Origin of the sequence: Vibrio sp. 10N.222.49.C9 (assembly GCF_041474985.1) — a bacterium.
GTDB classification, from domain to species: Bacteria; Pseudomonadota; Gammaproteobacteria; order Enterobacterales; family Vibrionaceae; genus Vibrio; species Vibrio crassostreae_C.
The window spans coordinates 229,693-287,363 of sequence record NZ_JBFRVD010000008.1 but is presented as its reverse complement, the minus strand read 5'-3'; the positions used below and the strand labels follow the sequence as shown (position 1 = coordinate 287,363).

The following is a 57,671-nucleotide window of genomic DNA, read 5'->3' as shown; positions in this document are numbered from 1 at the left end:
TAGTATCAATCGACTAGCCACTTAAGCGCAGAGTCATGGTCTTCGAATGACTTAATCTCACCGGACACAAACCAGCTCCCTACTTTTGAAGCGAATTCTTGCCAGCTTTTATCGCCGAAAATAGCAATCTTGTCTATCTTAGAATTGAGCTCTAATCCCAGTTTAAAATCATCCCAAGCTGCACGTAACTCCCATCCTGTTAAGGTTGAGATATCGACCAGCATCTTGAGTTTAGATGAATCGAGTTCTTCTAGCGTGGTATTTAGAATTGGCATCATTGCCTGATAGTCATCGTGTGTGAGTTTGCCTTTCGCTTTGAACACAACGATGGTTTCACCGCTAACACGTTCAATTCCAACCGATATTCCGTGACATTCGATACTCATAACCTAGCCCTCATAGTGGAAACTAGAGTTAGCTTAGAGGATTAAACAGCAAAGAGATGAGAGGTTTACGTCAAAACGGACAAGCGCTTTATCTGAACTTAATATCAGAGAGTTAATCGCGCTACTCCAACAGTTCGCTTAGGGATTGAACTTGTACGATACCTGGATGCTGTGACTTAAGCTCAGCACCTTCCGTGTTCAACCACACCGCTTGCAAACCCGCTTCAAGTGCTGGGTAAATGTCTTTCTCTAGAGTGTCGCCTACCATGGTGATCTCTTGTGGTGAAACACCGAGCTTAGAAATAATGGCAGGATAGAACCCCGACTCGAACTTAGAAAAGCCAATGCTCGCCTTACAAAAGTAACCCAAGATATATTGAGACAGGCCAACACGCTCAAAGGCTCGAATGATGTCGTCTTTACTGGAATCACCAGCATTGGTAGCAACATAAACTAGATGAGTTTTCGACAACTCCCCCAGTAATGCACGAGCACCACTCACTTCTTGTACGGTTTCCCAGTCACACATCTTCCCTTGTGCGTCTGGCAAATCGACCATCAGCGTATTGCCCCAGTCGAATAAGACTATTTCTGTTAATTCGATTAGCTTTGTCATCTTGCCTCCTGCATACGATGAATTATCTAATGTTTAAGCGAGCCTATAAAAACTTCTCGGACGGTTAGGCTCATTATGGACAACCTTGTTACTGTTTATGGAGCACGATCTTCTAAACACAAAATACCCTTTATTGATAAACCACTTTAAAACGCTCCAACATAAGTAACATGTCTTCACTTGGTGAGATTTTGAGCTCTTCACATTCACGTGAGAAGAAATTCCAGTGAGCTTCTCTCCACCATTCGAGTGTTTTGTCACCCTCGCCTTCGGCAGCAGCAAACTCCGCCGTCACTTCGTTATATTTGCACTGTGAGACTGAAGTGATCTCTACAATGCAAACTGGCTTGCCATCCCAGTCAGTGACGACTTGCAAGTGACCAACTACTGGTCTCGTCTCGCCTTCATGGCTGTACCAATATTCAAGGCTGCAAGACGCTTGTTTTTCACCCTTGAGAATTAACTGGGCGCAGAGGTTGGCGTTGTATTCATCAGCACAGTAATAGTCGGCACTAAAAGAGGTGTATTGCGAAGCAACGTCTGCTGGTAATGTGTTGAGGTAGCTATCAAGATAAGCTTTACTTCTTTCTTCCATGATCTTTCCAAATTCAATATCAGGTTGAGCCGATAAACACTTATAGATTAAGCATCTGGCTGCATTGGGAGTAACCTATCAAGTCAGGTTATAGCTGTAAACCGAGTGAATATCAAAATGTGGGCTGAGAAAGAAGAATATAGGTAGGATTTCGAGGCCAGTACAAGGAGATCCAAAAAGTGAAAGAAGAACCAAAAGCACCTTTAGTCGGTGCTTTTGGCTCTTAGTATCTCGTTACTAATAGCTCGTAACTGACGGGGTATTAACGGTTCAAGAAGTCGACCGCTTTGTCTGGGAAGTCGGTAAACACACCATCAACTTTGACTTGGTTGTAGAAGACATCCAACATGCCATCAAAGTTATCAGCATAAGCTGGGATTCTTCCTGGGTCAGCACGGAACGTGTACGGGTGAACATCTAAGCCCGCGTCTTTTGCTGACTTCATTAACGGTTTAATAATGATGTTATCTTTGGTCGATGCATCGTCCACCAACATTGGCTTCCAAGGGCCTATTCCTTCCGCATAAGACGCCACTTTTTCCATGCCACCAGCTTCAAACATCCAGTCGTAACTGTACGGCGTTGCTTTGTCACCTTGGTAGGTCATGGTTTCATTCCAATCTGTATAGGCCATCAACTGAACGAGCTTAAGATCCATTTCCATCACTGGCATGAGCTCATCGTTAATGCGTTGAAGTTCATTGGCGTCAAAACACTGCAAATACACTTTGTCGTCTTTTGATAGGTAACCATATTGATGCAAGGTTGCAAGCACAGCTTTTGAGATATCTTTGCCTTCGTGACGATGGAACCAAGGTGCTTTAATTTCAGGATAGATGCCCACGTCATAACCTAAGGTCTTATTTAGGCCTTGGATCAGCTCGATTTCTTCTGCAAAGGTAGCGACACGGAAATCAGACTGCCACATTGGGAAGCGCGTTGGGTACCCTGCCACTCTGTTGCCTTGTTCATCTAACTTAAAGCCTTCGGTCACCTTTAATGATTTGATCTCAGCGAGCGTAAAATCAATCGCGTAGTAACGGCCATCTGAACGAGCACGTGTTGGAAAGCGATCCGCGACATCGGTGACTCGGTCTAGATAATGATCATGCAAAACCACCAATTGGTCGTCTTTGGTCATCACGACATCTTGTTCGATGTAATCAGGTTTCATTGCATAAGCGAGCGCTTTAGCGGGTAATGTGTGTTCAGGTAAATAACCAGAAGCACCGCGATGCGCAATCACTAAAGGGTCGGCGAACGCATTTGCAGATAAGCTTAGTGCTAATAAGGTCAGAGACAGTGACGTTGTTTTCATTATTGTTTCCCTTGATAAAACAGAAGCAGGATATACCTGCCTCTGTTGTTATTTATAGATGTGATTCAGTAAATACACTACTGAGCTAGCGCTTCTCTCTCTCGTTCGAGATCTTTTTGTTTATGGTGCGCACGCTCACCTAAGAAGGCGTAAAGCAGACAGATGATTGAAGCCACACAAGCGCCGACCAAAATAATGAAGCCGCCATCCCAGCCGTAATGGTCAACCATAAAGCCGAGTATTGCGTTCGCAGCAACCGCGCCACCTAAGTAACCAAACAAACCCGTTAGACCAGCCGCTGTACCCGCTGCTTTCTTAGGCGCAAGTTCCAGTGCATACAAACCGATCAGCATTACAGGACCATAGATAAGGAAACCAATCGCAACCAGTGCCAGCATATCAACCGTTGGGTTACCTGCTGGATTCAGCCAATATACCAACACAGCGACTGTCACTAGAACCATGAACAAGATACCTGCAGGTGCACGTCGGCCTTTGAATAACTTATCTGAAATCCAACCACACAATAAGGTGCCAGGGATACCTGCCCACTCATACAAGAAGTAAGCCCAAGATGATTTATCTACAGAGAAGTCTTTTGCTTCTTTTAAGTAAACTGGAGCCCAATCGAGTACGCCATAGCGGATAAGGTAAACAAACGCATTGGCAATAGCGATTGACCACAACAGTTTGTTAGAGAAAACGTACTTAAAGAAGATCTCTTTCGCCGTCATTTCTTTCTCATGAGACGTATCGTAGTCGTCTGGGTAATCGTCTTTATGTTCTTCAATCGGTGGTAAGCCGCAAGATTGAGGTGTATCTCTTACAGTAAACCAAACAAAGACAGCAACGAGAGTGGCAAAAAATGCAGGAACATAAAAAGCGGTTCGCCAATCGTCGTTAAAAGCCCACAGCCCCAACAAGAACATTGGGCCAATCAAACCGCCACCCACGTTGTGAGCAACGTTCCATACTGACACTATCTCACCACGTTCTTTTCGTGACCACCAGTGGACCATGGTTCGTCCACAAGCTGGCCAACCCATACCTTGGAACCAACCATTCAAGAACAGCAGGATAAACATCGCAGTGATGCTGCCTGTTGCCCAAGGCATAAAGCCAAAGCAGAACATCACCAGTGCCGACATTAACAAGCCACCGCTGAGGAAGTAACGAGGGTTAGAACGGTCAGAAACACTGCCCATTAAGAACTTAGATAAGCCGTAAGCGATAGATACCGCCGCTAATGCAACCCCTAGTTCTCCACGGCTAAAACCTTGTTCAATGAGATAAGGCATCGCCAAACTAAAGTTTTTACGGACTAAGTAGTACCCCGCATAGCCAACGAAGATGCCAAGAAACAGCTGCCATCGTAGTCGTGTGTAGGTGCTATCGATCTTATCTGATGACAAGCGATCGATATGCGCCATAGGTTTGAATATTCCAAACATAGGAACCTCATAATTATTGGGCGAAGGAAGAATTTAAATGCTCGAACGAAAAAATTTAGCGCTCATTCGAAATCAAGGGAATTGTATGTGCTTCAGGATTAATTTCTGTGATAGAGGTAGTTATTAACAAAAAATAACTTTAAATACAGCATATTAGTTTCATTTAATTAGACTGCGCTTCATATTTTTGTTTGTATCTGTTTAATTAAACATCAGAACTTTCGAGTACGAATAAATCCAAAAAGAGCGAGCGAACATAAATCAACCAACAACAACTTTGTTATTACTGCGAATGCATAGTGAATAACAACAATTTTAGTTGAATCTGTGGAGTTATGAAGGTGGTTTGGGCTATTGGTTAAAGAAGTTCGCTAAAATCAATGCAAACAAAAAGGGTCTAGATTTCTCTAGACCCTTTTAGGTAATAACGCTTGGTGGCTTGATGTTGGCTAATTAAGCAAACATTAGCTAATTACTCGAAGTATTAGCTAGCCACACGACATGATTATGCGTCGATGTAAAAAGCTTCTACAGTGCCTTTTAGAGTAATAAGCATTGGCTGACCAAAACGATCTAGCGCTTTTGGAGAAGGGATCTTAACCCAACCTTCGCTGATGCAGTATTCTTCAACATCAGTACGCTCTTTACCATTTAGACGAATGCCGATTGGGTATTCGAAACACTCAGCAACGTGGTGTGGGCTGCGTGGGTTGCCTGCAAGATGATCTGGTAAAGCTGGTCTTGAATTAGTATCGCTCATGTTCATTACCTGTATGTACGTAAATAAAAAAAGTGCGTCATTCTAGTCAATATAGGCTTTGTGCTCAACAACTGCTGCAATAAATCGTCTTGATCGTTTTAATCAACAGCTAGTTGTTTGATTTAAAGGCGATATCGGCATGAGTTTCAACGAAAATTTAACAGGTTTATGCATTATGGATGAAAGGGAGAAATTCATTACTCGAACGGCAGATAAACTAATATCAGGCTTTTATTCCGAGCTTATCGATTAAGCTCAATACTCATCACTTTATGGTTCGGTTCTGATTCGATATTTACGATTGACCAACCTAGCCCTTGGTAGAGACCCATGATATTGGTGTACGCGTAGAGTTGAGTTTGCACTGCAGAAGAAACCTGTCTGACACCACGATTAATCAGTTCACTGGCAATGCCTTGACCGCGCCATTGAGGGTCGACAAACACAGCGTTGATCCACACTACATCACGAACTTGGTGAGGTTCTTGAAAATAGGAATACGCCAAGCCACCAATGACCACATTATCGCGAAGTACTGTTATTACTGGAGGGAGTTGTACGTTTTCTTTATATGTATCTTTAAACTTGAAATCAGACCATTCACTTTGAAATAAGCCCTCTAACTCATGCCAATAAGGTGAGTTTTCATCGCAATTTCTAAAGATTACTTTCTGCATTTTTCCGTCCTTTTAAAGAGAGTAATTCGGCTATCCTAGCCTTGTTTAATCTAAGTGTAGGTAAAGCTACTCTTCTTCGTCGTAATCGTCTGCTGGGTCTTGATTAATTTCTTCGCCGCATCCTAGGCATTCACCTTGCAGATCCGTAGGCATCACAATAATCAAACCACAATGAGGGCAAAGATCGCCTTGTTGAAACATCCTGTATTCCTTCTACTTAATGGCTATTGCTTAGGATATTTTTGCTTACTCGCTTCTAGCCAGTCGTGAATCACTTGGCGAGCGGATTCCGACGGAGGTGCATTTCGTTTTCCGCAGATTTGGTCTATTTCAAAAGGAAATGCTTTGCTCGGGACGCGGCGTAAACCTATGGTTAAACGCTGAGGCTTGAGCATGCGGAACACCACATAACGATCGCTCATGATTCGGTTGTGATACACGCCAATACAGTGCTTCTGCTCGATGCCTTCGTGTTCAAGGTCGTAATAATCCATGAGCGGATGAATGTTGTCATTGCCAAGTAAAGGAACGGGATAAGGGATGTCTTTATCCATTGGGCAGTTACCCTCCAAACGACGTAATTGGCGTTGCTCCGTCCAGCGGTCATGGAGTTGTTCAAACATCGCAAAAGAGTTCTGTCTGGTAATCGCGCGCAGTGGATCATCCATCTCCAAATCTTGCCCTAGCAATATCGCATCTTGGAACATCGCCATCTTCGACGGTGCGTTAAGTCTGCCCTCTTCCACCATTGCAATCCCTAGCCTGCTACCAGTTAGAAATGGATGAACTTGGTCCAAACGCAGGGCTGTGTATCCAACTTTTGAGTAATGCTTAAACTTAAGAACTCGTCTTTGCAGTGGCTCGAGAATGCGAACAATGTGGTCGAGTTCATCACCAACATTGTAATGAAGCTCTAGCTTGTCGATGAATTTGAGTGTCGCCTTGCTGCCGTCTAAGCCCAACTTGGTAAGGATCTTCTTCTGCCCTAAGCGACTTAGTGCCAGTGCTTTCTTGTTGTCGACACTGTATTTCATGCAGATCAAAGCCAAAATAACAGGCCTTAATTCAAGCAATTGCGCGGCTTCATAAGTATTCGCAGCAAGCCACAACATCTGGTATTGGTATTCTGGAAAGTCGTCGGTGATTTCACGATAACACGCAGGTAATGAATTTAGCCAACGACCATTCACGTCAAACTGTTCAACAAGGTTGAGGCTCAGCCCAATGCCTCCATCAAGCGGTCGTCTACCATCTTCAAACACCTGAAAGCCGACGAGCTTTTGAGACCAGTCTCGGATCTCAATATCGTAGTCGAAACCTAATGTTCGAGTGGGAATGGTTAGTAGTGCTGTCATTGATGCCTCTTCGTTATTGGCGCATTGAACTATCAAGCCTATCTAACAGCATAAGCTAGCGCTTCAACCACTATATCAACCTTTTGTAAATTTCTTACCAATCAAAGCGATATAAATACGATAGTGCTTAGAAGAACATTGAATGATGATTTTACGGAATATGAGATCTCTTCGATATCATTTGCGTCAACAGAAACTATGCTTGTTACATAACTCACAACAAGAGGCTTTAATTATGGATTACCGACATATTCTGGTCGCACTTGAACTGTCTGACGACACCAAGATTCTCATTGATAGAGCGACCTTCTTCGCTGATAAACTGGAGGCTGGCATTTCATTTGTTTATATCGATGGTACGCATGGAGAAATTTATCCAGAGCTCGTTGATATTCAGGGAAATGACGGTGATTTACCCATCAATGAAGATGCCGTTAAGCATTTGAAAGAGTTTGAAGCCTACGCCAAACACCCAATCAAGCACATTTTCGTGGGAACGGGTGATTTGAACGATAAGCTCAAAAATGCCATCGAAGCAAACGGCGTTGACCTATTGCTGTGCGGCCATCACCATGATTTTTGGCATAAGCTCATCTCCCATTCTAAACAGATCATCGATACTTCCCCTATCGATATTCTCGTTGTTCCTATGGAATAGAAGCTCCAGTTCGACACTCAAAAATAACCGGCATTGCCAACCTCTATCGGTATTATTGGTTGGCTTGATATCCTCTTCAACACACTCATCCTGATCGAAATCTCCTATTTCCCACTTAGAGTAGTCATTTGTGATCTTGTCAGCCTATCAACTCGTAAGCGTCTAATAATTAACAAATCACGTCATTTCGATTTGAATCAACGTACTGAAATGTACGACCCAGACCATGCCTTCATCAATCAATGGTCAGACGGTAACGCAGTCACAACAAGCCTCACAAACCAGGACGCATTATGAAATTTAAAACGGTACGACTTGTATTAGGTGACCAACTCAACATTGAGCATTCATGGTTTAGACAGGTTAACGATGACGTTATTTACATCATTGCTGAGCTAAAACAAGAAACAGATTATGTTGCCTCTCACGTTCAAAAAGTGGCCGCGTTTTTCTGTGCGATGGGTTACTTCGCTAACGAACTCAAAGAACAAGGTCATCAAGTACTACACCTTACTCTTGACGACACAACGCAATTTGAAAACCTAGACACACTTTTAAAGCACTATGTACACGAATTCGGCGCAGAGAAATTCGAATATCAAAGGCCAGATGAATATCGTCTCTTAGAGCAGATGAACAATCTCAAGCTGACCAATGCGACCAAAGGTTGTTGTGATACAGAACACTTCCTCTTTCCATTCGAGGAGATAGAACAACAGTTTCCAAAAGACAAACACATCATGATGGAACACTTCTATCGCCGAATGAGAAAACGTTTCGACATTTTGCTAGAAGACGGAAAGCCCGTTGGCGGAAAATGGAATTACGACGCGAACAATCGAAATAAGCTCAAGAAACAAGACATCGAAAACCTACCTCAGCCGCTGATGTTTACCAATGATATAACCGACATTTTGCAACGTATCGAACGTCACCAAGTACAAACCATTGGTCAAGTCGGTAACCAGTTACTATGGCCGGTGAACCGCGCACAAAGCTTGTCTCTACTCGCTCATTTCTGCCAAGTCTGCTTGCCGTTATTTGGGCAGTTTCAAGATGCGATGACGACAGAGCACGACTCTAAATGGAGCTTGTATCATAGCCGTATATCGTTCTCGCTGAACAGTAAACTGCTGAGCCCTAAAGAAGTGATTGATGCAGCACTGTCGGCCTACCAAGCATCCTGTCTTCGAGACAGCTCACCAGATAAGCCAAGCATCGATATTGCACAGGTCGAAGGATTTGTACGCCAAATACTGGGGTGGCGAGAGTACATACGCGCCGTCTATTGGGCAAACATGCCTGCTTACGCCAACAAAAACCATTACTCAGCACATAATAACCTGCCCCATTACTTTTGGGACGGACAAACCAAGATGAACTGCATGAAGCATGCGATTGACCAGTCTCTTGAGTTTGCTTACGCGCACCACATCCAAAGGTTAATGATCACTGGCAACTTCTGTTTAATCACGGGTATAGACCCTGACCAAGTCGACAGTTGGTACCTCGGTATTTACGTCGACGCGATTGAGTGGGTTGAAATGCCAAATACGCGAGGTATGGCACTGTTTGCGGATGGCGGGATCGTAGGAACCAAACCATACTCTGCCAGCGGTTCCTATATCAACCGCATGAGTGACTACTGCAAAGGCTGTCACTACAAGATAAAAGAACGCAGCGGCGAGCAATCTTGCCCTTTCAATAGCTTGTATTGGCGCTTTATGGACCAGCACCGCGATGCGTTAAACCGCAACCCACGTATGGGCATGTTATATCGCTCTTGGGACAACATGGATGAGCAATCACAACAAGCGATTCTCGATACTGCTGAACAACGAATCACAAACTTGGAGAACTTATAATGGTGGAGCAACTCAGATTACACATATTGGTGGTCGGTGGGAGCGGCGGTATTGGTTTCGCTGTGGTTAAACACCTATTATCTGAGCTCTCTCGGTTTGATTTTCTTGATGTGCATGTAGACGCGACTTACCACTCTCAACAGCCGGAACTAGAAAACAATCGCTTGAGCTGGCACAAAGTCGACGCCACCGACGAAGCTGATATTAAGCGCTTGAGTTCTGAGTTTGAACAACTTGATTGGCTGATCAACTGCGTGGGTATGCTCCACACTCCAGATCTTGGACCGGAAAAGAACTTGTCGTCCATCGACCCTGAGTTTTTCCTCAAAAACATCTCTGTGAATACCCTGCCCAGCTTGTTATTAGCAAAACACTTCACGCCGATACTTAAAGCGAGCGACAATCCAAAGTTTGCTGTGGTATCCGCAAAGGTTGGCAGTATTTCAGACAACAGATTAGGCGGTTGGTATAGCTACCGCTCATCGAAAGCAGCCCTAAATATGTTCATCAAAACCATGTCGATCGAATGGCAACGTACCATTAAGAAAGGCACCGTGTTGGCTCTGCACCCGGGCACGACAGACACAGCTCTGTCGAAGCCTTTTCAGACCAATGTCCCTGAAGGTAAGTTGTTTGAGTCAAGCTATGTCGCCCATCAGTTGGTCGATATTATTCGCACTGCCACACCGGATAACAGTGGGCACTTCTACGCTTACGATGGTGAACAGTTAAATTGGTAGTTGATACGAGTGTCCGTCTTTCATTAGTGCTAAAAAAGAAAACCCAACAGAGTTGAAGCTCCATTGGGTTTTTATTTAGAAAGAACGCCTCTGTTTTAAAAGGCGTTTGGTTGATATCTAGCTAAAGATCAAAACTGATCATCACGATTATTCAGCCCAATTGAACTTAGTATCGTCAACACCTTCTTTCTCTTCTTTAGCTCGCTCGCGTCGATGTTGTTCTTCAATTCGCGCAGCGTCTATCTCTTGCATGATGGCTTCGATATCAGCCAAGTCGTCGGTTTCCGTAAACTCACCCGTCAGTTTGCTGTCTGGCTTCAAGTCGCCTTTCTCGTACAGCGCCCACATTTCCTTGGCATACTCGGTTTTCGCCAATTCAGGGGCAAACTGAGCGTAGTAGTCACGGATGTTATTGATGTCACGAGCCAGCATCCACTCGGCGTTGTTGTTCGCAGAAGCATCAACTGCTTGTGGTAAATCGATAATCACGGGGCCGTATTCATCCACCAATACGTTGAACTCAGACAAGTCACCATGGATCAAACCGACACACAGCATTTTAACTACGTAAGTCATCATCACAGCGTGGTCTTCGATCGCCTGCTCTGCTGACATCACGACATCGTTCAAACGTGGTGCAACATAACCATCATCGTCAGTGACCAGTTCCATAAGCAGCACGCCATCAAAGCAACCGTAAGGGACAGGCACACGTACGCCCGCTTCTGCCAGTTTATATAAGGCATCCACTTCAGCACTTTGCCAAACCTTTTCTTGTTGCTCTCGACCAAAGCCAGAGCCTTTTTCCATCGCTCGAGCACGGCGGCTATTTCGGACTTTTCGGCCTTCACGATACGCGGTCGCTTTTTTAAAGCTGCGCTGGCTAATTTCCTTATATACCTTGGCACAACGGATCGTATCGCCGCAGCGTACAATGTACACAGATGCTTCTTTGCCACTCATGAGTTGGCTTGTCACCTCGTCGACTAAACCATCGTCAACTAAAGGCTGTATTCTTTTAGGTATCTTCATGCCGCCTTTATACATCACTTATCTTACAGATAGAAATATTAACTTGAGAAATGAATTACGAAACGATTAAAGGAGCATCAAAATGATGACAAAGAAAGGAAATATAGGAGTTAGTGGGTTTAGAGCGTGAGGATTGAGCTGATCTATTCAAGAGTATGAAGACTCAGATTTATTACGACGGCAACGTTCAGAACAGTAGATCACGCCATCCCAACAGCGCTGCCATTTTTTACGCCATGCGAAAGGCTTTTGGCAAACAGGACATATCTTAGTCGGTAAATGGGGTTTCTTGTGCATGGCCGTTCCCTTCTTGAAGCATCCACTTCCTGCGTTTACTAGAGATTCCCTATTACGTTCGTACCTCGCTTTAGAGAATGACGAAGGCAATACGAACAAAGCCTAGTTCTCTATGACGTTCGTTCCTGACTTTAAGGAGTGACTGCGTAGTGATTTGTGACTACTCCCGACTCCGTCATCCTCGAGAAGGAGGAACGACTGAGTCGGGGATCTGCTTCATCTAGCTCTGCTTCTATTTCTACACTGATGGAATAGAGCTATACGCTAAGCGACAACCTTGTACTGCTTCTCCATCTCACTCACACCTAAACCAGAGTGTTTTGTCACTTTAAGCTGTACGGGTACTCGCTCTTTCAGTGCTTCAACGTGGCTAATCACGCCAATCATCTTGCCTGATGCATTCAAGTTATCCAGTGCGTTAAGTGCAATGTCCAATGTGTCGCTATCCAGTGTGCCAAAACCTTCATCTAGGAACAGAGAATCAATACTGGTTTTGTAGCTCACAAGATCAGAAAGCGCTAATGCCAACGCCAAGCTCACCAAGAAGCTTTCGCCACCTGATAACGTCTTGGTGTCACGCATAACATCGCCCTGCCAAGTGTCGAGCACTTGCAGTTCTAAACCATCATCGGCTTTACGTTTTAGCTCGTAACGACCATGCAAACGCTGTAGCTGCTTGTTCGCCAAGTACACCAAGTTTTCCAGTGTTAGACCTTGAGCAAACTTACGGAACTTGTCGCCGTTCTTAGAGCCGATAAGTGAGTTCAGACGTGAAATATCATCAAAGTCGACCTGTTGCTCGTCGATTTGCTTGAACAGATCTTGTTGATTACTACGGTTCTGGTTATCCGTTTCAAGATTGGCAGAAATTGCGCCGATCTTTGTCGCATGGCTTTGCTGTGCGTTTTGACACTCAGTAGTCGCTTCTTCAACTTGCTGCTGGTTTTGCTCTTGCCATGCTTTCGCATTTTCATGGCTTTGTAGCTCCACTTGCGCCGCTTTAGCGGTGTTCAACCTAGCTTGCGCACTGACAATCGCTTCGTCTAAAGACTTCTTCAGGCTTTGAAGTTGAGCTCTAACCTCTTCGTCTAACAACGCTGCTTCAAAATTAGCCTCACCTTCGAATGGGCTCGTTTTCAGCGCTTCTAGCCAAGCATTTGTCGCCTGTGTGTGGCTTGACTGCTTGCTGACCAACTCGTCCGAGAAACCAGTGTGTTTGGTTTGCTCAGTTCGATGTTCAAGTTCACAACGGTTAAGAACCAACTGCGCTGCATCAAATGCATTTACCGCGTCAGTGACTTTTTGCTTCATCGCATTGCTGGTGGCTTGAATGTCTTTGTCACCAAACAACTCTGTTCTTTCAACCGTTACACGAGTCAGTTCTGACACTAAAGACTCACTCTGTTGCGTCAGTGTCGCGAGCTCTTTCTCAACACTGCTTAGCTTGTCGTCTAAGGTTTTCAATTCGGCATTTTGAGTAATCAGTTGCTTCTCAATATCGGCCTGTTGCTGTTTGGTTTGCTGCCACATGCTTGATGCTTGCGATTTCGCAGTAAACCAATCATCGATATGCTCAAGTTCAGGTGCTTCGATAGAAGTTTGAACAATGCTCTCTTTCAAAGCGTTCCATTGCTGATCTTTCGTTTGAACTAATTGAGTCACTTGCTCGTTTGCGACTTGGTTTTGCTTATTAAGATCCGCTAAACGTTGCTCGGCCAACTCGAGATTAGATTGCGCCTTGTCAGCCATAACACTTATAGACAGGCGTTGTTTCTCAGCTTCGGCATAATGCGCTTTAGCATCACTCAACGCTTTGAGTTGCTGTGCGCTGTGACTTAGTTGAAGTTCACACTGCTGAGCAAAGGTCTCGACTGTAGCTTCATTGCCTAAATCGTTAATCGTTAACAGCGCCAGTTCAGGAGCCGTGCCAACGAAATCCGATAAACTCTGTTGAAGCTTGCCGACAACGCTTTGCCAATTCAGTTGAGCCTGATGAATATCCGCTTGCGCTCGCTGAATGTCATCGTTAAGCGCAGCAATCATAGGAGCAAGAGAATCTAACTGCTGACGATGCTCTTGGCCTTCTTTTTTGATAGCCGTTAGCTCTAGGTTTTCCCTATCTTTTTGAGCAACCAAATTTGCAATGTCTTGCGACTGTTCAACCGAATGGTCTGTTGAACCACACAGTGGGCATTCAGACCCAGATTCTAGAGCTGCACGGTATTTCGCCAATTCGCCTTCTTGATCAATCAAACGCGTTAATCGCTCAAGCGAAGTCTCCCTCTCTTTATATCGTTCCACCAGCACTTCACGCTCTTTCGAAAGCTTGTCGACCAACTGGGTGTTGGTTTGATGTGCCTGTGTTTTTGCGTGCAGCTGTTGCTGGGCATTTAGGAAACCATGATTGATCTCAAGTAATGAATGCGTATTGCGATTCCAAAACTCCAACAGATCTTTTTGTGCATTCAGCACTTGCTCGCTGGTGTTACCTTGCAAGGTTTCCCACTGTTGCTTTGCACTACTCTCTAGCACAACCAATTCAGCTAAAGCTTTATCTTGCGTTGCTTTAGCGTCTTGCGCAGATTTGATGATCGTTTGCTGAGCATCAACCGCAGACAAAGCTTGCTTCGCTGAGTTCAACTGTTCTGAATGCTGACGCTCTAGAGTACGAACTTGCTCGACCTTTGCTTGCCACTGACCTAGGTATTTTTCCAGATGTTGGTCAGCTTGATGGGTATTTAGATACTCAGTGCTGAGTTGATCTTGTTGCTTCAGTGCATCTGTTTTTTGGACTAAAACAACCTGTTGATTGCGCTGCTGCGTATGTTGCTCGTTAAGCGTATTCGCTGCATTAACGGCCGCAGTTTGTTTATCTTTGAGTACGACGATTTGGTTATCTAGCGGACGCACCAGATCGATGATCTTCTCTTGATCTTGTTGCTCGGTTTTTACCTGTTCGACAATCGCACTGCTTTGCGTCAGTTTAGTTTGCGCGTCTTGCTTTTCTGCATCACGAACGGCAAGTAACTTGGTGCTGTTATCTAGGTGAGCTTGAGTAGTGTTCACCTCTTGTTCGCAACGCCTTAAATCTTTGTGCATTGGGCGCAGCTTTTCAGCCGGCTCACTGTTTGCCAAGCGCTCTAATGAAGGTTGGTTACGGCCTAGTTCATCTTGAGCGGTTTTAAGATCGCGCTCACTGGTCGCAATAGTTCGCTCAGCTTTGGTCACGTCTTTCCACCAGCTTAGATGCGCTTGCCACTCTTTTAATTGCTCGGCTAAACGCTTCTGCTCGGCTTCTAGCGTTTCACGCTCTGCGGTCAGCTCTTGGACTTGCTCTTCAGACAGTAAGCTCACCCCTTCAGCTTTCGCTTTAAGGTGATTAAGCGACTCTTCACTCGACTTAAAATGATCGTAAATGCGCTCTGAAATCAGGCTATAAACTTCTGTTCCCGTCAACTCTTCAAGTAGCTCTGCACGGTCGTTAGCATTGGCATTTAAGAACGCTGCAAACTCACCCTGAGACAACATGATGGATTTAGTGAAGCGTGAAAAATCGAGACCTGTTACCTGCTCCACCAACTTGGTTTTCTTGGTCAGCATCGTCTCTAAGACTTTGTCTGTGTCAGCATCGGCAAATTCACACGTTGGCGTTTGTAATGCGCCATCTTGTTTTCCACGCGCTCGCTTTTGATGGAAGTTAGAACGGTACGTTTTGCCCTGCACTTCAAATTCCAGTTCAGCAAAACACTCACCCGTGCCACGTGTCATTAATTCATTGTTGCCTTTGGCAATGCTCTTCAAACGCGGTGTGCGGTGGAACAATGCCAAACAAATCGCATCAAGAATGGTGGTTTTACCCGCCCCTGTTGGGCCAGTAATCGCAAACAGACCATTTTCTGCAAACGGTGATTGGGTGAAATCGAGCTTCCAACGTCCTTTCAAAGAGTTCAGGTTTTCAAATTCTAGGCTTAAAATCTTCATACTGGTTACTCTTCTACTTTGTTTGGCGCTTGAGCGCTCTCAGACACTTCAACCATCACTTGTTTAAACTTCACCGTCATGCGCTCTAAACGCGCTTTTTCAGAATCCGTTTCAAACTCTTCTAAGGCAATACGCTTGCTAAACACGTCCATCGGGCTCAGTTCAGATAAGGTTTCTGCCGACTCTTGCTCTAATGCTTGATTACGACGCTCTCTTGCACGGCGCAGTTGAAGTACTTCAACGTTCAAGCCTTCGGTCAATGCACGTATACGTTCTTGGAGATCTGAAAGGTAATCTTGCGCTTGCACTTCTATCGATAACCATACGCTTTGGTCGCTATCTAAACCTATGTATTGGTTCAGCTGAGATTCGATCTCGCTCAAGTCGCCTTTGATTCCAGCTAGAGGTTGGAATGTGGGAACAGGCAATTGAGAAATGGTGCGCTCACCTTCAACAAACTCAACAACACACACTTGTTTCTGAGACTTAAGTTCATCAAAACTTAGTGGGATTGGAGAGCCTGAATAACGAATGTATTCACGCTTTGCCACCACTTGTGGGCGATGGATATGACCGAGTGCGATATAGTCTGCGTCTGGGAAGCCATCAGCGGCGAAACCATCAAGGTTGCCGACATAGATATCACGCACAGAATCCGATTGTTGGACACCCATCGCCGTTAAATGACCGGTAGCGATAATCGGCATGTGCTCGCTGTTTACAAACGTCGCGCGCTTAGCAACCGCCGCATCATAAACACTTTGATAATGCTGTTTGATTGCATCGCCGAGTTGCTTCTGACGCTCAACGCCAGTGACACCCGCCTGGCTCATCAACACATCGCGAGGGCGAATAAAAGGAATGGCACAAACCAGCGCTTCTACATCGCCGTTCTTGCCTTTTAGTTCGACAACCTGAGTCGCATGATCTTCATTGGTATTAGGAATCACGTCTGCGCCCATGTATTTGAGCAGCTGTTGTGTCTCTTTAAGCACAGAGACTGAATCGTGATTTCCACCTAATAACACCAATTGGCAACCGATCTTGTTCGAATCGACCACAAACTTGTTATACATCTCACGAGCGTAACTCGGCGGTGTACTGGTATCGAAAATGTCGCCAGCAACAATGATCGCGTCGATGTCGTGCTCTGTAACTTGCTCAAGTAACCATTGTAAAAACCGTTCATGTTCATTCTTGCGGCTTTTATTGTAGAAGTTTTGGCCAAGGTGCCAATCGGACGTGTGAAGAATCTTCATTGCTGCTCACTGGAAGTCTGTAATACCTTTAATCTACCAAAATAGTCGAGATAATTCCCTTTTATAAGCTTGTGAAAACCAACTAATTTCAGGCTTTGGACCAACTCCGCCCATAGCGTGACCAATCGTTATTTTTGACATAAAAAAACCGCTCAACGTTAGAGCGGTTTTAGGTGTCCATAGCTTTAGCTTTAAGCTATTTCACAGAGGTCGTCAAAAATTGTACGAAGCGCCCAGAGTTACTGTGCTAAACGCTACATCACGGCTTTCGGGCCGAAGAATTCGATATTTACTGCATCTGCTTGTGAGATTAAACGTAAGGTTAGGCTTTCTACTGGCGTGTATTCAACACCTATACCAAAATGGAAGCCTAATTACGCGCAGCTAGACAATCAAAGATATTGCAATAGATGCCATGATCACGCCAACGACAAATTCCAACACCTTCCACGCTCTCGGGTTCTTAAACATTGGAGCCAAGAAGCGAGCGCCATATCCAAGTGAAAAGAAGAACACGAATGACGCCGATACCGCCCCAGCGCCAAACAACATTTGATCCGGTTGATATTGAGTTGAGATAGACCCCAGCAATACCACAGTATCCAAATACACATGCGGGTTAAGCCAAGTGAACGCCAAACACATCGCAATCGCTTTGGTTAATGAGTCTTTAGTTTCTGCCGTGGCTTCTAAGGCGTGGTTTTCGGTAAATGCTGATCGGAAGCTTAAGAATGAATAGACACCCAAAAAGATAGCGCCACCATAACGGGCGAACTGCTCAATTTGTGGGAACTGCTTAACGATTGCGCCAAAGCCCGTCACGCCAAAGCTAATCAGTAAGGCGTCAGAAATGGCACATACAGCACAAACTGCCAATACGTGTTGGTTCTTAAGCCCTTGCTTTAAAACAAACGCATTTTGAGAGCCAATCGCAAGAATCAGCGAAAGGCCAAGGGAGAAACCTGCAAAGTAAGTCGACATCTAAGGCTAGTCTCTTAACGCAACTCAATACTCATAAACTGGCTGTGCGGGTCTAACACATAATCAGCAAAGGGTTCACAGTATCCGAAGCCAAACTTTTCATACAGGTTACGCGCAGCCTTAAAGTAGCCTTCTGAGCCGGTCTCTAAACTGATTGTTTGATACTGGCGGGCGGTTGCTGTATCCAATACGTGCTGTAAAAGTTGGCTCGCAACACCTGACTTTCGAGCAAACTGTGAGGTTCTCATCGATTTGAGTTCAGCGTGTTGGGTATTTAGCTCTTTAATGGCAACACACCCAAGTAGTTGGCTGTCTTTCCAAGCACTGAAAAAAGTAATCTCTGGTGACTTGAGCCCATCTAGATCCAGTGCATGAACGCTTTCGGCTGGCGAAGTGGCGTACATATCAGCGAGGTGCTCTTCAAGTAATTCAATGACTTCCCCACCCGACAAGTCATCCACCTTAATTTCTATTGAAGCACTGCTTTCCAATGCTGTTCTATTTTCCATTGAACCCTGTGCATTTATTGCTGATGTCATTGTTTCAACTCTCCTTGTTTAGTTCGCTTATTTAGCTTGAGTGATTTGGTTTTTATCAACAACCCACTTTCCTGAATTGTTTCCTTTTCAAGAACTCGGTTTGAATCAGTAAAATTACTGATTAATCATAAAATTATAAATGTCACACTGGGTTTACCTAGATACCATATTTTTCCTATCTCGTCTCGTGATAAAAGCGTTCCGCAAAGCCCGTATGGTCGCTGCATTGAGGGAGCAACACCTGTTTTAGTTAACGAATAAGTAGTCAGGGCAAAGTGAATAGCGATGACACGCGTACTGATGTTGTTGGCAGCTTAAACATCCCTTTAAACGGTCTCATTTAAAACGACCATAAGTTAGAAAATAAAACGCTTTCATTGATCGAATATTTGATTGCGATTTTCCAATTTCGGTATATGATGCGCCACCCTAATTTTTCAGCTTATGCTGCAGGCAAATATGTCCGCCAACGCACTCTATACCGACCTATCCGGTTACTATGATTTAATGTGTGTAGATATTGACTACCAAGCGCAAAGTAACTGCGTACGTAGACTCCATCAAATCTTTGGAAATGAAGGAAAAACACACCTCGACTTAGCTTGTGGCACTGGCCCACACGTTCGTCATTTTATTGATTTCGGTTACCAAAGCGGTGGCCTAGATCTTAACAAGCCGATGTTAGATATCGCAGAAGTTCGCTGCCCGGAAGCCAAGTTCTCAATACAAAACATGAGTAACTTTGAGGTCACGGAACCACTCGATCTTATCACTTGCTTCCTGTATTCCATCCATTACAACGATGGCCTTGAGAAGCTTAAAGAGTGTATTGAAAGTGTGCATCGTGCGTTAAAGCCAGAAGGTATTTTCTGTTTTAACGTGGTTGATAAAGACAAGATCAGCAACGACCTGTTTGTTAGACACACAACAAACCAAGACAAAGACGATTTCACGTTCCGTTCTGGTTGGTATTACTCTGGTCAGGGTGATAAGCAAGCGCTAAAGCTTAGCATCGAAAAGACGACTGCTGGTGAAACTCAAGTGTGGAATGATGAACACCCAATGGTGGCATTCTCGTTTAAAGAGTTAATCGAGATATTGAAGCCCTACTTCGAGGTTAATATCTTCGAGCACGATTACGACAAGCTGATTCCTTGGGATACTCAGTCCGGTAATGCGCTGATCACATGTGTCAAAATCTAGATTAATAGATAAACGGCAAATTAAACCAAATCTATAGATCAAAAAAGAACCCACACTCGCCATTCTCCTTTTAGAGCATCAGCCAGTGTGGGTTCTTTTGTATCAAGCTATCAGTTACTGAACTCTAAATTAGAAGTCCGCTGTCATACCTACGTAGTAAGTACGTGGCTCTTCAACATAGCCCATGCTCTCTAGCTCTTGTGATACAGCTTCGTCAGTTAAGTTCGTGATACCTGCACGTAGTCGTACTGAAGCATTCACGTTGTAGACAGCACCTAGGTTCAGCGTTGTGTAAGCGTCTTGAGTTAGATCGCTTTCGATCTGACGTTCACCACGGTAACGCGCACTCACGAAGGTATTTAGATCGTAAGTTGGGCTCCAGTTCAGTTTAACTAAACCCGAATGCTTGTAACGATCAAGTAATTCGTCACCAGTAGACTTATCTTCAGTGTCTAAGAATGTGTAATTACCAGACACACCCCATTCATCAGTAATTTGGAATTGGCCTGTAAGCTCAGCACCTTGAACTACAGCCTCTGATACGTTTGTATAAGTACGCTTACCATTCACATAGCCAGTTGAGCTTGAACTATCAGCGCAACCTTTACCCGATTCAAACACTCCGCCGTTCTCACAATAGGTTTCATCACGATCAATTAGGTCGTTGATTTCATTTCGGAATAAGGCACCTTCAACATTCCAACGAGGTTGGCTATAAATCGCAGCGATCTCATAGTTCAAGCTGGTTTCGGGCTTAAGATCTTCATTACCATGTAAATCACATACGCCTTTACAGCTATTAACTGTGTAGTCTGTCTGATTTTGAGTCAATGTTGGTGCTTTAAATGCTTTACCCACACCACCCTTGATGATCAGGTCATTCGTTGTTTGATGAACCAAGTACACACGTGGGCTGAACTCTTCACCGTACAGTTCATGCTTATCTAAACGACCACCAATGGTTGCCGTTAGTTGATCCGTCATTAACCATTGGTCTTGAACAAATAACGCACCTTGATAAGCTTCAGATGTACCATTGACTAAGTTTTCTTTGTTGGTTAATTCACTCAACTGGTAGTCCATACCAAACGTTACGGTGTGACTATCACCAAGATAAGTGGTCGCCGAAGCTTCAACAATTTGAGTCAGCTCTTCGATGTCACTGCTATAGTTAGTATCTGAGTCCGCAGCATCATTATCTGTCACATTTTCACGTGAATAACGTACTTGCGTGTCACCCCAGCTCCAAAAACCACTATGTGTGATCGCTTGGCTCTGACGTACAACACGTGTGTCAGACTCAATCACAGATGATACGTTTTCCGCAGATGACTCACGTTCGTCGTCACTGTAACCAAAATCGAAATCAATGGTTTGGTTGTCTGTTGCATTCCATGTCAGGCTCGCGAGTAAGCTTAATGTCTCTCTTTCTTCTAACGCAGTAATGTCTGAACGATCGTAACCAGAGCTATGCGTACCAGAATAGGGTTGCCAAGCATCACGGCTAGTTTGGTTAACAGATAGGCGAGCAAACAACTCGTCTTCAATCAACGCACCAGATGTCGTGAAGCCCATCGAATACTCTTCCCCTCCATCACCATCAAGTGGAGATGAAGTGTCCATGCTCAGTGTAGAGCTCCAATCGTTTTCTGGAGCCTTAGTGATGATGTTGATTGTACCGCCCATACCATCTGAACCGTAAAGTGCAGACATTGGGCCACGGATTATTTCAACACGTTCGATCGAATCAGCAGGAATCGTTGATAGGTCAAAGTCGTTACCACGGATGATGGCACTTGCAGAGCTTAAACGACGACCGTTCACCATGATAAGAGTGTAATCTGAATCCATACCACGAATAGAGATCATCTGACGGCCAGCACGTGTGCTATCAAAATCAGACTCTACACTCGTTGATTCTGCAACGATGTCCGCCAAGGTAATACCAGGGCTGTCTTCAATGTCTTGCGCGGTGATAACCGACATTGAAGCTGGCGCTTGTTTTAGTGCCATCTCGGTACGAGTTGCCGTAACAACCATTTGTTCATCTGTTGCTTGCGCTTCTTCTTGCGCTAACACGTTAGCTGAAAGTGAGGTACAAATAACAGCGACTGCGATCGAAAGGGGTTTACGAACCAAAAGAGGTTTGCGAATCAAAAGAGATCTCTCAGACATGATATTCATTCTTATATGTGATTAGTAATGATAATGATTTTCATTAAACAACCAACTACCACTCTTATCAACGAAAGTTTCATACCAAAAATCGATTCTCGTTATTCACCATTCAAATAATGAAAGAGATCTATATCCAACTCGATAGGTATTCGTAATTTTCATTCACCCTGCAGATGGATTATGTATAAAGCTCTTTGAATATATTGCGAACCCAGCGACACATCGGGTCGTTATGAAAGCGCTTATGCCAGTATAAGTAGACGTCTTCTGATGGGTGGCGCAACGCTTTAGGCACGCGTTTACAAACAAGATCTCTTTGCGTAGCGGCTTGTTGAGCAAAAGGTGTCGGTAAATGAAAGATGATGTCGGTTGCTTCTGCCATATCCGGCGCGACGTTAAAATTGGAAAGCTGAATTGGAATGGACAGCTGGCGCTGCTTATCAATCAAGCCAAGATCTTTAAATCGACTTTCGATCGAGAGCTTCTTATCCCCTTGCAGTGAGATTTGACCAAGTTGGCTATTCAACAAGTCATCAACCGTGATCTCTTTGTCCGCCAAAGGATGTTTTTTACTCATCAGCAAACGGTAATCGCGGCTAATCACGAACATTCGATACAAATTTTGCTCTGAACTTAACGGCTCGTGGGTCGACAACACAAAGTGCGCATCACCGGATAACAGAGGCTCAAAGTGTCGTTTAGGAATCGAGTCGATATCAACAGTCATGTTTGGCGCTTGTTGACGTATCTCCGCAACTACCTTGGGCAGCAAGTGCGCGACATTAGGCACTAAACCAAAGAAGCGAACCGTACTGTCACTGCTTTGCGGCTCGAATACATCGCCATGTACCAGCTTTTCTAAACGTGTCAGTACCGAATTGAGATCTTGCTTAATGGCTTCTGCTTTTGGCGTTAACTCATAGCCATAAGCCGCTCGCACCAATAGATCATCATTGAAAACGGTACGCAGTTTTTGCAGAGATCGGCTCACCGTAGGTTGGCTCATATCCAGCGCCAATGCCGTGTTGGAAACGTGCTTCTCTTCAAGAAGGTGTTTAAGAATAACGAGTAGATTGAGGTCGACTTGAGCAAGATTCATTATGCAAATATTAACAATATATAAAATTCAATGTGCGCATAGTGCTATTTCTTAACATGTAATACAATTGATAATCACTCCTATTTTGATCTAGAGCAATATGCAGAGCAGAGTTTAAGGTTAAGTGGGTTTTAAAGCTCTAAGTCAGAACTGTTTAAACATAAAAAAGAGAGGCACAATGGCCTCTCTTTGATCGTCTACTTTATATTGCTAGCGTTGAGCTATCAGACTACAGCTTTGTCCAAGCATCTTGCCAGTATTGGCTATCTGCTGGAGCGTAAGACGCGCTTGCACACCATGCCGTGTATGGCCAAGGCTTACATTCGTACAAGCCATTATCGCTGCCGACCACAATGTCACCCGCTGCGTAGTTTGTGCCCGCTTCATATGGAGGGTAATCACCTGGAGGAGGTGTTGTTCCGCCACCGTCTTTAACAGCGAACGAATCGTTTACCATCACCATTTCACCGTCAGATGCTTTACCGACTACTTCAAGTGCATATTGCCCTTCCGCTACATCGTATAAGTCGATGGTAATAGCACGGCTGTCCGTTACGTTAACCTTAGTTTGCTCAACCACAGTACCTGCACTGTTGATCACCATAGCGGTAACATCTAATGCTTCATTTGATGTCAGTGTCAGATCTAAACGCACGTTGCCGTTATCTGGCGCATATTGTGATTGAAGTCCTGAAACCGAAAGCTCTAAGTCATCGCCCGGATCTGGGTTACCACCACATGAAGAGTCTGAAACTTTTCTCCAAACGCCCCACTCACCTGTTGTTCCTGGCTCTTCGCCGCGAGTGTACCAACCTGCTCCCCACGTTGAACCGTCATGAGATACTTGGTCACCTTCAACATAAACGGTGTTTGAATCCCATGGAGCAGCACAGTTAGAACCATCAGTTACTGACACTTTACGGTCAGCAGTTACGGTTTGGTTCGCGCTGTCTGTTACGCTGTATACAAGTGTGTAGTTGCCGATTTCATTCACATCGACACTGCCAGTGTGTTTGATGGTGCTTGTTAGGTCACCATCTTCAGCATCATTTGCACTAACACCCGCCATCGGATCAAATGCGTTACCTAACATGACAGTAGTATCAGACACGCCATCGAATACAGGTTTTTGGCTGTAAACTTCTACCGTTCTTGCTTTGGTTGTTTCATTGTTATCGCTATCTTTAACACGGTAAGTCAGTACATAAGTGCCGATAACCGCCGTTTCGACGTATCCTTCAACATCGATTGATGACGTTAGATCGCCGTCTTCTTTGTCTGTTGCCGTTACGCCATCCATAGGATCAAACGTTGTTCCGTGAAGAACACGCGTATTTTCGACACCTTTAAGAACAGGCTCACCCTCTACTGGTGGTGGCGTTACTTGACCGTGTACAAACGGGCCGTAGTCTTTAATAAACTGCTCGTTGTATTGTTGGCCGTTTTTGTTGGTGCCCATGTCCCAGTTAATAGACCAAGTCATTACACCACGTAGCGGTTGGCCTTGCGCCGTTAGGCTATCAAATGCGTCGTATAAATCTTGTGGCTCTTGCACAAAACCTGTCGCTGCAGCATCGATACTTGAAGGAATACCAAACACGAGCTTGTCATGTGGGATTTTGTGGAAGCCACGCGTTCCGTTGATAAGCGAATCAGAAATGTAGTAGATGAATTCTTCTTTTAACGCATCGTTGTTTTGAGCAATCCAACCCACGCCTTCAACCCAGATACCATCGCCACCTTGGTTGTAAAATTGTGGGTTAATCCAGTCGTAGTAGCCTTCTAGATTATCGATATAAGGAACGTACTTACCGCCTGTCGTTAGATACGGGAACTCAGGCGCCATTGTAATAAGGAAGTTTTTACCTTCTGCGCGGTAGTGATCTTTCACTAGCTTAAGTGCATCCGGAATCACGGTTTGGTTGTTTGCGGCGGTTACGGCTGCTTGTTCAAGGTCAATATCTAGGCCATCGAAGCCGTAACGCTCGGTAAGACGGATAATCTCATCAGCAAAGGCTCTTTCATCACCGGTTTCTAGCTCTACGTGTGCATCAGCACCACCCAAAGCCAACAGTACAGAGCGACCTTGCTTGTTGAGCTCAGAGATTTGGTCAATAAATTGTTCTTCTGAAAGCCCAATGGTTGGGTCCAGTTTAAAAGTTGGGATTCGACCATCAGCCACATCGTAAACCTTCATGAATGACACATTCACGATGTTGTACATTGGGTTCACTTCATCCAACGTCACACATGGCGCATTACCACCTTGGTAGCCGCCACCGTCACACCAGTTATGCCAATAGCCAACCACGACGCCAGAGTCTGGATTCGTCATATCTGAACCATTCGCATAAACAGCGCCAGACATAGCCGCCATGCCGACCGATACTGCTAATTGTAGAGCTTTACGTTTCAACATTAGTCCCACTTCCTTACTTAACAGCTGTGCCAATCACAACCGAACCAATTCATTGTAATCATGAATATTTATAGAGAAGTAATGGAATTTATAGGAAAAGATGACCTTTGATTTAACTTGTGATTTTAAGTCACAGATTGAATATCAGAATCAATATGATTTTGACTTTTCATTCAAATTGAAATGCTAAAAACTGTTATTTTCGGCTGAATGCATCGACCATATAAATATTTAATCAACCTTAATTCACTAAGATAATTAACCAAAAATATAAAAAATCACCGATAGGAAAAAATAAACTTTAAATCGGCAAAAATCATCCCAAATACGCCGTAATTACTGACCTCAGACCAGATACCATTGCGAGTGATATCACTAAAACAGCCTGGATATAGCCATCATACATGTGCTATCGATACGCACGTATAACGGAATATAGGAGCAAGAATTTGTAGAATTTTGAATGTATACCTCGGGAGTTTTTCGACTAACCCTCAGTACCGGGTGAATAATATACATCCAATAGTGAAATAAAATTCACCTTATCAAGTTCATTAAGTTGATTAATTCCAGCCGCTGCTTTTCTTCCTCCGCCAGTCGCAAAACTTGAGCAAATTTCGTCTGCACCCGTTCTATTTGATAATGGCGCACGTAAGCTCACCGTGTAAGACTCGCCGTCTTGGTTTTTCGTTAATACTGCTTGCGCTCGGTTTGGATCTTGATTAACGATTTCATTACCAAATACGCCACTGATGCGCCTTGCCCACGTCTCACCTGGCAGTTCAAACACACGTGCGACTTCACTTTCATAAACAGGAGCAAGGTTTGATAACTGCTGGCGATCATTTTGATAAGCATCTCGTAGTCGATAAAACACAGAGTCTTTATCATCCAAAAGATCAAACGGGTTCGGGTATTGATAAAGGGTTTCGTAGAGCTCAGCTGGCGTGAAATGCAAATCACTCAGTGACGAACCGTAACCGTTGTAGTTAACCAAGGTACCTAGCTCTTCTAGAAACTCTTTTTGAGATTGAGCGAATCCATTTTCATCCGCTAGCCGCGCCGCCACCGTTTTTAGATTGTCGCCAAAGGCAGCTGCGATTGCCCAAGCCACATGCGCACCATTCAGCTTCTGGTTAATCAGCAAGCTCGTGCAGCTCTCTGGCGCGGTATCAATCAGAGTATCTAAATGACTAGAAGTTGGGACATCCCCTGTTCGGTGGTGATCGCAATAAAATACATTGATGTTTGCGTCTAGCAGTGAGTGCAGTGCAGGCAGGTTTTTCTCCATCGATACATCTAAAACGGTAACGGAAGAAACATCACCTTGCTTACCCGGCTCCATAGTTTGAGTAACAACTTGAGAGACCAACTTAATATCACGCTTAACACCAGTAATGAGCACGCTCTCTCTTGGCTCACTTAATCGCAGCTGTAACAACGCGATTATGCCATCTGCGTCTCCGTTGAATACGTCGTAGTGCATGTTGTTCCTCTTCCTATAGATTTAACCGTTTGCCAGAAACGCGCCAATTCGTTTGTGTGTTCGATAGTCTGTCATTATTTTAGTTATATTTCACAGATACTTAAGTCTATTTTGGAATGCCTTATTCTCATTAGATTGAAAAGATAAATACATTAATAATATTGTATGACTTATGTCACAGTAAAAGAATACGAAAAGATTATAAAATAAGCGCCTCCCACTTAATGATAAAGAGACGAATGAACACTACCACCACTCTTGTTTATGACACTTTGAAAAGCCTTGCTGCTCACGCTCCTGAGCAACATGCCGAGATTCGCCAGCGTTTATATGAGCAGTTGAGCCTGCCATTTAACAAGCAGCTCTCGTTATACGCTAATGTGCTTGGTCCTATCAGCTCAGGTAAGTTAGCGGGATGCGACAATATTGATAAAGCGGTTGAACTGGCACTGGATGTGCTGGAAGGCCGAAATAAGTAGTCCCCCCTTTAATACGTAATATAACGGCCCAGATCTTCCCCCAGATCGGGCCGTTTTTTTATTCTCGTCATTTATCTATTTGAATTTCAGGCACAAAAAAGGCGTAGATGATCCACGCCTTTTGTTTTAGTAAGTTCTATGTTGTTTATGAAGTCTTGAACTGCGCGACCGCTTGGTCCATATCGTTCGCTTGCTCTGCTACCTTGTCCACTTCAACTAAGCAATGCTGCGCCGAAGCGTTATTGTCGTTCGAGATAGTGTTTAGCTCAGTAATTGAGTCACTCACTTGCGCCATTACTGCGCCCTGCTCTTCAATCGCTGAAGCAATACGTTCTGAATTACCTTGGATGCTTTCCATGTCGCTCAAGATAAGTTGCAAGCTCGCATCCAGCTCTTCCGAATCTTTCAGCGTTAGTTGACCTTGTTGATTACACTCGCCAATCTCTGCCATCGACGCCTGCATCTGGCTTTGAATTGCACTCACCACTGAAGTTATCTCTGTGGTCGATTGATGCGTTCTGCTTGCTAGTGCGCGTACTTCATCGGCAACTACCGCAAAGCCACGACCTTGTTCACCCGCACGTGCTGCTTCAATTGCTGCGTTCAATGCCAATAGGTTAGTTTGTTCTGCAATGCCTTGGATGATGTTTACTGCATCGCCGATCTGGTCAACATGATGGTTCAGTGAACTGATCGAATCTTGGCTGCTTGAAAGACGTTCAGACAACTGGGTGATGTTGCTGATGGTTTCAACCACCACTTCACGGCCTTTATCGGCATTCACTTTCGCTTGATGTACACCTTCAGCGGCAACCGATGTGCTTTCAGAGATCTCGCCAATGGTGAGTACCATCTCTTGAACTGACGTTGTCATTGTAGATGTGTGATTTGCTTGAACTTCAAACTGTTTGATTACTGACTCTAGCTCATCATGCATGTTCGATGTGCTTTGTGTCAGTTGCAGTGACTTAGATTGAGAGGCAGCGATAAGCCCTTCCAGTTGATCCAACAGTTGGTTGAAGTATTGGCCTAAAGTGCTGAGTTCGTCTTTGCCATCAAGGTGCGAACGAATAGACACGTCGTTAGAATCAACGATGTTACGAATCACCGAAAGCAGTGACTCAATTTTACCAATGATAGAACGGACGATTAACCAGCTGAACAGAATGATCGACACGAGTAGCGTGACGCAAAGGATGTTGTTGATCAGCGATAGCTTGTCCATCTCTTGCTGCGTTTGTTGGTCTAGCACCGCGGAGAACTCTTTAAATTGAGTTTCGATAGCATGAGAACCCGAGCGAGCTTGCCCAAGCAGACCTTCGTTGTGCTTCAAGCCAATCACGCGCTTTTGCTCAACCACTTGGCGAGCAGCGTCAATCAAAGCAGCTGAGCTACTCATATTTGAAGTTATAGAAAGAACACTCGGGTCAAACTCCCCCTTCTCAATTAAGTCATTGAACAGGTAAAGCTCGATTTTTTGTTCCGCACTGGCTGTCGCGCTGATGTTATCGAGCAAAACATGAAACTCGCCTAGCATACCTTTGTCACGTGATAGCCCATAGACTTCGCTCGCTTTAACTAAGTTAACAAAGCTGGTGTGGTAGGTTTCGATGTCTTCACGTAGGTGTGTGCTGTTGGCTAAACCTAAATCACTGAGCACTGTATCTAGCTCAGATTCAGACGCTAAGAATTTGTTGTAGTTTACGTCGAACTTGTCGAGGTATTTCATATCGCTACGCAGTAAAAAATCTTTCTCGTTACGGCGAAGGTTGAGCAAACGCACTTCAAGCTCTTTGGTAATTTGTTTGGCTTCGCTCATTTGAGCGGTGGTGTCTGCAAATTGTGATGTGGTAAACAGCAGTGAAATCATGCCGAAGATGGAGAACATCCCCAACGAATAGAGCTTTTTCTTTATGTTCATATACGTGGCTCGTCTTTACTAAATTAACTATGAGTATCCAAATAAATCGCATCAAAGAATGGATATCCAACTTGCGCGACCTGATTATTGTTATATTTTTTGTATCAGTAATGAGCACTAAATCTAGCGACTGTTCAGCCCACCAGCAGTGACATTCTCAATGGTATTCAAACAGAGAATGAATCTTTTCACTAAAGATAAAAGCATCAATAACACAAATTGAATACATGTACATTAGTTGAATGATAAAAGTGAGAGACAGCTATTTGACGGAACATAAATGGCTTGAATGTCATGGTGTACAAGGCATTGAATTAAAAGACTTTGACGCACATTTGGATGCATTATTTATGATGACATTTTTTTGGCTCTCCAGAAGAGCACGAGCGAAGCGCAATATTGGAGGTTTTGACTTGGTTTTTAAACAGTGAATCCGTCTATTGATGATTGTACAGTAGAGCGTAAACGGCGAAAAAAATGGACCTACTCAATTCGAGTCAGGTCCATCTTTTGATTTTCTAGTCAATCGCTTTGCAGCTAAAGAGTTAGGTGCGAATTCAAGGCTGGCTAAAACGCTTTTACCATCTTGGTTAGGCACTTCAATAACACCGCTTTCTCGTCTTCTTCGATATCTTGCGTCAGCTCATTAACCAAATTCAAGTGAAGCTGATTGTGGTGAACGTGTATCTTCTGCCCTTCATCCGTCAAGGCAACCACAATCGCACGACGATCTGTTGGGTGTTCATGGCGCTCAATCAATTCAGCTTTAACCAACTTTTCTATTTGAACAGTAAGTGTACCCGTGGTAATACCCAACTTTTCAGCGAGCTCTTTCATTCTTAACGCACCATGCATACCAAGTACTTCAATGGTGTGTACTTGAGCCAGGGAATAACCCGTCTCTTTGACAACAGACTGCTCCCACGAAGACATTTTATCGTAGAACTCAGTCAGTATTTGGTTAAGCTGTTCTATATTTCGCATGGTCGTTTGAATGCACTTCAAGAGTAAGATGATTAATCTTATCAAACTTGGCGAGCATTTGTTTATATTCAGAGACGGTTTTATCACTGTTTGATTCAAGAGTAATCGCTGCTGAATAGTGATGCCCACTCACCTTCCACATATGGAAATCGGTGACCGACGCATAAGGCGTTAAGGTTTTGGTCACTGAGTCACGATAATCTTGGTCGATATTCTCATCCAGCAGGATTGGGCTGGTTTGTTTCATAAGGTTCATCGTCCACTTAGCAATCACGAATGCGCCAACCATTCCCATTGCTGCATCTAACCAGTTCCAACCGTAAAACTTACCAAATAGCAGCGCAACAATCGCAAGCAGCGAAGTTAGAGTATCCGCCAACACATGCATGTAGGCTGCGCGTAGGTTGTGATCATGATGGTGTCCGTGATGCTCGCCATGTTTATGACCATGGTCGCTGTCGTGCTCATGGCTATGTGAATGACCGTGATTCTTACTATGATTGTGGCCATGCTCGTGTCCGTGATCATGATGGTGATCGCCAAGTAAAAACATACTCACCACATTCACAGTTAAACCAATACAAGCAACGATGATCGCTTCATTGAACTGAATCGCTTGTGGGTTAAACAAACGATGTACTGATTCCACCAGCATCAACAATGCCACAATCCCCAATGCAATCGCGCTGGTGTAGCCCCCTAACACGCTGACTTTGCCAGTACCGAAAGAGAAACGTTCGCTCTCGGCATGTTTCTTCGCATAACGGTATGCAAATAAGGTGATACCAAACGCTGCGGCGTGCGTCCCCATGTGCCAACCATCGGCAAGCAATGCCATCGAGCCGTAAATAGTACCTGCAACAATTTCGACAACCATGGTAACGACGGTCAATAACAGGACATAGAACGTGCGTTTCTCACCTTGACTGTTATGTGAAGAAAAGTTGTGTTGGTGACGTGTTGGAAAACTCAAAATGGCGTCCTTAGCTTGTGTTTGTGGTTAGATGATCGTTGCAAATAAAAGCCCTTTGATTGACAAGTAATTTGACAATCAAAGTAATAATTTGAAATTTAGTTTGATTATCAAACTTTGTCAACGATGAATTTTGAAACTCTGATTTGCGGGACGAATAGTTGATGGTGAGCGCTAGTTTGTTCCAAAGATTATTGATTCAGTAAAAACGAGGCTTTCCAGGGACAAAAAAGCCCACTCGAGGTGGGCTGATTGAGTCAAACTCAATGATTGTATTTATTTGTTTTGCAATGAAATAATCTCATCATTCACCCAACCTAACAGCTGCTTGGTTGCTTTCGACAAGACTTGGTTCTGCCGAACAATATAACCAAGACTGGTGCTCGAGAAGTTGGTCAATGGTGTCACTTTCGAATGCAGGTGCTGCTTGGTTGATACCGCAAACTCCGGGACAATAGCCACACCAAATCCCGCTTCTGCCCAGTCGATTTGAGCATCGACACTCCCTACTTCCATCACCCTATAATTAGGTAGATTAAGGCTTGGTAAACCTTCATCAATAAAGTCACGCGTTCTCGTATCATGACCTAGTAGAATCAAAGTGAGCTCTGCATCAGAGTCTCGGATATCAAACCCTTCGCCAAGCGCACACCAAGAAAGCTCTTGCAGCTTAGTGAAATACAAAGACTCGTTGTGCTGCTCTTTGGCGATAACAAAACCAATATCCGCTTGAGCATTTTTAACTAAATTCGATGCCTGAGATGACGTGGTATTCAAGAGCGTAAGGTCAATACCGGGATACTGCGCTTTGAACTTCTGGAACGGACGAATTAGCAAAAATCGAGAAATGATGTCACTTACGGCAATGGTTAACGTCCCTATTTTAAGGTCGTTAATGGCATTGAGATCGGCCTGACAAATCTGCAGTTCGAGTAGCGTTCTTTGGCTTGTTTCCAATAGCCGTTCACCCGCTTGAGTCAATTGAAAAGGGCTTCTCTCTATCAACTTTATGCGTGTTTGTTGTTCCAGTTGTTTTAGGTGCAAACTCACATTGGGTTGTGTCATGTGCAGTGCATTGGCCGCTTTCCCAAAATGCTTGTACTCCGCAAGCGTCACAAACGTCTTCAACAAATTAATATCGAGCATCATGTCCTCTCTCTCGTGTCACTAATATCATTCCCTAAAAGTAAAGAATGCCCCATCGTCATTCCCTACAGTGAGGAACGAACGTGATAGGGAATCTCGTTTGTAGCTTAAGACTTTAAGGATATATGAAATCCTTATCAAGATAATAAAGATAATTAATTTCTCTTATCCACCTTGTAGGCCTAACATGATTCCTCAATCAGTTAGGAGAAAAATTATGCCATCTATCGTTGTTGTGGGCGCAAACTGGGGTGATGAAGGCAAAGGCCGCATCGTCGATTTTTTAGCAGACCAAGCTTCTGCTAGCATTCGTTTCCAAGGCGGAAACAATGCAGGTCATACTGTGGTAAATGACTTCGGTACATTCAAACTGCACCAACTACCTAGTGGTATTTTTAATCCTAATTGTACGGCGGTTCTTGGCCCTGGCATGGTGATCAGCCCTGCTGCGCTAACTGAAGAGATTGCAGAAGTTCAAGAGGCTGGCATCAAAGTGAAAATGGCGATCTCAGATCGTGCGACACTGTGTCTCCCTTTACATGCTCTTGAAGATACGCTTGAAGAAGAGCGTTTGGGCGATGGCGCTTACGGCTCTACACGTCAAGGCATTGCACCAGCGTACGGCGATCGTGTAATGAAGAAAGGCATTCTTGTCGGTTGGCTGAATCAACCTGAAATTTTAGAGCAGCGTATTCAATTCCTACTTGATTGGAAGATGCCTCAGCTTAAAGCGCTCTACCCTCAATGTGACTTCTCCCAGACTGCTTCTGAAATGACAGAATGGCTACTTGAAGTAACTAAAGCGTGGCGCCCGTTCATCTGCAACGTAACTGAGCCGCTTAAAGCGCTGCAATCACAAGACGCAAACCTACTGTTTGAAGCTCAGTTAGGCGCAGGTCGCGACCTTGTCTACGGTGAATACCCTTGGACAACATCTTCGAATGTAACCGCAGCTTATGCTGGCATTGGTAGCGGTTTACCTGCACTTCGTCCTGAACGTGTTATCGCTGTTGCTAAATCATTCAGCTCGTCTGTTGGTACTGGCACGCTAGTAACTGCAATGGAAGAACAAGACAGCTTCCGCGAAAGCTCTAACGAATACGGCGCAACTACGGGTCGACCACGTGATATGGGTTACTTTGATGCAGTGGCAACTCGCAACGGTGTTGACCTGCAAGCTGCAACGGAAATAGCACTGACTAAGATCGATTGCCTGTCTGGTTTGTCTGAACTTAAAATCTGTACCGCTTACTCAGGTGAACATACTGAGAACCCGATTTGGCCACAAACGGCTGAGCTAAAGCCCGTATATGAAGATATGGCTGGCTGGGATGAAGACATCACGGGTTGCCGCACGTTTGAGAGCCTTCCTCAAGCAGCGCAAGATTACGTTACTCGTATCGAAGAGCTGATGGGTGTGCCAATCGTGATGGTATCGGTAGGTCCAGAGCGCGAGCAAATGATCATTCGCGCTTAGTTTAGAAGACGACAAGATCTACATCAAAGCCCACATTCAGTGGACTTTTTTGATTGTTCATAAAGAACGAGATAACACAAGGAATTACAGGCACAAAAAGCCCACACTAGGTGGGCTCTTTCGTATAATGTGGTGCCGCTACTGGACTCTACCATCCAACCTATCTAATTGATTAAAATGAACAATATAAAAGTAGAGTTTTAAGATGTTACCTCAGGTGTTACTTCGGAAAGAACTCAACTTCTGAGACAAGATCAGCACTAAATTTATCTGAAGAGCAGATTACTTTCACAAAACAAACATGCTGGTCGGCCATAAACGGTACCAGCACGCATTATAAAATTTTCACACCTTAAGCCTACGCTTCTCAAGACGAGTTAGAACATCTTTGTAAGTCACTTCATTCTCATCTAGATATGTTAGCAGCTTAGCTCTATCGATAACCTCAACCCCGCATGTTTTAGCTATATCATCAGTTCGCTTAGCTAACGATGGTGAGTTAGTTATAAATACTAAACGGCCGAAAGTTTTCTGCATCTCAGATTCATAAATCGGCTTAGCAGAGTGAATCTCTTGTATACCTTTATATCCATCGTATCTTCGTTGCGTATATTTAGCTTGCATTAGAATATTGCCCGACTGAGTCAGGATTACACCATCGGCACCATGGTCAGCACCAGCATTCGTTAACCACGCGCTTTCACTATCATAATGCTTGGACAGGAGCGTCAAACACAGAGCCTCAAATTGCTGCCAACTCAATTTGTCCAACTCGTCAGGTGTTATACGTTTATTAATGAGATCCCCAGTAATGCTCCCTCCGACACCAGATGGCTGCGGTACAACATCCTCTGGAGTGACTACAGCGTCTTTCAATAAAGTTTTCTGCGTTAGTAGCCTATGAAGGTTGACATCAAACGACTCAAACTCAGGATGATGTAACAAAGGGATGTAAATATGAACATCTTTTGTTTGCCCAATTCGATACACCCGATCGGTTGCTTGAGCTTCTTTAGCTGGGTTCCAGTGCCTCTCCAGATGGACGACATGATTAGCGCCAACGACAGTTAAACCAACACCCGCCGCCACTGGTGACATAACAATCAAATTAAAGCCTTCTTTAGCTTCGAAGTCCGTTATCATGGATTTACGAGTTGGAACTGACTTTCTTTTAGCTACAGCTTTGGCATCACCATTTATTACCGACAGTGGCCCTAAACCATAGATTTGACCGAGGGTGATGCTTAAAAAGCTCTGTAGACGCTTATTTACGGCAAAAATGATGCATTTTTCTTGTCGGCTCTTAATTCTATCAAGAGTCTCAAGCAATGAACTTAATTTCCCCGACTCTAGATATAATTCACGAGCCACTTTACTGCTTCTAGGAAGTTCTAGTCGTCCACCGTCACTTAATCTCGGATGTAATGAACTGTCTCGTAATCTCATTAATGTAGTTAAGGCATGGCTATCTTCATTTTCAATTTGATTACTTATCGTTCCTTCATAGACATCGCGCTGATACCCGACCATCGTAGATTCTAATTCTTTCAGGTACTCCCACCCATCAAAGTGTCCACCAGCATACATATTCTTAGCCGGTAGGCCCTTCAGGTTATCTTCTTTAACTCGTCTAAGCATCAAAGCACCCACCGCGATACGCAACTCTCTCCCTAGTCTAGCTCTGACCTCTTCAACTTCATCTCCGGCAGATTTGAGAATAGGTGAAATGTAGTGAGAACGGAACTCCTGATAAGTCCCTAAATACCCGGGAGAGGCAGTGTCCATTAAGCACCAAAAATCTGCCAAGCTATTCTCCACCGGCGTACCGGTAGCGACCAATTTAAAATCCGCTTTCAGTCCTTTAGCTGCCCTGGTTTGCAGGGCATTAGGATTTTTAGTGTTCTGAGCTTCATCGAAAACAACAACACCCCAATCAATTAAGCACAATGAAAACTGATAATCCCGTAACGTTTGATAAGTAGTAATAACAAGTCGTTGTGGTTGGTCTAGACGTTCGGAACCAAAGTTCTTTCCTACTTTTAAAGAGTATTTAGGTTCAAGCTCTTCATCTGAATTCTTTTGATTTCGGATTTCAACGCCACCCATCTTGTATCTGTTTAGATCGGCAGCCGATTGCAAAATGACTATGTCTTTAAAAGGAGACGCTTCAAATGTTTTATCTACTTCATCTTTCCAGTTTTCAAGCAGACTTAACGGAGCAACGATTAATGTCGGTTTCTTAGTCTTAGCGTCAATCGTCATACGTTGGTACATATGCTCTATAGCGGAGAGAGCCATGTAGGTTTTCCCTAAACCCATATCGTCAGCTAGTAAAGCTCCGCTGATACTTGGTTCAGTAAGAATCTTCTGTTCTACCCCCAGAATCCACCTAACGCCTACCTCTTGATGCGGGAATGGTTTTCGTTTGTGATTGTCCCAATTTAACTCACCTTCCCACGCCATATCTGCGATCAATTTATCAACCTGCGGGGAGTTTTCTGACAACTCCTCATCATTTAGATCGATATCAACAACATGGATCTCTTTTTCACTAGAGTCCTTCTCCAACTCTCCAGGTTCATCTTCAGAAGTATCACCAGCTGGTTTAGACATTTTGTCTTCGATTGCTACAAGTGTTTTACTCACAGCGTCACGATCACCAATGTCATACGACTTCCCTTCGTAATCAAAAACTGTAGCTCCGGTATGTTGAGCGTCATCGAGTTTTTTGCTTACTTCTAATAAAGCGGGCCTGTCATCAATTGCATCAATGAGCTTTGATATTGGATAAATGGCCTCTGTTGTTAATGAAGTACCAAACCAATCAATACCGGATTCATCCGTCTCCCCAAAATAGGCATGCTTAAATGTCGTTGCACCACGAACCCTTAAAGAAAACCCTAAATCAAGGTCAACTAAGCTCGCGTCAATAAATGCAGTGGGATTTTCCAAAAATGCTTTAACCTGGCTTTTTGGTACAACCCTATTGCTGATAACTTCTTTGACAGCTTTCAGTTTTTCCTCAGAAAAAAGTACTATCTCATCTCCTACTTTAAGAGAAACCGAACTATCACTTTGTAATTGACCTAGCACCCTCTGGATAGCTTCATGGCTAGCATGTTGCCCCATATTAGGCGTTAATATAAGGTCCCCATTAGCGTTAAGCTCCACATCTACTGTCACTGAGCTAGGCGTTAAAATTCTTAATTTATCAAAATGTTTTAACTTTAACCGACAGCCTTGGTATTGCGCTTCTTGAAGAGCATGAAGAAAAAGCAAATTATCGTACTCAGACTTTTCGGAGTTTTGATGAAGATTTTTTGCCTCAAACACCATCAACTGTGATGGTGTTAACAAATACTCTGCCTCTTTTCCAAACCTAATAAAAGGACCACTAATTGAATAATTAAGCGTTGAACGACCTTGTTGCGTAGTCACTGCCAAGTCAATTTTAAAATCGGGATTGCTTGCCTTTCCTTTTATGTCAGCATCAATTACTCCTCCCCAAAGTTCAGGAAGGCCTAAAAGAGTCATCAACTCTGAATCTAAGCGAACAGCAGTCGATGCAGGCATCATAAACCCATCGGGAAACGATGTTACTTCTCCTTGTTCTTCAAGCATTTTAAGAGCAACAAATTGAGCGGTGAACCACTCATTTGCTCGACCGCTTCGTATTTTTTCTAAGTTAGACTTCGAAGCAGTGAAATCAAGGCTACCATCACATACCAAATCAAATTTGGATGTTTTATCTAAACCAGAAAAAAATCTACTGATTAAAGAAGTTAGCTCCATTCTCTTACTCCGAAACGTTGTTTAAAGTCGACATAATCATCACTAGAAAGAATATCTTTAGCTGTCAATTGAACCCCTAAGTCTCTGAGTTCAGTCAATGCGCGTCGCTGCCAAGAATAACTTGAAGGAGAATGCGTAATCTTTGCTGTCGCCCCACCGGATAAATTAGTCATTTGGTAATTTAATCCACTGGTCAACTGCGAATAAGTTGGACTAGTAATATTATAATTGAACACACAAGCTGAAGGTTCTAAGTGTCTGTAAAGCCATAAATAACAACTATGGCTTCCCTCAATCATGTGTGCGCCTTCCATCTGAACATAGATGATAGACTTATCCCCATCTTTCACTGTCGAAAAGTTTGGCAAGTGTTTAGCGTCATAATTTCGTTTCAAATATTGAGCGGCATCTCGACTCAGATACAGTCGTGTATTAGTAATAACACCTGCATCAAACATTCCTTCTAAAAAATGCTTCCTAGATGGGTACATTCTTTGTAGTTCATAGTTGGATGAGGAATACGAATAATCCTCCAAAGCCTCTAAGAACAACTTAAGGTCTAATTTAGACAACCATCCCCGAACCGCTTGAGTCAACTGAGCATCAATATTTCTCCACCACTTTATGTACCGTGGATTGGAGCTTGGCACTCGAGGATCTCCTGCCACAGCAAGCACTACATTCATCCATGATTCACTCATATGAGAACCAATAGAACGACCAATTAAAATTCGCAGAATCTTGTGTCCTAACAAGTCCTCTGAATCATATTGAGCTTCAAAAACTGCCTTTTTCTGAACCTCAGATAACAATGGATGATCGATACCGATCGGAATCGTTTCAAGCTGTTCTACGTAATAGATCCCTTTAGCTGTCGTCAAATAGCGACCATTAGCGTAATGTTGTAAATCAAGCTCATTAATCCAATGGTCAAAATCAATATTTCTTTCGATTGCTTGCTTAGCGAGCCACTGAGGTCCATTGCTTGACAGGAGTTTCTCATCAAACTCTCCCTCGTAGCCTCTCTTTTGCTTCGCTTCTAATAACCATTCAGCGGTCGCATCACAATCCGTTAGCTGGTCATACTCTGATAGGAAATGCTGATAAAATGATTCAATAACAAGTGCACTAGGCTTCCCCACGATTTCTGTGATCTTATTGAGAAGACGACGAGTAAAGCTGACTTTATTTTTTATGTCAGTTTGCAAAGAGATTGCCAACGCTCGCACATGAACAGAAGTATCTACTACATCTTCTACAGCCTTGTTAGCTATCAGTGCTTTGTAGACATCACCGTATGCTGACTTAAATTTAGTATTTTCAATACCAGCGTTCTTGGACAGTACTCCAAGTTTCTGGGTGAGCTGAGACAGCTCCTCTATTGACTTACCCAAAGGATCATGACGTAAAGTTACCGGTAGCTTTTTAATACGAAGGCGCACTAATTAACAATCCTTTCTAAGTCAGCAATAGATGGTTTCTTGACCGTAAAGCGAATATCGATTCTTCGGTTCTGGCTTTTATCTTGTTGGTTAGCTTCTTGTAGATTCGCTCTGCGCGTTTCTGCATAACCGCTTACAGAAAAAAGGCGCTGTCCAAATGCATTTTCTAATTCACCCAATTTAGGTGTAAGTTCTACTTCAGCTTGCCAAACATTCCAGACTGATATAGCTCTATCTACAGATAAACCCCAGTTCCCCTTCCCTCGATAATGGATCCCATCACTATCAGTGTGTCCTTCTACAAACACTGTATCTAGGTACTTGAATCTTTCGTTCTTTCGAACAGCCATATGAAGCACAGCACCAATATCTTTTACCGCCTGTTGGACTTCAGGGCTCTTTGGGATGGAATCCTTACCTGAAGCAAACGTTAGAGTGCTCTCAGGTATACGTATTACAGTGTCATTATCGGCGATCTCAACGATAACATTTCGTTTAGCTAATTCATCTCTAACGTCATAGATTATATCTTTTCTCGCCTGTTCAGCTTTTTTTAGCTCTTCTATTCCTGCTTCAACATCATTTGTCTTTTGAGTAAGTTCAATAATTAACGCTACAGCGGCCAGTATGAAGATAACAAGAAGCGCTGACATAAGGTCAGAAAAGGAAACCCAATACGGGTTTTCTTCGTCAACTGAACCGTTTGATTGGTATCGCGAACCTCTACGCATTAGTGACTCACTTTGTCTTGGATTTCATCTACGACACTTGAAATTGCATTGACGGCATTAACCATCTGCGTTGCGTATTGAGTACTAGTCGTTGACCAAATTTTTAGGTGTTCATTGGTTTGGCTATTTGCCTCATCAGCATACTCTTCCAGTAGGGTCGACATTTGCTCGCTCAGTTCCTTCACGTTATTTTTCATTTCTGAAGTTAGTTCGGTCAGGTTACTCTTTTGCTCTGTCAAAAACTCATTTTGAGTAGAACGTAATTGATTGAACGACGATTCTGCGCTATCTAACATGCCATTAATCTTATCAGCAAGTTCACCAAATTTACTCGTATCCTCAACAAGTTGCTCTCTCAAGGAGTGGATTTTCTCTACGCTTAACTGATTCAATTCAGCCAAATCTTTAGTACTGCTTACAGCTTCAGTTACTGCTCCTGAAAGCTTATTACCCGCATCTTTAATATTCGAGCCAAAGACGCTCATACTGTCAGCTGCATTTCTCAACTCTACCGCTGATAGCTGCATACTCTCTGTCGCTCTCGCAGATGCAGATACAGAAGTTTCAATACTATTTTGAAGATGCTTACCTTGTTCTAAAACCTGATGAGACGCAGATTGCTGCATATCAACACTTGATTTAACTTGTGCTAGTAGCTCATCAGTTCCCGATTTCATTGCATTTGTTTGAGAAACAAACATGTCATTGCGCTCTTTTTCCATCAGGCTTGACTGCTCATCACGCTTAGAGAACGTTTGTGTAAGTTCACCTACTTGGTTATTAACAAATTCTGTTAAAACTCGGCTTTGCCCCGACACATTATCGACAAGTTCTTTAATTGTCGTTTCCATAGAAGAAGCCAGCTTTTGTTCTCTTTCCGAAGCTGCACTCTCTCTCTGGCTAAGTTGCTCACCCATTTCTGAGACCTGTTTCTCCACAAACTCGGTCATCATTCTCTTTTGCTCATTGCCTTGTGTTACTAACTCAGATACCTGTACAGAAATCGAAGAAATCAGCTCTTTCTCTCTCTCCGTTGATGCGCTCTGCTGAGCTTCAAGCTTATTAACAAATGCTGCCAAAGATGTGCTCATAGATTCTAAAGTTTCATTCACTCCCTTAGAGGCACTATCCATAGCAACACGCTGCTGTTCACCCTGCTGCCCGAAACCATCCATGAATGATTGAAGAACACTCTCTAGTGCTTTCTGATTACCGTCAGAAGTTTCGTCAACGAGCTTATTAATAGCAGGAGCCATAATTTTTTCTAAGCTGCTCTCCAGGCCTTGTTGAATGCCCTGAGTTGCCTGTACTAAAGACTCTTGCATTTTCTCGCCAATTTTCTCAGCTAGCCCTTGTAGACTTTCACGTGACTGCTGGCTATTATTCGCAATAGATTGCAATTGGTTTTCAGCGCTCAATCGAGGGAATAATCTGTCAATTCTATTTTGCAGAACCTTAATCTTTTTCCTAATAATCTGTTCAAGTATTTTTTCAATGAAATTGAAAGCTACGCTCAATAGGACACCCCAGACTGATGTCATAAAAGCAATTTTTGCTCCATTGATAACTCCCGCCACCCCATCTTTCATTTCATTTACATCAACATTACCTGCAATGTTTAAGTCAGAAAGACCGAGTTGCAAACCCACAAAGGTACCAATTACCCCTAAGGCCGTTAAGAAACCAGGTACTGCAGCTATCATTCTATTCTCAGTACTACCACCAGCCAGAGTGGAACTATTGAAGAAATAGTCAGCATCAAATGTATTATGTAACCGTAACACCTCGTCAGATCCTCTGACTTCCAACAGCGTTTCATCAAATTCTAGCCACAAATGCCCTACTGAATTTTTCTTTAGTTCTGCTTTGGCAATTAAGTCATGTCTACTATCAGCAGGGTTTGCCTTCTCAGCATCATTAAGCAAGTGATTTAACCACTTCACACGACGAGTAGCTCGAATGAAAGCAGATATAGACCACAGTAAGAAAAATGCCGCTACAAACCACAAAATCACCACAAACAAGGCACTCAACTGATCTGCTGTTTGTGGTGGAATTACGTTTAGACTGTTCAAGTCGGGCCATAAACTAGAGAGGTTAAGGCTATCTTTCATTTAAATCACTTCCAAAATTAATACGTCAACAAACTTGATTGTTGAAATTCTATGAACCTACAACTCAACCATGCGCTGAGTGCTTTGTGTTAACGAAGCAGCGAATACTTCATCTATTGCTGAAAGTTTTCAAAACTCCATATATTTTTTATGCCTGTGGCTCGTGATCTCTTTTAAGGTATTTTGATAATCTAACTCGTAGTTTTTTCTAAATACCCACCAGGCCTTAGAGCAAAATTCATGGCGCAATAATAGATAGATCCATCACATGCATATTGATCTAGTTCATTACAATCAATTCTTAGAGTCTTTCCTGCACTCGCATTAGTTTGATTGCTGTTGAAGAGCTTCAATACTAGAGGGCAAGTTGAAACCTGATGGCCATCTGATACCCGTATATTCCTTCTCTGATATATCGAATGGTACGACCCAAAGCTGATGCCCACCTCCCAACTCAAAGGGGAAATGCAGTGCTTCATCAAAGTTGTCTTGGCTAGGGTAAATCAGCACCACATCCTGACCACTTTCATCATCCGCAAGGTATTTTTTTGCATAAGCAAACAGTTGGTAAATATCCGATTGGGAGATATTTGAATTACTTAACTTGGTATTGAGAAGCTTCCACTTCGTATCGAGCACGACTTGATTGGAGCTCCCTTCCTTAATAATCAAATCTGGGCGTAAACTGAATTTGTTTCTACCGTCATAACGGGCAAGGTACTCACCAGTAACTTGTGTACTAACACTGAGCTTAGGATGACTGACCGCTAGTTGTTCTTTTAAAACTTTAGCAACGTAGTCTTCAAATACCTTCTCCATAGGGAATAAAAGAGAAGCTGCGTTAGCACCACCTTTCATCGTTTGTGGAGAAAAGCCTTCTAAGATTAGTCGACACCAGTCTAAAGGTATTTGGTAGTAACTCATCCCTCTATCAAGCCTGACTTTTGAAAAATCAACGCTGTAGTCCTTACTCTCTGGTATTTCATTAAATACAAAGTCTAGCTCTTGTAACAACTTCTGATTTTCTGCACTCCGCGTATAGCCTTTCACTCGTTTTAGAGCACTATGCATTAACCGGTTTACGGGACGATCGAGTAAGAACTCATCGTACTCACAGTAAAATTTATGCTTACTAATGGAGTTATGCCTAACTTGTTTTCCTACATTCAGCTTCCCCTTTAAGAAACCTAAATTGTCTTCCCTACGTACATAGTCGCTTCTTAAGCCACGTTTTACGAGCGTGTTCACCGACTGTAAGAACTGGCCTATAAATACCTCTAACAACGGCATTCTTTGGCGAGTAATATTAGCATTCGAGGTTTGAATATGTGAGAAACCTTTCAACGCACGTAACATTACTAGTAGTGTGTGCCGAGCTTTCACATAAGCGTCATCATAGTTGTTGTCACTACCTTCATCTGTGAAGCCTTTTCCGATTTTAGGCAAGATTTCAATTTGCGTTTTATCTGGCGTAAACATAACTCCTGCATAGTTTTGAACTTGCAGAACTTCCATACCATTTCGACGACGTAATTGAAGAAGATTTCTTTCATTCTCATTACTTAAGCAAAGCTGCTTGAGATATTGATAAGCTGATATAGAGATAGCTTGAACGTGTGAAGATGCAGTCTGATCTTTCAGCACATCTTCACTCACTAAACAGTCATACTCAAAGAGAGTAATTTCTTGTTTGGCTTTCACTAGCCTTACTCACTATCTTTTGCGTAGATAGCTTTGAACGCTGCCGGGTTTTGCCAAACAGTCCCTACCCCAAAAGGCTTGAATGAGTATGTCACTTTACAATCCTCATACAGCTCCAATCCATGTTCAGGGCCAAATAACTCACTGTAGGAGTCTTCAGTTCTTTTTAAAAATTGTAGTCTCTCATCTTGCTTCAAACTGTCACCAAGGACTAAACGAATCTTGCTCCAATCTTCATAAAAATACTCTTCCAATAGTGGGATTATCTTGTTCTTAAATGCTGACTGTAGCTCGATAAACGCCTTGCCTTCATCAACCTCATTGAAAACAGGGAACAAGAAAGCATGACCGAGCGTATGCTCACGATCATAGAGAACTTCAATTCGCTTATTTAGTGTTTCTAGCAATTTAGATAAATTGATGCCCTTAACTTCTTTATCAGCAAAAAGCTTGGGGTTTGGCATCATCTCTTTAAAATCAAAACGACGACGTAATGCAGTGTCCATCATTGCCAATGAACGGTCTGCCGTGTTCATAGTGCCAATGATATATAAGTTATCTGGTACTGAGAAAGTATCACCAGAATAAGGTAGGGTGACTTCTAGCGGCTCCTGCGCACCTTTGCGCTTAGAAGGTTCAATCAAGGTAATCAGTTCACCAAAAATTTTTGAGATATTACCTCGATTGATCTCATCGATAACTAATACATAGTTTTGGCGTTCTGTTTTGACTTCGCGCTTACTATGCGCAAGCTTTTCTAAATGCTTGATCAAAGCAGAATAGTAAGGGTTCAATCCTCCATTAATCACTCGAGCACCATGAAAGATGTCTTTTAAGGTTTTTACACTCAAAGAATGAGTTGATTCGCCTTTGTCTTTTTCGAAGCGAATTGTGTTGTTATCGACATCAGTCACTATGAAAAACGTACGAACTGTGTCGACTCGAACGCCCTCTTCCAGTTCAGATAAACTATTTAAAAAACGCCCCCACAATGTATCAAAATCATCTTTCTCATCCGTGGTTTTGGTTTCTTGGTAGTCCTTAGCTTTTTCACAGAGCGCCTTAAATACACCCTCTTTTTCATAGTAAGAAATTTGACCGCCTTCTGTTTTAGCACTGAGTCCTTCCACAAACTCTTCATACCCATAGCTTTGATGAAATGTGACAAAACGAATTCGACCAGCGGCAGTCAGTGCTTTGTATTTTTTCGTTAGTGAGCCTCTTTGCTCTTCTGATACACCGGTTTCAGGATCAATGTTTATGCTGGCGTAAAAGTCAGGATCAGCGGCTTGAACTGCGGCTTCAATAGTATGATAGGTTTTACCAGTGCCTGGCGGCCCATACAAAATTTGGTTAAGCGGAGAGATGATACTGTGACTACTATATTCATGGTTCATTTGGCTTTCCTTCTCACTATCATGCTTAACTCTCAGTTCATCTAAACTCATCGAGTAGTATGGTTGCAGAATGCTCTCTTCAAATAGCTTTAGGTCTTGTTTTTGCTGGTATACCTTTGCAAGAGTACTGTTATAGCTTGGGGCCCAACCTTTACTTGGGCCTGCGTACTTTTGTAACTCTGACAAAGAACGGACTAACTCATACTTTCGAAACCTCCAACCATGATCTAAAGGAGATTCATCATCGAACATAGCCTCTCCAGTGACTCGTACCAAGGCCTTTAAATAACCGCTGCGAGAAAGGCTTACGATATCACTAACTTTGACTTCCTTGATAAAACGACTGCCCTGACTTTTTGCTGTTTCGCTATGTACAGCTAGATAGTTATTTTCGTCTAGCCATTGGGATACGCTTTCAGATATTTCGTTGAAACCATGGGAAACTTTCCAAATATTAGGGATAGTTTGTAGTGGGTCTTTGTTGACTAATTTATACCCTTGCTTTTCAAAAAACCTCTCAGCTTCAGACGTATGACACTGACTGTGGTGGACATCAAAAATCACACTGTAGAGTCTTTTTGCTGGATACAAATTGCCGTCAATTTCAACAAAGTGATGAAAGTCCTTTTCGTAATAACCATCTTGCTTCAACTGAGTTACGGCATCCTCAACTGACCGCTTTGAAACGTCCATACCTAGCCTCTTTCCTTACTATTATTCTTGCTTTGTCCTGTTCTAACAGGATTTTGATAAACACAACTATAGTTTTGATTGAATGATTGCTGCCTTTATAGGCATTGTGCACCTGCACTTAAGAAATATTCGTAAGTTTGGTCGAACAGTGCCTCTTGAGGGAAATAAAACACTACGCCATCTCTACCTCTTGTCATCAGTACCCGGTAACTATTAAGCTTAATTTGAAAAGGGTTTTGAACATTTCTATTGCCTTTATGAAGAACCCAGCCACTGCCATTGTAGAGAAAGTCTTTCGCCCAGATTAGCACTGGCATATCAAGCTCTAACCCCTGGCAATCAAACTCACTAATTGTGCGCTGGAAACTACAACACGATGTCGAAGAACTAACGTCATCATGGAACCATGGGCCCAATGGTTGTTTGTTATACTTGATGTTGTCTGACGAACTTAACAAGCCATACTTCTTGTTGGTGTTTTGATATCTATTGAGACAGTATCTTTTGGCTTTTTCCAAATCTCTGGTTAGATAGATATTAAAACCGTCTTTAATCGTCTGCTTAGCCAGCGCAACATCCGGCTTATCATTCAAAACACCTTCCACCCACTTAGGATATAAACTTGCGCTATGAGCTCGTAAAGACTGGTCTAAATTTAGCAATGGGTTTACTCGAACACGATTACTGCTCATGAATTGAAAATGATGCTCTAACGCTGGTGGGCAAAAAACAATCCAAGGCTCTTTACTACTTTTCAAAGCATCGCACCAAAGAGAAATACCCACTTCTTCACCCACATAAATCTCTTGTCCCTCTCCAACTAGAGCGACATAGTGACAAGGCGTTTTATCTTTATCTGCGATCCTGATGATGCAAGAAGGCTCCGACATTTGGTAATTCTTGTTTTTATTTTCGTCCCACATCCTCTGGGCTTCATCAAAAACAACCAAATTAGTATGAGGGGTTGTACGTGGCTTCATATATTCGCGTTTAAAGTCTTTCAACGCGCGAACAAACGTTTTGTCATCAAGAGCATATTGCAAGACATCTACCAGCGGGCCATTCCCAGATAAAAACTGGCCTCTTTTGTTCCGATGTACAAACTCCAAACCCAGCAACGTCTTCCCTGCTCCAGGAACACCAGTAACCAGGGTCAATACACTCGCCCGATTTCTATTTCCTTCACTCTCAACCCAAGCAGTTACTTTATCCAACTCATCAAGCGCTTCATAAATCCCTGCGCTTTTAGCGCTCTTTAGTTCTTCTATTGGGTTGTTTTGAAATATCTCTACTGCCGCATCCACTAAATTTGGTAATGGCGCATAAGGCGATTCAAGCCACTGTTTTAAATCAGTGTTAGTTGGAGCGCCCGTTAAGTACTTATCAAGAAAGGCTTTGAGTTTATCGCTAGATAGGATTGAGATATTACTTTCGATATCCGTTAATTTACCGGTGGATTGAGTCAAAACCAAACCGGCAATCACCTCTAGCGCAGCGCTTTCATGATGGTAATTGCAGAGATCTCGATAATAGCCACACAACTGGTCATAATCGGCTCGCTGATAGCGATCCTTCATTTTGAATTCTAAAATGAATAGCTTATTTTCGACGAGAAGCAGAACATCGGGTCTACGCCCTCCTTCCATTGGTAGAGCGTACTCAAAAATAATATAGCCATCAGATTGGGCACGCTTGGAGAGTTCTTTCTGAAGATGATGAAAACAATCAACCCAAGCTCGTTTCTGAAGTTCACCGAGCTCTAAGCCAGGGAAGTTGATACAAAACTCAGAACACATGTTGGCCAACCAGTTTTCTTCTTGTTCTTGAAGAAAGACATCAATCCTATTTGCATAGCAATAAGTCATTCACGGTCCTCTTCAGTTTGCTTGCAACTTTCTAACAATGGGGACATCAGCTTCGGCCCAATCTAAAGAAGTTAGCTCATCGAGATTTAACCACAATGCTTCAATATGCTCAGTAAGTACTATCTTTCGGTTTTCGACAGGACATAAGTAAGCGTGCATCGTGATATGAAAGTCAGGGTAAGCATGCTCAACCGTCATGAAATAATCTACATGTTCGATATTCAGATGCAGCTCTTCATTCAACTCTCTTTTAATGGCTTCTTCTCTCTGCTCACCTACTTCCACTTTCCCGCCGGGAAATTCAAACTTCTCATGGATATAAGCTAACTTTGAAGGACCGCGCTGAACACACAAAGTTTTATCTTCATGTTGAATAATGGCCGCTACTACTTCTATTTTTTTAACCATATTCACTTGCCCCTAACTATTCTTCTTATAATTCTCAGCCTGCTCTAGCACGCCTTTGTAAACATCATCATTGGCAACTGGTGGGAAGCCGTATTTGTGTAGCAGTAAGATTAAATCCACTTTCAACTTGGCTTTGATGTCATCGCGGCCTGCCCAGTCTGGGTATTGAGCGACATTGTCTACTGTGGTTTTCATCTCCTTCGCCAGTTCGAGCATCTTGTCATCGTCGTAAGTGAAATCGTACTTCTTGCGCATGTGGTTCAAGATATCGAGGAACGCTTTCTCTTCTAGGTCGATGCCTAGGTCTTCAAACGAGCCCATTTCTTTCACGATATCAAAGATAATGTCCGTCATTTCTTGAGAGAAGGTATCGAACTCCTCGCCATTCAACACATCATTTTCACGGCGTTCGTTATACTGCTCCACCAGCGATTGGAAGCGCTTAGAGAAGTTCATGCCTTGCAGCTGGTTGACCTTTTTAAAATCACTTATCGCCTTCTCTAGTAGCTTTTGAAGCAACTGAATCTTGGTGTTTGGCAGCTTAATCTTGTTGATACGAGCTAGGTAATCTTCGTCAAAAATATCGATAGCTTCGGCGTGCTCATCACCAATCGTAAAGATCTCTTCTACTCCATCGGCACGAAGTGCTTCTGCCACTAACTCACGAACACGTCTATTCATTTGTGCCGTGTCTGGTGCATCACCTTTGGTTAGCTTAAAGATGATAGAGCGCACTGCGATATAGAAGTGAATTTGGTCACGCTCTTGCTGAGATAACAATTCACTACCACAGCAAACATCATAAGCCGCCTTCATACGGCCCACTAAAGCCATGAATCGGGTTTCGCCTTTCTTGGTTTGAAGGATGTATTCTGCCGACTGATTAAGGCACTCCAGCTGCTTACACGGCTCTCCTGTGTAATAACCTGACGTATCGAGCTTGTGGAACATCTGTCTTAATAGATCGAGGTGGTTCTTCACCTCAATGACAGAAAAACGAATATCTTCAAAGTTAGTCTCATCAGCCTTTGAATACATTGCTAAGGCTTGATTCATTCGCGACTTGATACCAATGTAATCGACAACCAGCCCTTTCGCCTTGCCTTCAAACTTACGGTTAACACGTGAGATGGTTTGAATCAGGTTGTGTTTCTGCAACGGCTTATCGATGTAGATAGTATCCAATTCAGGAACGTCAAAACCTGTTAACCACATGTCGACTACAATGGCTATTTTGAAATTCGACTTAGGACTCTTAAACTGCTGGTCGAGTGATTTTCGATATTCCTTTGTCCCTAGTAGGCTGTACTGATCTGGATCATCGTCTTTGCCGCGCGTCATCACCATTTGCACCATCGCAAGTGGCTTTAACTCTTCTTTCTCTTTATCAGTCAGCTCGACACCATCAATTGATAGCTTTTCCTCGAACCATTCTGGCCTTAAGATTTTGACTTGCTTATAAAAATCAAACGCGATTTCACGACTCGCACAGACAAACATCGCCTTGCCCTTTATCGTGGAACCTTCTTTAACTCGCCCTTCATAATGTTCAACAAAGTCTTTCGCCAAAGCTTCAATACGGTCAGGGTCGCCAAGGATCGCGTTCATATTGGCAGAAGCTTTCTTGCTCTCTTCTATCTGATGTTCATTAGTGCCAGCTTCTGCACACGCTTGGTAGTATTTCTCTACCTCTTCAAGCTTGCTGTTATCAAGAATGACTTTGGCTGCTCGGCCTTCATAAACAATACGAACCGTAATTTCATCATTAACAGATTCTGTCATGGTGTAGCTGTCTACTGCATCACCGAATACATCAAGGGTGGCATCGATCGGCGTTCCGGTGAAGCCAACGTAAGTCGCGCTTGGTAGAGAGTCGTGCAGATACTTAGCAAAGCCGTATGTCTCTTTCACATCGACGGCTATACCATCTTGATATTTGATCACCACTTTCTTATCGAGGTTGACCTGTGAACGGTGAGCTTCATCGGAAATACAGATGATGTTTGTACGCTCTGAAAGCAATTCGATGTCTTCGGTGAACTTGTGGATGGTAGTCAGGAACACACCACCACTCTTGATGCCTTGCAGCTTGTCTCTTAAATCTTGACGGCTTTTAACTGGCACAACCATCTCATCACCAATGTAATCAGAGGCATTACAGAACTGTTTAGAAAGCTGATCATCGAGATCGTTACGGTCGGTAATAAGTACAATGGTCGGGCTTTCAAAATCGATGCTTTTCATCAATAGGCGCGATAGAAATTGCATGGTGAAGCTCTTACCACACCCTGTTGCACCAAAGTAAGTGCCGCCTTTACCACTTCCGTATGGCTTACGTTCTTTGTCGATGTTGTAGTAAAGCTTACGCGCTGCGTAGTACTGCGGGTAACGGCAACAGATTTTTATCTCTTTCTTTGAAGTATCAGGGAAGAAGACAAAGTTCTTCACCACATCAAGTAATCTGGTTTGGTTAAATAACCCAGCAATCATGGTGTAGAGGGAGTTAATACCCTCTTTTTCGGTAGACTCATTACCCGTTACTTTGCGCCATGCGTAGAAGAACTCATACGGCGCAAACAGGTTACCCATTTTGTTGTTCACACCATCACTGATGATGCACATCGCGTTGTAGACGAACAGCTTGGGAATATCACGGCGATAACGCACACAGATTTGCTTCCATGCATCAAAAATGGTCGCGTCTTTCTCTCGCACGGCACTTTTAAATTCAAACACCACCAGCGGTAAGCCGTTCACATAAAGGATGCCATCAGGGATTCGAATTTGTTCATCGACCCCCTCAATCTCTAGCTGGCTAACGATTTTATAGATATTGGTGTCAGTCGCTTCTAACCGATTTGTTTCTAGGTACGTAACCTTACCTTCAGCAACTTTTCTATCAGAGTTGTCTGCTTTAGATTTATTCTCTAGCAGCGGGACAAACATCAAGCGTAAGGCTTGTGCCAAATGTCTTGTATCGATTAACTCAATATAGAGGTCTTTCTTTGAGCGATCTTCACGCTGAAACAAGAAGCCATTCGTTAGCCATTGGCCGAAGGTTTTATTGCTATGGTACAAATCACTGGCAGGCAACGTTGAGATCATACGAACAATGGTGTCGATTTCGCTCTCGGTTATACCATCGCCTCGGTACTCCTTGGCAAGGTAGCGTCGTAAGTCATCGACAATGAGTACTTGTTCTTTGTCTTCACGCGCTATTTGTTCACCCACTACGTGTGGGTAGCCTTGCTCACCCAATAGCTCAATAATGGCCTGTTCTAATTTGGCTTCTGTGAATTTTAAGCTCATCGCCTTTTCCTACTGCTGTTTGACGTTGTTTGTTGTTTTCTAAATTGAGTTATTTAAATTTGTTTTGTAGTAACTCGGTTTCGGGCTTTGTTCCATTTTCTCAACACCGCAGATCTTGTCACCTCCGCAGAATCAGATATATTTTGAATAATATTTCTGAATTAAAGCGAACATATTACGCTTACGCTTGTACGTGGTAGCGAGTTGCGCCACCTGACTATAAAATGTCGCCAATTGAGTAGGATGCGATTTCAGCATATTCTCTAAACGTCGAAGTAACTCTAAAGCTTGATCGTAAGCCGTATTATTGGTCTGTTCGATATAAGATGAGACTGCTCGCAGATAATAATCCAGCGTATTTTCAGGTTTATCATCCACAATTTGATCGGCAAGCGAAATAAGTCCTTGTATTGATATTTTATGTTCGGCAACCCATTCGCACGCTTTGTCTAATTGCTGGTTATCGATATAGAACAGAACCAAGGCATCCGTACGATCAGAAGCTTGATTATAGCGGTCTGGTTGTTGATAGGCATTGGCAAGTAGCAGTTCAGTGCGGGAGAAAAATTCAACATCATCAATTTGGTAATTGGCTTTAAACTTCGCTAACTGTTGATAATATTGAAAGCTTGGTGATTGTTCTAACAAACGGTTAGCTAATACCCATGCAGAATGGATTTCACCTAGTTCAACATAAAGACGGAATTGAGCTTGTTCGCACGCACGAAGTTCATAATCACTCGCCATTTTTTTCGCCTTAGCTAACCAAAACTCAGCTTCTAACGGCTCTTGCTCATCAATGAACATATCAACAACTTCAAGATAATCTCGACACGTTCGTGCTATTTTTTGTTTAATTTCCGCCACTTCACGCCAATCGGAGCTGTGTTTCATTAACGGAACTGCCCATGAGCGTAAGTTCCAGCTACTCTCATCTTGCGATGCTTGATCTATCGCTTGGCGGCATAAGGTTAGAAAGTGGGTGTTAGATTGCCAAATCGCTCCAAAACTCTCTTCAATCGAAGGAAATACGTCAAATTCGTAATGGGTCAAACGCTCAAACATCCACTGCGCTTTCTCTTGCTCACTCCAATTAAGCTTTGCCAGCGTCTTTGGCATGTGTTCGTTAATCATGCTTTCAATGCCATAACGATCGCCATTGGAGTCATCAATTTGCTCTAGCACCTTATTCAACCGTTCAACAAGGTAGTTGATTAATTTCCATTGATGATCGGCGTTAAGGCTTTGCATTGATTCAATGATCATGTTCAATTGAATTTCTGCTGAGTTGAAATAATCATGGCTTTCTCGCCAATCCCAGAGCTGTTCTCGCGGTAAGGCTTGGGTAACCAACTTTTTCAGCTCGCCATATACGGCTGGCTTTTCGCGTATTTCAATTTTTGTCAGCAGTGCATTCCATGTGTACTCATCTTCTTCTAGGTATTCGAGTAGCATCTCTACCATGGCCTCTTCACCAAGGCTTTGCAGGTGATTTTTTATGGTATCTCGTTCACTACTTTGGTTTAAAGCTTGTTCTTGGTCTTGTAGGCAAAGGGCAACCGCCACGCCGTGCTTGCACAACATTTGATATTGCGCCGCAGGGCAAGTACAAGTGCCAACCAGATCGCCAGTGAAATCGAGGCTCACTTGATAATTGAGGCTGCCTTTGACCTGTGCGGTCGCGGTGTTGCCAACAAGGTTAAGCTTGCGTACTGCACCACTGCGTGAAAGCAAGATGCCTTTTTGCAAAGTGCTTGTTTCACACAGTGTCGTCAATTCAGAAATGTCGATTTCACGAGTATTAGTTGCGTTCATTATATTATGGTTCCACCTACGCTTTGCTTTGTTCTATTTCGGATTCATCTAATTCCCACCTTCGTCATCTCAGAACCGAGGGCCGAGGTATCTGAGATCTCGCTTTTCACCACCGTCAAAAACGAGATTCCTGATAAGTTCGTCCCTCACTTTCTGGAATGACGAAAGGTTACTCTGCCAGTTCTTTAACTTGTTCTACTTGCACGCTTTCTAAGTCGATTTCGCCGGAAAGCAATTTAGGAAGTAGCGTGTCGCGTAACTTTGCTAGTTCAATATTAGACTTATGATTTTCTTCAATCATCGCCTTCATTGGCTTAACTAATTCGCTATATTTTTTTGCTAAAGTTCGGGGAGGTACAACAAACTCTGGCATTTCCATACCCGCAATAGGAAGCATGTTTACTGTGGTTCCGTTAGTGAAACCTTGAACCTGCTTTACAAAGCGCCCTTTACCAAAAAGACGTTCAATGAATTCCGGTGTAACATTTGAATCACTTTTAGGTCTAACTCTGTATGTATGGTGGCTGCAAAAACCAAATGCTAAATGCTTTGGAATCATGGCTCCATAACCAATTAGAAGATGGTTGTGACCCTGCTCTGTATTAGCCACGAGTACGTCACCTTCTTGGACTAAGAACTTGTCTTTAAACTCGTCAGAGTAAAACTTAAGTCCTTTATATTTATACCCGCCGCCTTCCAGAACAGAGTTAAGGTTGTGCATGGGCACACCTTCATCCAAAGAAGCAACTAAACCTTTACCTTTGTAGCTGAACCCGCGAAGAACATCTAGTTGACTCTTCGCGCTTTCGACGCTCCATCCTTCAGGAATCAAACCTAACTCCGACTCAACTAGCTTTTCTGGAAAAAGCGAGGCAGTAGCAGTATCCATCCCTTTTGGCTGTTCACCATTCATTTTGGCTTTTACAGGGTCGAAGTCGACAAACCAAGACTTAAACAGCGTTTGTGCCATTTTCTCTAGGGTTTGGTTGATTTGATTATTGATAGTAATTTTTTCATCATATTGAAATAAAAGATCCGCTATTTTTTCTTGTTGAATCTTTGAAGGTAAGAAAATAGGGACTCTGGCCAATATTTTTTGGTTCAGCGAAGGCATAGTTGTACCTTCACAGTTTTTTAGTAGCCACGCTTTTACTTGAGGGCTTCTCATTACATAGCTAAAGTATTTTGCGTCATATTTTTTTGACAAGCGAAGATAGATGCCATCAGATCCTACAAACCAACCTTTTTCTCTTTCAGTAATTAGCGCATTTCGCTCTACCCCTCCTTTACGAGCGAAAACGATATCCCCCTCTTGAAGCACAAACTTAGGTAGCCTTGCTGTAACAGCTGAATCTACACGAGGTGTTATATCTTCCAATTGAATGAACCCTTCGCGAATTTCTCTTACAGAAATTAAAGGCACCCCAGTTTCAGTGTACTCTTCCGCCTTTAAAGCCGTTCCGAAAGGGCCAGTTTGTAGAACAGCATCTCCTGCTGCGATCAGTTCACCTAGTAGAGCTTGCTCCCACTTACTCCCCATAACCCAACGCCTCCAAATTACGGCGAATCGCTTTGTCCAACTCTTGAGATTGGTTCATTTGGTTGTATAGGGTTTGTGAAAGCTCACTCATCTTGATTTCAAACGGAATGCCGTCATCTTCCACTTCGGCTGCGCCAACATAGCGCCCCGGAGTCAGTACAAAATCATTAGCCTTAATATCGGCAACAGTGGCTGATTTGCTAAAGCCTGCTTTGTCTTCATACTTCTCTACTTTGCCATCGCCACGTTCAATACGCGCTTTAAGCTCCGCTTCATCACTGCGCCATGCGTGGTAAGTATCAGCAATCAGTGCGATGTCGTCTTTAGTGAGTTCTTTATTGGTACGACTAATCATGGTGCCCATTTCACGAGCATCAATAAACAAAGTCTCTTTTTGGCGGTTACGGTAGCCTTTGGTGTTGTTCTCGGTTTTGTCTTTGGTGATAAACCAAATGCACACAGGGATTTGCGTCGTGAAGAACAGTTGTCCCGGCAAAGCAATCATACACTCAACGCGATCGTTCTCGATTAGCTGCTGGCGGATCTCACCCTCACCTGACGTATTTGAACTCATAGAGCCATTCGCCAATACAAAACCAGCCGTGCCTGTTTCACTTAGCTTAGAGAGCATATGCAAAATCCAACCGTAGTTGGCGTTGCCAGTTGGCGGTGTACGGTAGCCAGCAAAGCGCGCATCATCGGTTAGCTCGGCTTCATTACGCCAACCTTTAAGGTTAAACGGTGGGTTTGCCATGATGTAATCGGCTTTTAAGTCTTTATGCTGGTCAGCAAAAAAGGTATCAGCTGCACGCTCACCTAAGTTGCCCGATAAACCACGAATGGCTAAGTTCATCTTCGCCAGTTTATAAGTGGTCGAGGTAAGCTCTTGACCATAGATAGCGATGTCTTTGGTGCGCCCTTCGTGCTCTTTAATGAACTTTAAAGACTGAACAAACATACCGCCGGAGCCACAAGCTGGATCGTAGATCTTACCTTGGAAGGGTTCTAGCATTTCAGCTAATAGTGTTACCACTGACTTAGGCGTATAGAACTCGCCACCACCTTTGCCTTCGGTTGCTGCAAACTTACCTAGAAAGTATTCGTAAACACGACCGACTAAGTCTTCTTCGCTCATGTCACATTCGTTCGCCAGCGTATCAATGTTTTCAATGCTGTCGATAAGTGACGCCAGCTTTTTCACTTCCAGACCTTGGCGCGAGAAGTAGTTATCTGGCAAAGCGTCTTTTAAGCTTGGGTTGTTTTTTTCGATAGTCGATAAAGCGGTATCAATGATGATAGCGATATCATCTTGCTTAGCGCGTGCTTTAACAAATGACCAACGCGCATCTTCTGGTAAAAAGAAGATGTTGTCTTGTTGGTAGAACTCTTTCATCTCAACAAAAGCTTCTTGCCCGTCGTCTATCATCTTCTGACGGCGTGCTTCAAACTTGTCGCTGATGAACTTTAAGAACACAAGGCTTAATACCACGTGTTTGTATTCAGATGACTCAACACTGCCACGCAGCTGATTAGCGGTATCCCAAAGGGTCTCTTCAAAGCCTTTGGTCGCTTTTTTAGCTTTTGAGGCAGGCTTAGCTTTTGAGGCGGGTTTCTTGTTAGCGGGTGCTTTTGCCATGTTCTTAATTACTCGAATAATGTAGGACTCTGCTTTCAACCGCAGACTATTGAGGAAGATTATATATGAAATTGAATGAGTTGAATTGATAAAGCTCCAATTTTAGGCGCTTTTTACGTGCCTTAAGATAAGGAAATATCCAAATGATCGAGCATTTTAAAAAAGCCACAAAATTCGTTTAATCTTTATAAATAATTCAGTGGCTAGATTAGTAGTACCTAACTGCCTTGTAGGCACCCTGCATGAGCTTTACAACATTTGATTTATTACCCCAAGGTAAACATACCTATCTCCGCACTTACAGGGGAGCTCGACATTTACGTGACTAAATTTGATGTAACCTTACGGCTACTTGATTTGCCATGATTGACTCTTGGGTTATCCCTTTTTCCAGTTCAGACATTATGGACTCTAACTTAGGGGGGATAAGTTTTGAGACACGACCCCAGTCTTGGTATTGGTCCGCAAATAGCTCTGAGCGGCCATGTTCTTTGAGAGTATCTGTTGATAAATTAGGTAGCAGCATATAAGTCGCTCCCGATGATAAAGCTAAAGAGATACCTTTAGGATCGGCATCAAACCAAGCTATAAGCTCTACGCCTGGAAAAGCCAACGCAATTTCTTTTGATATTACTCCCGTGTCCTTATCTCCTCGGTAAACAATAAGAGGATTAGAACCTATGTCGGTTTGTACTAATCTAAACTTAGAGAATGCTTCATAGTTTTCAACAATCACAACTTGGCTGTGCTCAATGCTCGTCAAATGACTTAGAGCTACCTCAATGTTCATGCCCTCTTGTAAGTCATATGATTTGCCATTTATGTTCGTGGACAAAATCCCATAAACTTTAATGACTTTGTCTTTGACAGGCCTTGAGCTTAGCTTCTCGTTTGGAAAGAACTGAGCCATATCCGTTCGAGAATCCGGGATAGAGTCAGTTAGAAGATCAAAGCCTGATTGCTCTTTGATCACCTTCCTGATTTGACGTATATCTCTAGGCGTCAGCTGCAAATTTTCTCCTCTGGCGCTCCCAACACTAAAGTCGCGATGAAAAGTATCAAACACGCCACTCAGCGCTACACTGGCACCTTCATTAACCTTCGCAGGAGAGAACAATTGCTTTAACCTATTTAAATCACTACCCGTTATATCATCAATGATTCTACTCACAGTTTCCTCGCTATAGACACATCTTCTAAGTGAAGGTTGCCGTAACCTATATTGCTACCTTTTGCTAAATAGGTATAAGACCCTATAGGCTCAACGGTAAAGCCTTTGCTATCTTCGGGAAGCATTGAACTATGGAAATTAAGCACGCTAAATAGCCACACATCTTTAGCGCAAGTGAGCTG

Annotated in this window: 43 protein-coding genes and 1 pseudogene (1 of these 44 running past the window's edge); 6 read left to right on the top strand and 38 right to left on the bottom strand. The window is 43.3% G+C overall.

Translation table 11 applies throughout. The features are described 5' to 3' along the window. Positions 1-5 precede the first annotated feature (5 nt). The 9 genes from AB4585_RS03400 to AB4585_RS03360 all read right to left on the bottom strand — a co-directional run bounded on the left by AB4585_RS03400 (position 6) and on the right by AB4585_RS03360 (position 7,158). Complete coding sequence (locus AB4585_RS03400; protein WP_137002089.1) at positions 6-386, bottom strand: STAS/SEC14 domain-containing protein; 381 nt, start codon at positions 384-386, stop codon at positions 6-8. Between the two features lie 121 nt (positions 387-507). Further along, positions 508-1,002 carry an HAD family hydrolase gene (locus AB4585_RS03395; protein WP_065583633.1) on the bottom strand — a complete coding sequence of 165 codons (495 nt, stop codon included), beginning with the start codon at positions 1,000-1,002 and terminating at the stop codon, positions 508-510. Between the two features lie 130 nt (positions 1,003-1,132). Continuing rightward, entirely contained in the window at positions 1,133-1,597 is a 465-nt protein-coding gene (locus AB4585_RS03390; RefSeq protein ID WP_372052417.1) for an ASCH domain-containing protein, read from the bottom strand. Between the two features lie 262 nt (positions 1,598-1,859). Beyond that, positions 1,860-2,915, bottom strand: coding sequence for a glycerophosphodiester phosphodiesterase (gene glpQ, locus AB4585_RS03385; RefSeq protein WP_065583632.1), 1,056 nt, complete (start codon positions 2,913-2,915; stop codon positions 1,860-1,862). A gap of 77 nt (positions 2,916-2,992) precedes the next feature. Further along, positions 2,993-4,366, bottom strand: a complete 1,374-nt coding sequence (glpT, locus tag AB4585_RS03380; protein ID WP_029235174.1) for a glycerol-3-phosphate transporter — start codon at positions 4,364-4,366, stop codon at positions 2,993-2,995. 505 nt (positions 4,367-4,871) lie between these two features. After that, positions 4,872-5,126 carry a DUF3297 family protein gene (locus tag AB4585_RS03375; RefSeq protein ID WP_017059204.1) on the bottom strand — a complete coding sequence of 85 codons (255 nt, stop codon included), beginning with the start codon at positions 5,124-5,126 and terminating at the stop codon, positions 4,872-4,874. Between the two features lie 242 nt (positions 5,127-5,368). Beyond that, positions 5,369-5,803: a GNAT family N-acetyltransferase gene (locus tag AB4585_RS03370; protein WP_017059203.1), complete on the bottom strand. Its 435-nt coding sequence runs from the start codon at positions 5,801-5,803 to the stop codon at positions 5,369-5,371. Positions 5,804-5,869: 66 nt separating this feature from the next. After that, positions 5,870-6,004, bottom strand: coding sequence for a hypothetical protein (locus tag AB4585_RS03365; RefSeq protein WP_017059202.1), 135 nt, complete (start codon positions 6,002-6,004; stop codon positions 5,870-5,872). Positions 6,005-6,027: 23 nt separating this feature from the next. Next, positions 6,028-7,158: a PcfJ domain-containing protein gene (locus AB4585_RS03360; RefSeq protein WP_372169342.1), complete on the bottom strand. Its 1,131-nt coding sequence runs from the start codon at positions 7,156-7,158 to the stop codon at positions 6,028-6,030. 235 nt (positions 7,159-7,393) lie between these two features. On the opposite strand from AB4585_RS03360, the gene AB4585_RS03355 reads away from it, so the two are divergent. The 3 genes from AB4585_RS03355 (at position 7,394) to AB4585_RS03345 (ending at position 10,421) form a co-directional block, all read left to right on the top strand. After that, positions 7,394-7,816, top strand: a complete 423-nt coding sequence (locus tag AB4585_RS03355) for a universal stress protein (protein WP_017063967.1) — start codon at positions 7,394-7,396, stop codon at positions 7,814-7,816. 293 nt (positions 7,817-8,109) lie between these two features. Continuing rightward, the gene (locus tag AB4585_RS03350; RefSeq protein WP_372169341.1) at positions 8,110-9,681 is read left to right on the top strand and encodes a cryptochrome/photolyase family protein; all 1,572 of its coding nucleotides are present in this window, start codon (positions 8,110-8,112) and stop codon (positions 9,679-9,681) included. Further along, positions 9,681-10,421, top strand: a complete 741-nt coding sequence (locus AB4585_RS03345; protein WP_065583629.1) for an SDR family oxidoreductase — start codon at positions 9,681-9,683, stop codon at positions 10,419-10,421. Before AB4585_RS03350 ends, AB4585_RS03345 begins: the two co-directional genes overlap by 1 nt. A gap of 147 nt (positions 10,422-10,568) precedes the next feature. On the opposite strand, the gene AB4585_RS03340 is transcribed toward AB4585_RS03345, so the two are convergent. The 7 genes and pseudogenes from AB4585_RS03340 to AB4585_RS03310 all read right to left on the bottom strand — a co-directional run bounded on the left by AB4585_RS03340 (position 10,569) and on the right by AB4585_RS03310 (position 18,510). Next, positions 10,569-11,453 (bottom strand): PA4780 family RIO1-like protein kinase, encoded by an 885-nt coding sequence (locus AB4585_RS03340; RefSeq protein ID WP_029236383.1) that lies wholly within the window; start codon positions 11,451-11,453, stop codon positions 10,569-10,571. Positions 11,454-11,600: 147 nt separating this feature from the next. After that, positions 11,601-11,750, bottom strand: coding sequence for a DUF2256 domain-containing protein (locus AB4585_RS03335; protein WP_080582202.1), 150 nt, complete (start codon positions 11,748-11,750; stop codon positions 11,601-11,603). A gap of 264 nt (positions 11,751-12,014) precedes the next feature. After that, positions 12,015-15,731: an AAA family ATPase gene (locus tag AB4585_RS03330; RefSeq protein WP_372169340.1), complete on the bottom strand. Its 3,717-nt coding sequence runs from the start codon at positions 15,729-15,731 to the stop codon at positions 12,015-12,017. A gap of 5 nt (positions 15,732-15,736) precedes the next feature. Beyond that, the gene (gene sbcD / locus AB4585_RS03325) at positions 15,737-16,990 is read right to left on the bottom strand and encodes an exonuclease subunit SbcD (RefSeq protein ID WP_372169339.1); all 1,254 of its coding nucleotides are present in this window, start codon (positions 16,988-16,990) and stop codon (positions 15,737-15,739) included. 213 nt (positions 16,991-17,203) lie between these two features. Further along, positions 17,204-17,361, bottom strand: a pseudogene (locus AB4585_RS03320) (porin family protein); the annotation flags it as partial. A 13-nt stretch (positions 17,362-17,374) separates the two neighbouring features. Beyond that, positions 17,375-17,971, bottom strand: a complete 597-nt coding sequence (locus tag AB4585_RS03315; protein ID WP_017059193.1) for a LysE/ArgO family amino acid transporter — start codon at positions 17,969-17,971, stop codon at positions 17,375-17,377. Between the two features lie 14 nt (positions 17,972-17,985). Continuing rightward, positions 17,986-18,510, bottom strand: coding sequence for a GNAT family N-acetyltransferase (locus tag AB4585_RS03310; protein WP_372169338.1), 525 nt, complete (start codon positions 18,508-18,510; stop codon positions 17,986-17,988). Between the two features lie 459 nt (positions 18,511-18,969). Between AB4585_RS03310 and AB4585_RS03305 the strand changes: the two genes are divergently transcribed. Continuing rightward, positions 18,970-19,713 carry a class I SAM-dependent methyltransferase gene (locus tag AB4585_RS03305; RefSeq protein ID WP_372169337.1) on the top strand — a complete coding sequence of 248 codons (744 nt, stop codon included), beginning with the start codon at positions 18,970-18,972 and terminating at the stop codon, positions 19,711-19,713. Between the two features lie 129 nt (positions 19,714-19,842). Here the strand turns inward: AB4585_RS03305 and AB4585_RS03300 are convergent, their stop codons facing one another. The 4 genes from AB4585_RS03300 to AB4585_RS03285 all read right to left on the bottom strand — a co-directional run bounded on the left by AB4585_RS03300 (position 19,843) and on the right by AB4585_RS03285 (position 26,895). Next, positions 19,843-21,888, bottom strand: coding sequence for a TonB-dependent receptor domain-containing protein (locus tag AB4585_RS03300; RefSeq protein WP_372169336.1), 2,046 nt, complete (start codon positions 21,886-21,888; stop codon positions 19,843-19,845). Positions 21,889-22,069: 181 nt separating this feature from the next. Next, entirely contained in the window at positions 22,070-22,990 is a 921-nt protein-coding gene (locus AB4585_RS03295) for a LysR family transcriptional regulator (RefSeq protein ID WP_017059189.1), read from the bottom strand. 229 nt (positions 22,991-23,219) lie between these two features. Further along, positions 23,220-25,409, bottom strand: a complete 2,190-nt coding sequence (locus AB4585_RS03290) for an immunoglobulin-like domain-containing protein (RefSeq protein ID WP_372169335.1) — start codon at positions 25,407-25,409, stop codon at positions 23,220-23,222. A 487-nt stretch (positions 25,410-25,896) separates the two neighbouring features. Further along, positions 25,897-26,895 (bottom strand): DHH family phosphoesterase, encoded by a 999-nt coding sequence (locus AB4585_RS03285; protein ID WP_372169334.1) that lies wholly within the window; start codon positions 26,893-26,895, stop codon positions 25,897-25,899. A gap of 239 nt (positions 26,896-27,134) precedes the next feature. Here AB4585_RS03285 and AB4585_RS03280 point away from each other — a divergent pair, with 239 nt between their 5' ends. After that, positions 27,135-27,374, top strand: coding sequence for a PAS factor family protein (locus AB4585_RS03280; RefSeq protein ID WP_004733935.1), 240 nt, complete (start codon positions 27,135-27,137; stop codon positions 27,372-27,374). A 145-nt stretch (positions 27,375-27,519) separates the two neighbouring features. Here the strand turns inward: AB4585_RS03280 and AB4585_RS03275 are convergent, their stop codons facing one another. The 4 genes from AB4585_RS03275 to AB4585_RS03260 form a co-directional block, all read right to left on the bottom strand. Further along, positions 27,520-29,244: a methyl-accepting chemotaxis protein gene (locus AB4585_RS03275; RefSeq protein WP_102393909.1), complete on the bottom strand. Its 1,725-nt coding sequence runs from the start codon at positions 29,242-29,244 to the stop codon at positions 27,520-27,522. A 618-nt stretch (positions 29,245-29,862) separates the two neighbouring features. Then, positions 29,863-30,279: a MarR family winged helix-turn-helix transcriptional regulator gene (locus AB4585_RS03270; RefSeq protein WP_017059185.1), complete on the bottom strand. Its 417-nt coding sequence runs from the start codon at positions 30,277-30,279 to the stop codon at positions 29,863-29,865. Then, positions 30,257-31,252: a CDF family Co(II)/Ni(II) efflux transporter DmeF gene (dmeF, locus tag AB4585_RS03265; protein ID WP_017059184.1), complete on the bottom strand. Its 996-nt coding sequence runs from the start codon at positions 31,250-31,252 to the stop codon at positions 30,257-30,259. Before dmeF ends, AB4585_RS03270 begins: the two co-directional genes overlap by 23 nt. 276 nt (positions 31,253-31,528) lie before the next feature. Then, on the bottom strand, positions 31,529-32,401 hold the full coding sequence (locus tag AB4585_RS03260; protein WP_372169333.1) for a LysR family transcriptional regulator: 873 nt from the start codon (positions 32,399-32,401) through the stop codon (positions 31,529-31,531). A gap of 214 nt (positions 32,402-32,615) precedes the next feature. Here AB4585_RS03260 and AB4585_RS03255 point away from each other — a divergent pair, with 214 nt between their 5' ends. Beyond that, complete coding sequence (locus AB4585_RS03255) at positions 32,616-33,875, top strand: adenylosuccinate synthase (RefSeq protein ID WP_017059182.1); 1,260 nt, start codon at positions 32,616-32,618, stop codon at positions 33,873-33,875. Positions 33,876-34,220: 345 nt separating this feature from the next. On the opposite strand, the gene AB4585_RS03250 is transcribed toward AB4585_RS03255, so the two are convergent. From AB4585_RS03250 to AB4585_RS03185, 14 genes are all read right to left on the bottom strand, one after another. Continuing rightward, a complete protein-coding gene (locus AB4585_RS03250) occupies positions 34,221-37,667 on the bottom strand; it encodes an SNF2-related protein (RefSeq protein WP_372169332.1) in 3,447 nt (1,148 codons plus the stop codon). Further along, positions 37,658-39,109 carry an EH signature domain-containing protein gene (locus AB4585_RS03245; protein ID WP_102393903.1) on the bottom strand — a complete coding sequence of 484 codons (1,452 nt, stop codon included), beginning with the start codon at positions 39,107-39,109 and terminating at the stop codon, positions 37,658-37,660. The genes AB4585_RS03250 and AB4585_RS03245 overlap by 10 nt, the downstream gene beginning before the upstream one ends. Continuing rightward, positions 39,109-39,840, bottom strand: a complete 732-nt coding sequence (locus AB4585_RS03240) for an OmpA family protein (protein WP_017083526.1) — start codon at positions 39,838-39,840, stop codon at positions 39,109-39,111. The genes AB4585_RS03245 and AB4585_RS03240 overlap by 1 nt, the downstream gene beginning before the upstream one ends. Beyond that, complete coding sequence (zorA, locus tag AB4585_RS03235) at positions 39,840-41,954, bottom strand: anti-phage ZorAB system protein ZorA (protein ID WP_372154682.1); 2,115 nt, start codon at positions 41,952-41,954, stop codon at positions 39,840-39,842. Before zorA ends, AB4585_RS03240 begins: the two co-directional genes overlap by 1 nt. Before the next feature lie 324 nt (positions 41,955-42,278). After that, the gene (locus AB4585_RS03230; protein ID WP_372169331.1) at positions 42,279-43,655 is read right to left on the bottom strand and encodes an McrC family protein; all 1,377 of its coding nucleotides are present in this window, start codon (positions 43,653-43,655) and stop codon (positions 42,279-42,281) included. A 5-nt stretch (positions 43,656-43,660) separates the two neighbouring features. Next, entirely contained in the window at positions 43,661-45,745 is a 2,085-nt protein-coding gene (locus AB4585_RS03225) for an McrB family protein (protein WP_372169330.1), read from the bottom strand. 95 nt (positions 45,746-45,840) lie between these two features. Continuing rightward, positions 45,841-47,610 (bottom strand): DNA/RNA helicase domain-containing protein, encoded by a 1,770-nt coding sequence (locus AB4585_RS03220; RefSeq protein ID WP_372169329.1) that lies wholly within the window; start codon positions 47,608-47,610, stop codon positions 45,841-45,843. 12 nt (positions 47,611-47,622) lie between these two features. Beyond that, positions 47,623-48,018: a (deoxy)nucleoside triphosphate pyrophosphohydrolase gene (locus AB4585_RS03215; RefSeq protein WP_372169328.1), complete on the bottom strand. Its 396-nt coding sequence runs from the start codon at positions 48,016-48,018 to the stop codon at positions 47,623-47,625. 12 nt (positions 48,019-48,030) lie between these two features. Next, positions 48,031-51,327 (bottom strand): type I restriction endonuclease subunit R, encoded by a 3,297-nt coding sequence (locus AB4585_RS03210; protein WP_372169327.1) that lies wholly within the window; start codon positions 51,325-51,327, stop codon positions 48,031-48,033. A gap of 132 nt (positions 51,328-51,459) precedes the next feature. After that, positions 51,460-53,142: an SWIM zinc finger domain-containing protein gene (locus AB4585_RS03205; protein WP_102427826.1), complete on the bottom strand. Its 1,683-nt coding sequence runs from the start codon at positions 53,140-53,142 to the stop codon at positions 51,460-51,462. Between the two features lie 169 nt (positions 53,143-53,311). Further along, the gene (locus tag AB4585_RS03200; protein ID WP_372169326.1) at positions 53,312-54,682 is read right to left on the bottom strand and encodes a restriction endonuclease subunit S; all 1,371 of its coding nucleotides are present in this window, start codon (positions 54,680-54,682) and stop codon (positions 53,312-53,314) included. Continuing rightward, complete coding sequence (locus tag AB4585_RS03195; RefSeq protein ID WP_372154868.1) at positions 54,672-56,318, bottom strand: N-6 DNA methylase; 1,647 nt, start codon at positions 56,316-56,318, stop codon at positions 54,672-54,674. Before AB4585_RS03195 ends, AB4585_RS03200 begins: the two co-directional genes overlap by 11 nt. Positions 56,319-56,643: 325 nt before the next feature. Further along, positions 56,644-57,489 (bottom strand): hypothetical protein, encoded by an 846-nt coding sequence (locus AB4585_RS03190; protein WP_372169325.1) that lies wholly within the window; start codon positions 57,487-57,489, stop codon positions 56,644-56,646. Further along, a protein-coding gene (locus AB4585_RS03185; protein ID WP_372169324.1) for a hypothetical protein crosses the window boundary here: on the bottom strand, positions 57,486-57,671 show its final stretch. Its footprint extends 1,113 nt past the window's final position; 186 of the gene's 1,299 nt are visible here — the last part of the coding sequence; its start codon lies beyond the right edge, outside the window — the gene reads right to left on this strand; its stop codon occupies positions 57,486-57,488. The genes AB4585_RS03190 and AB4585_RS03185 overlap by 4 nt, the downstream gene beginning before the upstream one ends.

What these genes read in the sequence shown, in the direction of transcription:
- AB4585_RS03285 (WP_372169334.1), bottom strand. Translation starts at nt 26,895, where the DNA reads ATGCACTACGACGTATTCAACGGAGACGCAGATGGCATAATCGCGTTG.
- AB4585_RS03335 (WP_080582202.1), bottom strand. Translation starts at nt 11,750, where the DNA reads ATGCACAAGAAACCCCATTTACCGACTAAGATATGTCCTGTTTGCCAA.
- AB4585_RS03220 (WP_372169329.1), bottom strand. Translation starts at nt 47,610, where the DNA reads ATGACTTATTGCTATGCAAATAGGATTGATGTCTTTCTTCAAGAACAA.
- AB4585_RS03255 (WP_017059182.1), top strand. Translation starts at nt 32,616, where the DNA reads ATGCCATCTATCGTTGTTGTGGGCGCAAACTGGGGTGATGAAGGCAAA.
- AB4585_RS03260 (WP_372169333.1), bottom strand. Translation starts at nt 32,401, where the DNA reads ATGATGCTCGATATTAATTTGTTGAAGACGTTTGTGACGCTTGCGGAG.
- AB4585_RS03345 (WP_065583629.1), top strand. Translation starts at nt 9,681, where the DNA reads ATGGTGGAGCAACTCAGATTACACATATTGGTGGTCGGTGGGAGCGGC.
- AB4585_RS03275 (WP_102393909.1), bottom strand. Translation starts at nt 29,244, where the DNA reads ATGATTTCACTGCTGTTTACCACATCACAATTTGCAGACACCACCGCT.
- AB4585_RS03290 (WP_372169335.1), bottom strand. Translation starts at nt 25,409, where the DNA reads ATGTTGAAACGTAAAGCTCTACAATTAGCAGTATCGGTCGGCATGGCG.
- AB4585_RS03280 (WP_004733935.1), top strand. Translation starts at nt 27,135, where the DNA reads ATGAACACTACCACCACTCTTGTTTATGACACTTTGAAAAGCCTTGCT.
- AB4585_RS03250 (WP_372169332.1), bottom strand. Translation starts at nt 37,667, where the DNA reads ATGGAGCTAACTTCTTTAATCAGTAGATTTTTTTCTGGTTTAGATAAA.
- AB4585_RS03240 (WP_017083526.1), bottom strand. Translation starts at nt 39,840, where the DNA reads ATGCGTAGAGGTTCGCGATACCAATCAAACGGTTCAGTTGACGAAGAA.
- AB4585_RS03330 (WP_372169340.1), bottom strand. Translation starts at nt 15,731, where the DNA reads ATGAAGATTTTAAGCCTAGAATTTGAAAACCTGAACTCTTTGAAAGGA.
- AB4585_RS03270 (WP_017059185.1), bottom strand. Translation starts at nt 30,279, where the DNA reads ATGCGAAATATAGAACAGCTTAACCAAATACTGACTGAGTTCTACGAT.
- AB4585_RS03205 (WP_102427826.1), bottom strand. Translation starts at nt 53,142, where the DNA reads ATGAACGCAACTAATACTCGTGAAATCGACATTTCTGAATTGACGACA.
- AB4585_RS03200 (WP_372169326.1), bottom strand. Translation starts at nt 54,682, where the DNA reads ATGGGGAGTAAGTGGGAGCAAGCTCTACTAGGTGAACTGATCGCAGCA.
- AB4585_RS03210 (WP_372169327.1), bottom strand. Translation starts at nt 51,327, where the DNA reads ATGAGCTTAAAATTCACAGAAGCCAAATTAGAACAGGCCATTATTGAG.
- glpT (WP_029235174.1), bottom strand. Translation starts at nt 4,366, where the DNA reads ATGTTTGGAATATTCAAACCTATGGCGCATATCGATCGCTTGTCATCA.
- AB4585_RS03215 (WP_372169328.1), bottom strand. Translation starts at nt 48,018, where the DNA reads ATGGTTAAAAAAATAGAAGTAGTAGCGGCCATTATTCAACATGAAGAT.
- AB4585_RS03315 (WP_017059193.1), bottom strand. Translation starts at nt 17,971, where the DNA reads ATGTCGACTTACTTTGCAGGTTTCTCCCTTGGCCTTTCGCTGATTCTT.
- AB4585_RS03390 (WP_372052417.1), bottom strand. Translation starts at nt 1,597, where the DNA reads ATGGAAGAAAGAAGTAAAGCTTATCTTGATAGCTACCTCAACACATTA.
- AB4585_RS03360 (WP_372169342.1), bottom strand. Translation starts at nt 7,158, where the DNA reads ATGACAGCACTACTAACCATTCCCACTCGAACATTAGGTTTCGACTAC.
- sbcD (WP_372169339.1), bottom strand. Translation starts at nt 16,990, where the DNA reads ATGAAGATTCTTCACACGTCCGATTGGCACCTTGGCCAAAACTTCTAC.
- AB4585_RS03365 (WP_017059202.1), bottom strand. Translation starts at nt 6,004, where the DNA reads ATGTTTCAACAAGGCGATCTTTGCCCTCATTGTGGTTTGATTATTGTG.
- AB4585_RS03310 (WP_372169338.1), bottom strand. Translation starts at nt 18,510, where the DNA reads ATGACATCAGCAATAAATGCACAGGGTTCAATGGAAAATAGAACAGCA.
- AB4585_RS03400 (WP_137002089.1), bottom strand. Translation starts at nt 386, where the DNA reads ATGAGTATCGAATGTCACGGAATATCGGTTGGAATTGAACGTGTTAGC.
- glpQ (WP_065583632.1), bottom strand. Translation starts at nt 2,915, where the DNA reads ATGAAAACAACGTCACTGTCTCTGACCTTATTAGCACTAAGCTTATCT.
- AB4585_RS03305 (WP_372169337.1), top strand. Translation starts at nt 18,970, where the DNA reads ATGTCCGCCAACGCACTCTATACCGACCTATCCGGTTACTATGATTTA.
- zorA (WP_372154682.1), bottom strand. Translation starts at nt 41,954, where the DNA reads ATGAAAGATAGCCTTAACCTCTCTAGTTTATGGCCCGACTTGAACAGT.
- AB4585_RS03355 (WP_017063967.1), top strand. Translation starts at nt 7,394, where the DNA reads ATGGATTACCGACATATTCTGGTCGCACTTGAACTGTCTGACGACACC.
- AB4585_RS03350 (WP_372169341.1), top strand. Translation starts at nt 8,110, where the DNA reads ATGAAATTTAAAACGGTACGACTTGTATTAGGTGACCAACTCAACATT.
- AB4585_RS03300 (WP_372169336.1), bottom strand. Translation starts at nt 21,888, where the DNA reads ATGTCTGAGAGATCTCTTTTGATTCGCAAACCTCTTTTGGTTCGTAAA.
- AB4585_RS03195 (WP_372154868.1), bottom strand. Translation starts at nt 56,318, where the DNA reads ATGGCAAAAGCACCCGCTAACAAGAAACCCGCCTCAAAAGCTAAGCCT.
- AB4585_RS03370 (WP_017059203.1), bottom strand. Translation starts at nt 5,803, where the DNA reads ATGCAGAAAGTAATCTTTAGAAATTGCGATGAAAACTCACCTTATTGG.
- AB4585_RS03395 (WP_065583633.1), bottom strand. Translation starts at nt 1,002, where the DNA reads ATGACAAAGCTAATCGAATTAACAGAAATAGTCTTATTCGACTGGGGC.
- AB4585_RS03225 (WP_372169330.1), bottom strand. Translation starts at nt 45,745, where the DNA reads ATGGACGTTTCAAAGCGGTCAGTTGAGGATGCCGTAACTCAGTTGAAG.
- AB4585_RS03340 (WP_029236383.1), bottom strand. Translation starts at nt 11,453, where the DNA reads ATGAAGATACCTAAAAGAATACAGCCTTTAGTTGACGATGGTTTAGTC.
- AB4585_RS03295 (WP_017059189.1), bottom strand. Translation starts at nt 22,990, where the DNA reads ATGAATCTTGCTCAAGTCGACCTCAATCTACTCGTTATTCTTAAACAC.
- AB4585_RS03375 (WP_017059204.1), bottom strand. Translation starts at nt 5,126, where the DNA reads ATGAGCGATACTAATTCAAGACCAGCTTTACCAGATCATCTTGCAGGC.